The 55,037-nt window shown below is 60.2% G+C and carries 55 protein-coding genes and 4 tRNA genes (1 of these 59 only partly in view); 35 read left to right on the forward strand and 24 right to left on the reverse strand.

What is annotated here, in order from left to right:
* The first annotated feature begins 247 nt into the window (after positions 1-247).
* The gene (gene gdhA, locus K5Y35_RS11655; RefSeq protein WP_222834263.1) at positions 248-1,585 is read left to right on the forward strand and encodes an NADP-specific glutamate dehydrogenase; all 1,338 of its coding nucleotides are present in this window, start codon (positions 248-250) and stop codon (positions 1,583-1,585) included.
* On the opposite strand, the gene K5Y35_RS11660 is transcribed toward gdhA, so the two are convergent.
* From K5Y35_RS11660 to K5Y35_RS11675, 4 genes are all read right to left on the reverse strand, one after another.
* On the reverse strand, positions 1,582-2,076 hold the full coding sequence (locus K5Y35_RS11660) for a GreA/GreB family elongation factor (protein ID WP_128616064.1): 495 nt from the start codon (positions 2,074-2,076) through the stop codon (positions 1,582-1,584). The genes gdhA and K5Y35_RS11660 overlap by 4 nt on opposite strands.
* Positions 2,077-2,146: 70 nt before the next feature.
* Positions 2,147-2,503 (reverse strand): hypothetical protein, encoded by a 357-nt coding sequence (locus tag K5Y35_RS11665; protein WP_222834264.1) that lies wholly within the window; start codon positions 2,501-2,503, stop codon positions 2,147-2,149.
* Positions 2,504-2,661: 158 nt separating this feature from the next.
* On the reverse strand, positions 2,662-4,515 hold the full coding sequence (locus K5Y35_RS11670; RefSeq protein ID WP_222834265.1) for a DUF4105 domain-containing protein: 1,854 nt from the start codon (positions 4,513-4,515) through the stop codon (positions 2,662-2,664).
* A 266-nt stretch (positions 4,516-4,781) separates the two neighbouring features.
* A complete protein-coding gene (locus K5Y35_RS11675; protein WP_007909797.1) occupies positions 4,782-5,270 on the reverse strand; it encodes a DUF3015 domain-containing protein in 489 nt (162 codons plus the stop codon).
* A 301-nt stretch (positions 5,271-5,571) separates the two neighbouring features.
* On the opposite strand from K5Y35_RS11675, the gene K5Y35_RS11680 reads away from it, so the two are divergent.
* Both K5Y35_RS11680 and K5Y35_RS11685 read left to right on the forward strand, forming a co-directional pair.
* A complete protein-coding gene (locus tag K5Y35_RS11680) occupies positions 5,572-8,010 on the forward strand; it encodes a Lon protease family protein (RefSeq protein WP_123463997.1) in 2,439 nt (812 codons plus the stop codon).
* 310 nt (positions 8,011-8,320) lie between these two features.
* Positions 8,321-8,650 (forward strand): hypothetical protein, encoded by a 330-nt coding sequence (locus K5Y35_RS11685; RefSeq protein ID WP_123463999.1) that lies wholly within the window; start codon positions 8,321-8,323, stop codon positions 8,648-8,650.
* Positions 8,651-8,656: 6 nt separating this feature from the next.
* On the opposite strand, the gene K5Y35_RS11690 is transcribed toward K5Y35_RS11685, so the two are convergent.
* Positions 8,657-10,489 carry a hypothetical protein gene (locus K5Y35_RS11690; RefSeq protein ID WP_222834266.1) on the reverse strand — a complete coding sequence of 611 codons (1,833 nt, stop codon included), beginning with the start codon at positions 10,487-10,489 and terminating at the stop codon, positions 8,657-8,659.
* A gap of 175 nt (positions 10,490-10,664) precedes the next feature.
* Between K5Y35_RS11690 and K5Y35_RS11695 the strand changes: the two genes are divergently transcribed.
* The 3 genes from K5Y35_RS11695 to K5Y35_RS11705 all read left to right on the forward strand — a co-directional run bounded on the left by K5Y35_RS11695 (position 10,665) and on the right by K5Y35_RS11705 (position 12,334).
* Entirely contained in the window at positions 10,665-11,153 is a 489-nt protein-coding gene (locus K5Y35_RS11695) for a TIGR00645 family protein (RefSeq protein ID WP_003228371.1), read from the forward strand.
* 135 nt (positions 11,154-11,288) lie between these two features.
* The gene (locus tag K5Y35_RS11700) at positions 11,289-11,594 is read left to right on the forward strand and encodes a DUF6482 family protein (protein ID WP_123464003.1); all 306 of its coding nucleotides are present in this window, start codon (positions 11,289-11,291) and stop codon (positions 11,592-11,594) included.
* A 122-nt stretch (positions 11,595-11,716) separates the two neighbouring features.
* Complete coding sequence (locus tag K5Y35_RS11705; RefSeq protein ID WP_123464005.1) at positions 11,717-12,334, forward strand: FKBP-type peptidyl-prolyl cis-trans isomerase; 618 nt, start codon at positions 11,717-11,719, stop codon at positions 12,332-12,334.
* Between the two features lie 132 nt (positions 12,335-12,466).
* Here K5Y35_RS11705 and K5Y35_RS11710 read toward each other — a convergent pair whose 3' ends face one another.
* The 3 genes from K5Y35_RS11710 to K5Y35_RS11720 all read right to left on the reverse strand — a co-directional run bounded on the left by K5Y35_RS11710 (position 12,467) and on the right by K5Y35_RS11720 (position 14,366).
* A complete protein-coding gene (locus tag K5Y35_RS11710) occupies positions 12,467-12,724 on the reverse strand; it encodes a hypothetical protein (RefSeq protein ID WP_123464008.1) in 258 nt (85 codons plus the stop codon).
* Positions 12,725-12,929: 205 nt separating this feature from the next.
* Entirely contained in the window at positions 12,930-13,271 is a 342-nt protein-coding gene (locus tag K5Y35_RS11715) for a zinc ribbon domain-containing protein YjdM (protein ID WP_025108781.1), read from the reverse strand.
* A 126-nt stretch (positions 13,272-13,397) separates the two neighbouring features.
* Positions 13,398-14,366 carry a polyprenyl synthetase family protein gene (locus K5Y35_RS11720; RefSeq protein WP_123464010.1) on the reverse strand — a complete coding sequence of 323 codons (969 nt, stop codon included), beginning with the start codon at positions 14,364-14,366 and terminating at the stop codon, positions 13,398-13,400.
* Positions 14,367-14,607: 241 nt separating this feature from the next.
* Between K5Y35_RS11720 and rplU the strand changes: the two genes are divergently transcribed.
* From rplU to K5Y35_RS11745, 5 genes are all read left to right on the forward strand, one after another.
* Entirely contained in the window at positions 14,608-14,922 is a 315-nt protein-coding gene (gene rplU, locus K5Y35_RS11725) for a 50S ribosomal protein L21 (RefSeq protein ID WP_007950961.1), read from the forward strand.
* Between the two features lie 35 nt (positions 14,923-14,957).
* Positions 14,958-15,215, forward strand: coding sequence for a 50S ribosomal protein L27 (rpmA, locus tag K5Y35_RS11730; RefSeq protein WP_003228360.1), 258 nt, complete (start codon positions 14,958-14,960; stop codon positions 15,213-15,215).
* A gap of 194 nt (positions 15,216-15,409) precedes the next feature.
* Positions 15,410-16,633, forward strand: coding sequence for an Obg family GTPase CgtA (cgtA, locus tag K5Y35_RS11735; protein WP_064589260.1), 1,224 nt, complete (start codon positions 15,410-15,412; stop codon positions 16,631-16,633).
* 137 nt (positions 16,634-16,770) lie between these two features.
* A complete protein-coding gene (gene proB / locus K5Y35_RS11740) occupies positions 16,771-17,889 on the forward strand; it encodes a glutamate 5-kinase (protein WP_027612826.1) in 1,119 nt (372 codons plus the stop codon).
* Positions 17,890-17,899: 10 nt separating this feature from the next.
* Positions 17,900-18,367, forward strand: a complete 468-nt coding sequence (locus K5Y35_RS11745) for a CreA family protein (protein WP_123464013.1) — start codon at positions 17,900-17,902, stop codon at positions 18,365-18,367.
* Positions 18,368-18,546: 179 nt separating this feature from the next.
* Here the strand turns inward: K5Y35_RS11745 and rpsT are convergent, their stop codons facing one another.
* The gene (gene rpsT / locus K5Y35_RS11750; protein WP_003228351.1) at positions 18,547-18,819 is read right to left on the reverse strand and encodes a 30S ribosomal protein S20; all 273 of its coding nucleotides are present in this window, start codon (positions 18,817-18,819) and stop codon (positions 18,547-18,549) included.
* A gap of 252 nt (positions 18,820-19,071) precedes the next feature.
* On the opposite strand from rpsT, the gene murJ reads away from it, so the two are divergent.
* From murJ to ispH, 6 genes are all read left to right on the forward strand, one after another.
* Positions 19,072-20,610, forward strand: coding sequence for a murein biosynthesis integral membrane protein MurJ (gene murJ / locus K5Y35_RS11755; protein WP_222834267.1), 1,539 nt, complete (start codon positions 19,072-19,074; stop codon positions 20,608-20,610).
* Positions 20,611-20,739: 129 nt separating this feature from the next.
* Positions 20,740-21,678, forward strand: coding sequence for a bifunctional riboflavin kinase/FAD synthetase (ribF, locus tag K5Y35_RS11760; RefSeq protein ID WP_064589256.1), 939 nt, complete (start codon positions 20,740-20,742; stop codon positions 21,676-21,678).
* A 13-nt stretch (positions 21,679-21,691) separates the two neighbouring features.
* The gene (ileS, locus tag K5Y35_RS11765; RefSeq protein WP_123464017.1) at positions 21,692-24,523 is read left to right on the forward strand and encodes an isoleucine--tRNA ligase; all 2,832 of its coding nucleotides are present in this window, start codon (positions 21,692-21,694) and stop codon (positions 24,521-24,523) included.
* Entirely contained in the window at positions 24,516-25,028 is a 513-nt protein-coding gene (lspA, locus tag K5Y35_RS11770) for a signal peptidase II (RefSeq protein WP_222834268.1), read from the forward strand. The genes ileS and lspA overlap by 8 nt, the downstream gene beginning before the upstream one ends.
* The gene (gene fkpB, locus K5Y35_RS11775) at positions 25,021-25,473 is read left to right on the forward strand and encodes an FKBP-type peptidyl-prolyl cis-trans isomerase (RefSeq protein ID WP_123464019.1); all 453 of its coding nucleotides are present in this window, start codon (positions 25,021-25,023) and stop codon (positions 25,471-25,473) included. The genes lspA and fkpB overlap by 8 nt, the downstream gene beginning before the upstream one ends.
* Before the next feature lie 160 nt (positions 25,474-25,633).
* Entirely contained in the window at positions 25,634-26,578 is a 945-nt protein-coding gene (gene ispH, locus K5Y35_RS11780; RefSeq protein ID WP_222834269.1) for a 4-hydroxy-3-methylbut-2-enyl diphosphate reductase, read from the forward strand.
* Here ispH and K5Y35_RS11785 read toward each other — a convergent pair.
* Positions 26,535-27,104, reverse strand: a complete 570-nt coding sequence (locus K5Y35_RS11785) for a GspH/FimT family protein (RefSeq protein WP_222834270.1) — start codon at positions 27,102-27,104, stop codon at positions 26,535-26,537. The genes ispH and K5Y35_RS11785 overlap by 44 nt on opposite strands.
* A 130-nt stretch (positions 27,105-27,234) precedes the next feature.
* Between K5Y35_RS11785 and K5Y35_RS11790 the strand changes: the two genes are divergently transcribed.
* From K5Y35_RS11790 to thiO, 7 genes are read left to right on the forward strand one after another with little or no spacing between them, the layout of a single operon-like run.
* The gene (locus tag K5Y35_RS11790; protein WP_128616071.1) at positions 27,235-27,708 is read left to right on the forward strand and encodes a GspH/FimT family pseudopilin; all 474 of its coding nucleotides are present in this window, start codon (positions 27,235-27,237) and stop codon (positions 27,706-27,708) included.
* Positions 27,705-28,154 (forward strand): type IV pilus modification protein PilV, encoded by a 450-nt coding sequence (gene pilV, locus K5Y35_RS11795; protein WP_123464027.1) that lies wholly within the window; start codon positions 27,705-27,707, stop codon positions 28,152-28,154. The genes K5Y35_RS11790 and pilV overlap by 4 nt, the downstream gene beginning before the upstream one ends.
* Positions 28,151-28,864 (forward strand): PilW family protein, encoded by a 714-nt coding sequence (locus K5Y35_RS11800; RefSeq protein WP_222834271.1) that lies wholly within the window; start codon positions 28,151-28,153, stop codon positions 28,862-28,864. The genes pilV and K5Y35_RS11800 overlap by 4 nt, the downstream gene beginning before the upstream one ends.
* Before the next feature lie 11 nt (positions 28,865-28,875).
* A complete protein-coding gene (locus K5Y35_RS11805; RefSeq protein WP_222834272.1) occupies positions 28,876-29,355 on the forward strand; it encodes a PilX N-terminal domain-containing pilus assembly protein in 480 nt (159 codons plus the stop codon).
* A complete protein-coding gene (locus K5Y35_RS11810; protein WP_222834273.1) occupies positions 29,342-32,425 on the forward strand; it encodes a pilus assembly protein in 3,084 nt (1,027 codons plus the stop codon). The genes K5Y35_RS11805 and K5Y35_RS11810 overlap by 14 nt, the downstream gene beginning before the upstream one ends.
* A gap of 15 nt (positions 32,426-32,440) precedes the next feature.
* Entirely contained in the window at positions 32,441-32,842 is a 402-nt protein-coding gene (locus K5Y35_RS11815; protein WP_222834274.1) for a type IV pilin protein, read from the forward strand.
* A gap of 57 nt (positions 32,843-32,899) precedes the next feature.
* Positions 32,900-34,000: a glycine oxidase ThiO gene (gene thiO, locus K5Y35_RS11820; protein ID WP_123464037.1), complete on the forward strand. Its 1,101-nt coding sequence runs from the start codon at positions 32,900-32,902 to the stop codon at positions 33,998-34,000.
* A gap of 113 nt (positions 34,001-34,113) precedes the next feature.
* Here thiO and K5Y35_RS11825 read toward each other — a convergent pair whose 3' ends face one another.
* From K5Y35_RS11825 to K5Y35_RS11840, 4 genes are all read right to left on the reverse strand, one after another.
* Positions 34,114-35,460, reverse strand: coding sequence for a sigma-54-dependent transcriptional regulator (locus tag K5Y35_RS11825; RefSeq protein ID WP_222834275.1), 1,347 nt, complete (start codon positions 35,458-35,460; stop codon positions 34,114-34,116).
* The gene (locus K5Y35_RS11830; RefSeq protein WP_222834276.1) at positions 35,457-37,046 is read right to left on the reverse strand and encodes a sensor histidine kinase; all 1,590 of its coding nucleotides are present in this window, start codon (positions 37,044-37,046) and stop codon (positions 35,457-35,459) included. Before K5Y35_RS11830 ends, K5Y35_RS11825 begins: the two co-directional genes overlap by 4 nt.
* Positions 37,036-37,278, reverse strand: coding sequence for a PP0621 family protein (locus tag K5Y35_RS11835; protein ID WP_128616134.1), 243 nt, complete (start codon positions 37,276-37,278; stop codon positions 37,036-37,038). Before K5Y35_RS11835 ends, K5Y35_RS11830 begins: the two co-directional genes overlap by 11 nt.
* A 127-nt stretch (positions 37,279-37,405) precedes the next feature.
* On the reverse strand, positions 37,406-38,422 hold the full coding sequence (locus K5Y35_RS11840; protein WP_123464044.1) for an outer membrane protein assembly factor BamD: 1,017 nt from the start codon (positions 38,420-38,422) through the stop codon (positions 37,406-37,408).
* A gap of 151 nt (positions 38,423-38,573) precedes the next feature.
* On the opposite strand from K5Y35_RS11840, the gene rluD reads away from it, so the two are divergent.
* The 8 genes from rluD to K5Y35_RS11880 all read left to right on the forward strand — a co-directional run bounded on the left by rluD (position 38,574) and on the right by K5Y35_RS11880 (position 45,456).
* On the forward strand, positions 38,574-39,536 hold the full coding sequence (gene rluD, locus K5Y35_RS11845) for a 23S rRNA pseudouridine(1911/1915/1917) synthase RluD (RefSeq protein WP_123464046.1): 963 nt from the start codon (positions 38,574-38,576) through the stop codon (positions 39,534-39,536).
* Positions 39,533-40,255, forward strand: a complete 723-nt coding sequence (pgeF, locus tag K5Y35_RS11850; protein WP_123464048.1) for a peptidoglycan editing factor PgeF — start codon at positions 39,533-39,535, stop codon at positions 40,253-40,255. The genes rluD and pgeF overlap by 4 nt, the downstream gene beginning before the upstream one ends.
* A gap of 131 nt (positions 40,256-40,386) precedes the next feature.
* Positions 40,387-42,951 carry an ATP-dependent chaperone ClpB gene (gene clpB / locus K5Y35_RS11855; RefSeq protein ID WP_123464050.1) on the forward strand — a complete coding sequence of 855 codons (2,565 nt, stop codon included), beginning with the start codon at positions 40,387-40,389 and terminating at the stop codon, positions 42,949-42,951.
* Between the two features lie 298 nt (positions 42,952-43,249).
* Positions 43,250-43,325 (forward strand) — tRNA-Asn (locus K5Y35_RS11860).
* A gap of 9 nt (positions 43,326-43,334) precedes the next feature.
* Positions 43,335-43,411, forward strand: a tRNA-Pro gene (locus K5Y35_RS11865).
* Positions 43,412-43,416: 5 nt separating this feature from the next.
* Positions 43,417-43,492, forward strand: a tRNA-Lys gene (locus K5Y35_RS11870).
* 97 nt (positions 43,493-43,589) lie between these two features.
* A tRNA-Pro gene (locus tag K5Y35_RS11875) sits at positions 43,590-43,666 on the forward strand.
* A 164-nt stretch (positions 43,667-43,830) separates the two neighbouring features.
* Entirely contained in the window at positions 43,831-45,456 is a 1,626-nt protein-coding gene (locus tag K5Y35_RS11880; protein WP_222834277.1) for a methyl-accepting chemotaxis protein, read from the forward strand.
* Positions 45,457-45,515: 59 nt separating this feature from the next.
* On the opposite strand, the gene K5Y35_RS11885 is transcribed toward K5Y35_RS11880, so the two are convergent.
* The 5 genes from K5Y35_RS11885 to K5Y35_RS11905 form a co-directional block, all read right to left on the reverse strand.
* Positions 45,516-45,923, reverse strand: a complete 408-nt coding sequence (locus K5Y35_RS11885) for an EF-hand domain-containing protein (RefSeq protein ID WP_222834278.1) — start codon at positions 45,921-45,923, stop codon at positions 45,516-45,518.
* A 316-nt stretch (positions 45,924-46,239) separates the two neighbouring features.
* Positions 46,240-47,538: an NAD(P)/FAD-dependent oxidoreductase gene (locus K5Y35_RS11890; RefSeq protein ID WP_186747896.1), complete on the reverse strand. Its 1,299-nt coding sequence runs from the start codon at positions 47,536-47,538 to the stop codon at positions 46,240-46,242.
* A 63-nt stretch (positions 47,539-47,601) separates the two neighbouring features.
* Positions 47,602-47,775 (reverse strand): DUF3094 domain-containing protein, encoded by a 174-nt coding sequence (locus tag K5Y35_RS11895; RefSeq protein ID WP_007909875.1) that lies wholly within the window; start codon positions 47,773-47,775, stop codon positions 47,602-47,604.
* A 51-nt stretch (positions 47,776-47,826) separates the two neighbouring features.
* Positions 47,827-48,354, reverse strand: a complete 528-nt coding sequence (locus K5Y35_RS11900) for an MOSC domain-containing protein (RefSeq protein ID WP_128616129.1) — start codon at positions 48,352-48,354, stop codon at positions 47,827-47,829.
* Positions 48,351-48,977, reverse strand: a complete 627-nt coding sequence (locus K5Y35_RS11905; protein ID WP_007909887.1) for a DUF1780 domain-containing protein — start codon at positions 48,975-48,977, stop codon at positions 48,351-48,353. The genes K5Y35_RS11900 and K5Y35_RS11905 overlap by 4 nt, the downstream gene beginning before the upstream one ends.
* Positions 48,978-49,106: 129 nt before the next feature.
* Here K5Y35_RS11905 and K5Y35_RS11910 point away from each other — a divergent pair, with 129 nt between their 5' ends.
* The 3 genes from K5Y35_RS11910 (at position 49,107) to K5Y35_RS11920 (ending at position 50,541) form a co-directional block, all read left to right on the forward strand.
* Positions 49,107-49,574, forward strand: a complete 468-nt coding sequence (locus tag K5Y35_RS11910; RefSeq protein WP_128616128.1) for an FAD/FMN-containing dehydrogenase — start codon at positions 49,107-49,109, stop codon at positions 49,572-49,574.
* Positions 49,571-50,260 carry an energy-coupling factor ABC transporter permease gene (locus tag K5Y35_RS11915; RefSeq protein WP_222834279.1) on the forward strand — a complete coding sequence of 230 codons (690 nt, stop codon included), beginning with the start codon at positions 49,571-49,573 and terminating at the stop codon, positions 50,258-50,260. Before K5Y35_RS11910 ends, K5Y35_RS11915 begins: the two co-directional genes overlap by 4 nt.
* Before the next feature lie 65 nt (positions 50,261-50,325).
* Positions 50,326-50,541, forward strand: a complete 216-nt coding sequence (locus tag K5Y35_RS11920; RefSeq protein ID WP_123464064.1) for a hypothetical protein — start codon at positions 50,326-50,328, stop codon at positions 50,539-50,541.
* 5 nt (positions 50,542-50,546) lie between these two features.
* Here the strand turns inward: K5Y35_RS11920 and yacG are convergent, their stop codons facing one another.
* The 5 genes in view from yacG to pilB are tightly spaced (at most 2 nt apart) and all read right to left on the reverse strand, a layout consistent with a single transcriptional unit that may run on beyond the window.
* A complete protein-coding gene (yacG, locus tag K5Y35_RS11925; RefSeq protein ID WP_123464066.1) occupies positions 50,547-50,747 on the reverse strand; it encodes a DNA gyrase inhibitor YacG in 201 nt (66 codons plus the stop codon).
* Positions 50,744-51,367 (reverse strand): dephospho-CoA kinase, encoded by a 624-nt coding sequence (gene coaE, locus K5Y35_RS11930; protein WP_222834280.1) that lies wholly within the window; start codon positions 51,365-51,367, stop codon positions 50,744-50,746. The genes yacG and coaE overlap by 4 nt, the downstream gene beginning before the upstream one ends.
* Positions 51,364-52,236, reverse strand: a complete 873-nt coding sequence (locus tag K5Y35_RS11935; RefSeq protein WP_222834281.1) for a prepilin peptidase — start codon at positions 52,234-52,236, stop codon at positions 51,364-51,366. Before K5Y35_RS11935 ends, coaE begins: the two co-directional genes overlap by 4 nt.
* Position 52,237: 1 nt before the next feature.
* The gene (locus K5Y35_RS11940) at positions 52,238-53,455 is read right to left on the reverse strand and encodes a type II secretion system F family protein (RefSeq protein ID WP_222834282.1); all 1,218 of its coding nucleotides are present in this window, start codon (positions 53,453-53,455) and stop codon (positions 52,238-52,240) included.
* 2 nt (positions 53,456-53,457) lie between these two features.
* Positions 53,458-55,037, reverse strand: partial view of a type IV-A pilus assembly ATPase PilB gene (gene pilB / locus K5Y35_RS11945; protein WP_222834283.1) — the 3' portion only. 121 nt of this gene lie beyond the right edge of the window; 1,580 of the gene's 1,701 nt are visible here — the last part of the coding sequence; its start codon lies beyond the right edge, outside the window; the stop codon is at positions 53,458-53,460.

A 55,037-nucleotide genomic window follows, 5' to 3' on the forward strand; every position in this document is an offset into this window, starting at 1 on the left:
CCCACAGGGGAACGCATTTCAAATGTGGGAGCGAGCTTGCGCGCGAAGGCGGTATAACTGTTGGTGCATAACTCAAATGTAGAATCACCATACAGGTGCAAAAAGCCCAAAAAAACCGCCTGATTTATATCCTGTGCACCATTTAATTTCATAACTGCGACATTTTGCGCTGTTCCTGTGCGCAAATCGTTTGCTACAGTCCGGCTCAATCGCTTCCAACGACAATAAATTTGCCGAGACTTTTCCCATGATCGAATCCGTCGAATCCTTCCTCGCCCGGCTGCAAAAACGCGACCCGGATCAACCCGAATTCCACCAGGCCGTCGAAGAAGTCTTGCGCAGTCTGTGGCCGTTTCTCGAAGCCAATCCGCGTTACCTGACCTCGGGCATTCTCGAGCGCATCTGCGAGCCGGAGCGCGCAGTGGTGTTCCGTGTGTCGTGGGTCGACGATCAGGGCAAGGTCCAGGTCAATCGCGGTTTCCGTATTCAAATGAACAGCGCCATCGGCCCGTACAAGGGCGGCTTGCGCTTCCATCCTTCGGTGAATATGGGCGTGCTGAAGTTTCTCGCCTTCGAACAGACCTTCAAGAACTCCCTGACCTCGCTGCCCATGGGCGGCGGCAAGGGCGGTTCGGACTTCGATCCAAAGGGCAAGAGCGATGCCGAAGTCATGCGTTTCTGCCAGGCGTTCATGAGCGAGTTGTACCGCCACATCGGCGCCGACGTCGACGTGCCGGCCGGCGATATCGGCGTCGGTGCGCGGGAGATCGGTTTCCTGTTCGGCCAGTACAAACGCCTGAGCAACCAGTTCACCAGCGTGTTGACCGGCAAGGGCATGACCTACGGCGGCAGCCTGATTCGCCCGGAAGCCACCGGTTTCGGTTGTGTGTATTTCGCTGAAGAAATGCTCAAGCGCCGCGGGCAGGCCGTCGAAGGCAAACGCGTGGCGATCTCCGGTTCGGGCAACGTCGCCCAGTACGCGGCGCGCAAGGTCATGGACCTCGGCGGCAAAGTAATTTCCTTGTCCGACTCCGAAGGCACGCTGTACTGCGAGTCCGGCCTGAGCGAAGAGCAATGGCTGGCGTTGCTGGAGTTGAAGAACGTGAAGCGCGGACGCATCAGCGAGCTGGCGACCGCGTTTGGCCTGGAATTCCGCGCCGGGCAGTTGCCGTGGTCGCTGGCCTGCGACATCGCGCTGCCTTGCGCCACCCAGAACGAACTCGACGCCGAGGCTGCGCGAACCCTGCTGCGCAACGGCTGCGTGTGCGTGGCCGAAGGCGCCAATATGCCGACGACGCTTGCGGCTGTGGATATCTTCATCGAGGCCGGCATTCTGTTTGCGCCGGGCAAGGCGTCCAACGCCGGCGGGGTTGCGGTGAGCGGTCTGGAGATGTCGCAGAACGCCATGCGCCTGCTGTGGACGGCGGGTGAGGTGGACAGCAAGCTGCACGCGATCATGCAGTCGATCCACCACGCCTGTGTGCATTACGGTGAAGAGAACGGCCAGGTCAACTACGTCAAAGGCGCGAACATCGCCGGTTTCGTCAAAGTCGCCGATGCGATGCTCGCCCAAGGCGTGGTTTAACCCGCTTCGATGCGGATCACTTCGATCATCTGATCGCCAGCGGGGCGCTGCCACAGCACTTCGTCATTGAGCCGGGCACCGAGCAATGCCCGGCCCAACGGCGAGGCCCAGTTGATCAGGCCCTGACTGGCGTCGGCCTGATCTTCGCCGACCAGTTGCACTCGGCGTTCGGTGTTGTGTTCGTCGGCATAAGTCACCCAGCTGCCGATCTGCACCTTGTCGGTAGACGTCGCAGGGGCGGCGACCTGCGCACTGCTCAGGCGCTGATTGAAATAGCGCAGATCCCGTTCCAGATCGGCCAGACGCTGCTTGTCGGCCTGCTCGCCTTTGGCTGATTGTTCGGCGTGCAGGGTCTGCAAGTCGGCGACTTTGGCCTGCAACTGTGCCAGGCCTTGTGGTGTGACGTAATTGGGCTGCGCGCTGACCTGCCGTTCGACGGGCTGATCGGCTTGCGCGGCGGCGTTGTCTTCGTTGACGAAAGCGCGGCTCATGGTGTCCTCCTGTGATAGGAATTGGTCCATGGTCGCCGGCATTTGGTTTCACTGGATGTCTGGAAACGACCTATTGCGAGCGATAGGCTCGTCCGGCGTCCTGATCTTTCTGCTGCTGCCAGGCACGCTCGCGTTCGTCCCAGTGCTCGTTGCGATACGCCTCGCGATCCTTGTTCTCCAGCATCGCCTGACACTGGCGAAAGCCGTCGGTCCAGCCTTCGGCGTATTGCTTGTCCTTGAGATAGCGCGGCACGTTCTTGCGAAACTCGCCACTGATCGAGCCGGCGGCTTGCCGTCCGCTGACGCAACCATCGTCAAAACCATCGGCGAAGGCCGGTGGATAACCTCTGGCGATCAAATCTTCATGGGTGGTCTGGCAACCGCCCAGTAACAGCACAACACCCAACAGTCCCGCACACCGCCACATCGCACTCTCCCGCGCCGGTTGTCCGGCTTATGGGGAAAGTCTAGAAGCTGATTCATGACACGGCTGTCGAAGCCCCGTGAAAAATCCATTAACACCACAAGACCAAATGTGGGAGCGAGCCTGCTCGCTCCCACAGGGGGAATTTGTCGGGCTTCAGATCAGTAGTGATACCACTTCACTTCAAGCATGACCTCTGTTTCCGGGGTCGCGAGATGGCTGAACTCACGCTGCGCACTCAGGCGCACACCGAGGTTGCGCGACAGCTCCCACTGCTGGTTCAGGCTCAGGCTGCGGCGCACTTCGCCGTTGGTGAAATAATCGCCCTTGGCCTCGACGCTGAGATTGCCCAGCGGGTTTTTCCACAGCACGCCGCTGTTGAAACCGGCCGCCGGGGTGATGAAACCGGCGAAGTCATTGTTGTGCTCGATGCGCACGGTGCCGAGGGCAAAGCCGAGCATGTCTTCGCCCAGTTGCCAGGTGCCGCCACCGCCACCGTTGACGTGGCTGACCAGGGTTTCGTCATCGTGCTTGCCGGGCACACGCTCTAGGCCGCCGGTGACTTGCCATGACAACGGCTGCAACAACTCATTGCGCGGGGTCAGCGAGCGGATGGTCGCCAGATCCAGTTGCTGGAACTGCCACTGGTTGCCTTCGTACTGGCGCAGTTTCATCTGGAGGATCTCGATCTGCGCGCCGAGCGGGAAGCTCTCGGCGTTGTCGTTGAGGTCGTGGTAAGCCATGCGCAAGCCGTATTCGCCGAAGGCGCGGTCGCCTCGGGTGCCGAGACCGGCCTGCCAGGTGCGTGATTCGTGGCCGTCCTCGGGCAGGCCGGGTTGCGGGATGTCCAGCTCCGGCGCCGGATTCTTGTTGATCGCCCGTAGCAGTTCGAAGCTGCGCTGTGCCCGTTGCGAGTCGCGTTCCTGACCGTTGGCGCGGTAGCGCTCCAGGCGATATGCCGCGTCGATGATCAATGCTTGGCGGTCACGGGGCAGCGTTTTGAACGCCGGGTCCTGCAACACCTGTTGATCGGCACTGACTTTCAGCACCCATTGCTGTTCGTCACTGTTCAACGGCTCGGCACGGCTGAGCAGTTCACGCTCGCGGGACGGGCGGTACTCGATACTTTCCACCAGCCCGGCTTCCTTCACCGCTTTGACCGTGTCGGTGGGGATGGCGGTCAGCGGAAATTGCTCGGTCAGACGCAGGCTCGGCCGTGCCACTTGCAGCAGCTCAAGCAGGCGATACGAGCAGTTTTCGTCGAAGAAGAAATAGTCGAACTGGATCTGCTTCAGCTCCCACACATGTTCGACCATGCGTGCGGTTTCTTCCTGCGTCAGGTTCAGCCGGTACTCCCACAAGTCGCGGTTTTCCAGGCTGCGGTATTCGGAGAGTTTTTCCTGATAGGGCACCAGCGCGAACAGCCCCGGATAGCCGCCCATCAAGCCTTTCCAGGCGTAGAGGATGCTGTTGTCCGAGCCTTCGATGTAGGCGCCGAAGTTGATCGCGTAACTCAGCAGTGAAGTCTTGTCGGCTTGCACATCAGCCTGGTCGATGCGCAGCAAGGTGTGGCCGAACATCGACGAAGGACTGTTGAGATAAGCCGCCGGAAAAATCATCACCGCGCTGTGCGGCGAGACATCCTTGAACCATTTTTTGTATTCGGCGCATTCCGGCGTCGGCAGATCGCTGAGATTGAGCTGTGCCTTCAGCCAGCGCGTGCGCGCCGGGTAGACGCACTGCGCGTGTTGTTCGCCGAGACTGGCCGGGGCGTACAGCGCTTGCACGGTGGCGGCCAGTTCACGGTCGGGGTGTTCGTTGCCATCGGGCGCGAGGAAGAACTTCTTGTCGCTGACATAGCTGCGCCAGCCGCCAAGCTTGGCGGTTTCGTAGTGACCGAGGGAAATCCAGAAACGATCGTTGGCCAGTTGCTGCAAACGTTGAGGGTCGATGTGAGGCGCGGCGGATAGCGGGGCGCAGACACAGAGCGCCAGCCAGGCAAGGCGTTTGAGCATAGGTGGCAACTTAAGTCGAAAGAAAATAAAACCCGGATCGGGGTGTAATCACTCCACCCTGTGGCGAGGGGATTCATCCCCGTTGGGCTGCGAAGCGGCCCCGGAACCTGAATTCCCAATGCATCAGATACAGCGCATGCACGGGTTTGGCGACGGCTTCGCAGCCGAACGGGGATGAATCCCCTCGCCACAGGTTCAGCGTCACAGCGGACTGATTGCATTCAAAAACAAAACCCGCTTCCCGAAGGAAGCGGGCGGGGTCGAGCTTAAGCCTGAGTCGCGTACTTGGCCAGACGTGGGTCTGATTTCAGCACGGCCAGAGTGTTGGTATGCACGTCTTCAGCGGTCACGTCAGCCTTGCTGAAGATCTGCTGGAAGTGTTCGTGAGTGACGGCAGCGAAGTGCGCACGGTCTTCCGGCGCCACACCCAGTACCACGGCATAAGTCGTCAGCGCTTCGCCGTTGCCTTTGGCCATGTCTTCGGACAGTTCGTTCATCATGCCATTCATGGCGAACCAGGATTTGCCGCCGTACGTCAGCGACGCGTTGGTGGAGCAACCGTTGGTGCCGGACGTCATGCCGAACGTGGCGTTACCGGAAGTGCCGTTGGTGGTGGAAGCGAGGAAGTGCGCCGGGGTGCCACGCTGACCTTCGAACAGCATGTTGCCCCAACCGCAATCCGGGCCGCCCGGGGCTTGCGCCATTGCGTTGATGGATACAGCGGTGAAGAGAGTACCGAGAAGAATCCGTTTCATATCTTTGTTCTCTTTGTGTGCATACCAATGGACAGGGTTCTGGCCCCCCAAGCTCTGTACGAAACAGACCCAAACGAAGCCAGTGGGCCAGTATTAGTTCCAGCCGCGCAGTTTGGAGTTTAGGCACGTTCTAACGGTTCCGTGATTTTTTACAAAAGATTCGGTAATAGCCCCGGTTTCAGGGAACCTGCTGCGCAGAGGGCCGGTTGTCTATGCTTTGGCAGATGGCGCGCCTTGCCAGTGGGGCACGGGCGGCGCCAGAATGCCGCTATCTGCCCCGCCTGATTGTTAAGGAAGTCCGATGCCTGATCCTGTTGCTGCCAGCCTGCGTATAGCGCCCGAAGCGCTGACTCGTCCGTTTTCCGCTGAACAGTTCAGCTTCACTACCACCAATGATCTGGAGCCCTTTCGCGGTGTGCTCGGCCAGGAACGCGCGGTCGAAGCCTTGCAGTTCGGTGTGGCCATGCCACGCCCCGGTTACAACGTCTTTGTCATGGGCGAGCCCGGCACCGGGCGCTTCTCGTTCGTCAAACGCTACCTGAAAGCCGAAGGCAAACGCCTGCAGACCCCGGCGGACTGGGTTTACGTGAACAATTTCGACGAGCCGCGCGAGCCGCGCGCACTGGAGTTGCCATCGGGCACTGCCGGTTCGTTCATCGGCGACATCAACGGTCTGATCGACAACCTGCTGGCGACGTTTCCGGCAGTGTTCGAGCACCCGTCCTACCAGCAAAAGAAAAGCGCCATCGACCGCGCTTTCAATCAGCGCTATGACAAGGCCCTCGACATCATCGAGCGTCTGGCCCTGGAAAAAGACGTCGCCCTGTACCGCGACAGCAGCAACATCGCCTTCACCCCGATGCTCGACGGCAAGGCGCTGGATGAGGCGGAGTTCGCGCAGTTGCCGGAAGCCGATCGCGAGCGTTTCCACGATGACATTTCCGGCCTCGAGGAGCGCCTGAACGAAGAACTCGCCAGCCTGCCGCAGTGGAAGCGTGAATCGAACAATCAACTGCGTCAGCTCAACGAAGAAACCATCACCCTGGCCTTGCAGCCATTGCTCTCGCCGCTGTCGGAGAAATACGCGGAGAACGCTGCGGTCTGCGGTTACCTGCAAGCCATGCAGGTATATCTGCTGAAAACCGTGGTCGAGCAATTGGTCGACGACAGCAAGACCGACGCCGTTGCGCGCAAGCTGCTCGAAGAGCAATACGCCCCGAGCCTGGTGGTCGGGCATCCGGCCAGCGGCGGTGCGCCGGTGGTGTTCGAGCCGCACCCGACCTACGAAAACCTGTTCGGCCGCATCGAGTACACCACTGATCAGGGGGCGCTCTACACCACCTATCGGCAGTTGCGTCCGGGGGCGCTGCACCGCGCCAATGGCGGCTTCCTGATTCTGGAAGCGGAAAAAATGCTCAGCGAGCCGTTCGTGTGGGATGCGCTGAAACGCGCCCTGCAATCGCGCAAGCTGAAAATGGAATCGCCTCTGGGGGAGATGGGCCGTTTCGCGACCATGACCCTCAACCCGCAGCACATTCCGTTACAGGTCAAAGTCATCATCATTGGCGCGCGGCAGCTGTATTACACGCTGCAGGATCTCGATCCGGACTTCCAGGAGATGTTCCGCGTGCTGGTCGATTTCGACGAAGACATCCCGATGGTCGACGAAAGCCTGGAGCAATTTGCCCAGTTGCTGAAAACCCGCACGTCGGAAGAAGGCATGGCGCCGCTGACCGCCGATGCGGTGGCCCGTCTGGCGACCTATAGCGCGCGGCTGGCCGAGCATCAGGGACGTTTGTCGGCGCGTATCGGCGATCTGTTCCAACTGGTCAGCGAAGCGGATTTCATCCGTCACCTGGCCGGCGATGAAATGACCGACGCCGGGCATATCGAGCGCGCACTGAAAGCCAAAGCCACGCGTACCGGGCGGGTGTCGGCGCGGATTCTCGACGACATGCTCGCCGGGATCATCCTGATCGACACCGACGGCGCAGCGGTCGGCAAATGCAACGGGCTGACCGTACTGGAAGTCGGCGATTCGGCGTTCGGTGTGCCGGCGCGGATCTCCGCCACGGTGTATCCGGGCGGCAGCGGCATCGTCGACATCGAGCGCGAGGTCAACCTTGGCCAGCCGATCCACTCCAAAGGCGTGATGATCCTCACCGGATATCTGGGCAGCCGTTACGCGCAGGAATTCCCGTTGGCGATTTCCGCGAGTATCGCCCTGGAGCAGTCCTACGGTTATGTCGATGGTGATAGTGCGTCGCTGGGCGAGGCGTGCACGCTGATTTCGGCGCTGTCGAAAACCCCGCTCAAGCAGTGCTTCGCGATCACCGGTTCGATCAACCAGTTTGGCGAAGTACAAGCGGTCGGCGGGGTCAACGAGAAGATCGAGGGCTTCTTCCGCCTCTGCGAAGCACGCGGGCTGACCGGCGAGCAGGGCGCGATCATTCCGCAGGCCAACGTCGCCACGCTGATGCTCGACGAAAAGGTCCTGGCGGCGGTGCGCGCCGGGCAGTTCCACGTGTACGCCGTGCGTCAGGCGGACGAGGCGTTGAGCCTGCTGGTCGGTGAACCGGCCGGTGCACCGGATGCTGACGGTCAGTTCCCCGAAGGCAGCGTCAACGCGCGGGTGGTGGAGCGTCTGCGGGTGATTGCCGAGATGATCAGCGAAGAGGACCTGAAAGAAGCCGAGAAGGAGCTGGCGCAGGAGGCGTTGGCAGAGGCCAAACCGGCATAAGCCTTAACCCGGGCAAACTGTAGGAGTGAGCCTGCTCGCGATAGCAATTCATCAGTCACTGTGGCTTTGACTGATACACCGCTATCGCGAGCAGGCTCACTCCTGCATTTGTTTTTGCGGTGATCTTCGGGAAAAGCGCCACTACTCTGACGCCAATATTCACACAATGACCATTCGGCGCCTTCTGGTTCTATCCGGCTTGCTCGGCAGACTTTTCTTCTATTCTCAGCTCAAGGACATCGACAGTATCACTGGATCGAAACAGCCTTCGCGTGAGGGCTGAACACCGGCTTTACCGAGGGTCGCCGCCATGTCGCGCAACCTCTGCCTCACCCGTCAATGCCTGGGTCTTGTGACCCGTATCGAGTGCGCCATCAAGCCGTTGGCCGGCGATAACGGCATGTGGACCTTGCTCTTCGCTGCCGGCATGGCCGGTGAACAACCTTCCGCCATCAAGGCCCAGGGCCCGTTTCACGGGCCGGTCGCCGCCGAGTCGATTCTCGACACCATCGTCGAAAGCCTGACGATGCATGGTTACGAACTGGCCGACGATCCGCAGATCTGGAGCCTGCACCTGCAAGCCCAACTTCGTCAGATCAATGGTGGGCGTGGGCGTACGGTCGGCATGTTCGACCATTAGGCGCAATCACGGCGCAGTGTCGGGCAACTGCGCCTTGTCGAGTTTGACCTCAAAACCGTATTGCACGGTATTGAGTTCAGTTCGCTGATAGGTCTCCACGTGCGTTGGACGGCCATAGAAGTAATGCACGCCGAACAGCGCCGGACCTTCCGCACTCGCGTCATGACTGACCGACAGAATCTGTTTCAGGTAGTTGCCGCTGTCGTCTTTGACAAAGAACCGCCAGGCGTTGGCCGGGAACTTTTTCAGGTCGACCACCAGCGTGTTGTTCTTGATCTCCAGGCCTTTGGGCAGCGACTTGGCGTCGTAGGATTTTTTCTCCACGCTGGCGAGAAACAACGGCATCGAACCCACGGCAATCGCCGGGGTTTCCGGGAACAGGTTCAAATCGTAAGTGATGGTCGCCTGCAGCGGATCGACTTGATACGCCTCGGGCGGCAGTTCGATCGGCTCATCGAGTTTGCCGCTGCGTTTCTCGGTGAAGAACGTGACCGGGCTTTCACCCGGGCTGAAATCATCGCCGAGCAGCTCATCGTTGAAGGTCCGCCAGTGAGAGAACTCGATGCGTGCAGCGCTCGGATCCTCCACCGACTGATGAATGCGGATGCCGGCCTTCAACGCTTCCTCGGTGAGGCTCGCGCCCTTGAGCCAGTTCGGCGCCAGATCGTCATAGACCACCACCGCCGGGTCCAGCGGCTGGATGGCTTTTTCCGTGGTGTGCTGACTGAACGTGCGCACCGGCAGGTCCAGCGCCTTGCGGGTCACGGTCGCCGATGAGAAGTCGAGCACGCTGACTTCCAGGGTCTCGACAGGGCCGTTGAAGTAGACCTTGTTGTAACGGCGCGGGTGCTGTTGCTCGAAGGCCTGCTGGTCGTCCTCAAACTGTTTTTCCAGGGTTTCGCTCCAGGTTTTCTGCTGTTGCAGATGCGCCAGTTGTTTCTCGTAGAAAGCCACTTGTGCCGGGCTCTCGTTGATCGAACCGGCGCGCACCAGGTATTGCCCGGTGCTGTCGCGGGCCTGAACGATCAACGGATTGAGCTGCACCCCTTGGACCTCGGGGGCCAGTGGCAGGCTGTTACTGAATTCGACTTCGGCGTAGTTCTTTTCCAGCTTCAGCAGGGTGACGCTGAGGTTGTCGTCGGTGCGAGTCTGGCCGACGTCCTTCTGGCTCAGGTTGAAGCTGAACAGGCGGCGCGGGGTGATGACTTCGACTTTGCCTTGCAGGCTCACCGGTTGCGGCTGGGTTTTCTTGTCCACGTTCAGACCGTCGATGAACGGGTAGGTGACGGTCAGGTCATCGGGGTGGGTGACGTTGGAGCTGGAAGGACTGAGCTGAATGCCCGGGTCGGTTTCCGACCACTCCGGCTGCCAGGCGATCACGCGTTTATTGCTCAACGTCACCGATTGCCATTCCACGCCATGGGGAAACGGGAAGCCACCGGGAACGTTGAGGTTGAAGGGGAATACCGGTTGCAGGTCGGTGAGGTAATCGGAGCTGGCGTCCTTGTGCAGCACGAACAGACCGTTGATGAGCGTATCGACCAGCGCCTGTGGGGAAGGGTAGTGCTTGAGGATGCCGAGGGTGTCTTCGCCGTGGACGGTTTTCAGCTCGGTGCTGTCGAGCTTGAGTCGCGCGCGTTCGAGCAGCAGCAGTGAGCCGCCGAGTTCGGTTACGGCATCCTTGAGTTTCGGGTCGGTAATGGCGTCCAGTGAGTGTTCGAACGTTGCCGTCTTCGCGTCGAGGCTGACCGAGGGTTTTTGCTCTTCGCCGGGAGAGCAGCCACCCAGCAGCAGAGCGAGGCAAATTCCGGCAGTCTTCAACGGTAATCGCACATCCATTTCCAATCGTCCTGTCCACTTTCGCTAGGCGGTCAATGGTTTGGACAGTAGCAGAAAAAAAATCGCACACACACGCAGGTCGCGGTGATCGGAGGTGCGAGCCGGGCGGTTTCTGGCTGTCACAGCTGGCTGTTATACTCGCCCCCGATTACAACCCCCCCTTGTGTGAGATTCAATGGAACGCTTTTTCGAAAACGCAATGTACGCCTCGCGCTGGCTGCTGGCGCCGATCTACTTCGGCCTGTCCCTCGGGTTGCTGGCGCTGGCACTGAAATTTTTCCAGGAAGTCTTCCACGTCATCCCCAACGTGTTCTCGATGGCCGAATCGGACCTGATCCTGGTGCTGCTCTCGCTGATCGACATGGCGCTGGTTGGCGGCCTGCTGGTGATGGTGATGATTTCCGGTTACGAAAACTTCGTCTCGCAGCTGGACATCGACGACAACAAGGAAAAGCTCAACTGGCTGGGCACCATGGACTCTTCGTCGCTGAAGATGAAAGTGGCGGCGTCGATCGTGGCGATTTCCTCGATCCACTTGTTGCGCATCTTCATGGACGCCAAGAACGTCGATCCCGAGCACCTGATGTGGTACGTGATCATCCACATGACCTTCGTGATCTCGGCGTTCGCCATGGGTTATCTGGACAAGGTCACCAAGCACTGATCATTAATTGATCACTGCCAAAACACCGCCCGTCTGTTGCGAAACAGACGGGCGGTGTCGTTTGTGGCTTGTGCTTTGGTGCGCGCGGGCATATCCCTGTAGAGGTCCTGATTCGCCACTGCGTGAGGTGCGTTCATGAACCTGCAAGAGCTGAATGCGTTTGCCATCGCCAGGAAGGTTGATGAGCTGAACCTGATCTCCATGGAAGGCGGGATTTATCTGCTGGAAGCGCGGATGCACGGGGCGGCGTATCCGTTGAGTGATCTCAAAGGCAACATGCTGACGTTGCGATCAGTGGAGCATGCGCGGGATCTGCTGCATAACTTTCCGTTGTTGCCGTTCAACCTTGTACACACCTCGGTGCACGATGAAATGTGCGGCCTGGGTGGCAGCGTTGATGAGAGCCTGAAAGTGCCGCTAGCCTGGCGCTCGGCCCTGTAGGGCCTGCCACACACAGGTTCGGCATCTGTGCTAGTCTGCTCGCCCTTTTGGTTCCGGGCGCGCCGGGACGCGCTGTGCACGCACGGCAAGTCTTGTGGCCGTCCGCACAGCGGAGCAGTGTCATGTCCGAAGTAAATCTGTCCACCGACGAAACCCGCGTCAGCTACGGCATCGGCCGTCAGCTGGGTGACCAGCTGCGCGACAACCCGCCACCGGGTGTCAGCCTGGACGCCATCCTGGCTGGTCTGACCGACGCGTTCGGCGGCAAGCCAAGCCGTGTGGGTCAGGAAGAAATGTCCGCCAGCTTCAAAGTGATCCGCGAGATCATGCAAGCCGAAGCGGCGGCCAAAGCTGAAGCGGCTGCTGGTGAAGGCCTGGCTTTCCTGGCTGAAAACGCCAAGCGTGAAGGCATCACGACCCTGGCTTCCGGCCTGCAATTCGAAGTGCTGACCCAGGGCGAAGGCGCCAAGCCATCCCGTGAAGACACCGTGCGTACTCATTACCACGGCACCCTGATCGACGGCACTGTGTTCGACAGCTCCTACGAGCGTGGCCAGCCTGCTGAATTCCCGGTCGGCGGCGTGATCGCTGGCTGGACCGAAGCCCTGCAACTGATGAATGCCGGCAGCAAATGGCGTCTGTACGTGCCGAGCGAACTGGCTTACGGCGCGCAAGGCGTTGGCAGCATCCCGCCGCACAGCGTGCTGGTATTCGACGTCGAGTTGCTGGACGTTCTGTAATGCCAGGCCTGCCTTGATGGCGGGCTAATGCAGGAGTGAGTCTGCTCGCGATGGCGTCTGTTCAGTCGACTACTCAGTTGCCTGATATGCCACTATCGCGAGCAGGCTCACTCCTACAATTTTTTTGGGGCTTCATATTTCGATCTTGTGATTCAGCTCATGGGTCGGGCGCAAGGCCCGGGCATAGCAGAACAGGAACAGATTGCGCACCAGCTCCTTGAGCACCAGCGGTTCGCTCGAATTCAGGCTGCTGACGTCCAGATCGCCCTGATCCTGCAGCTCATGCAGGGCATCTTCTTCCAGTACCGCACAGACTTCTCCGGTTTCCCGATGCAGGATCCTGAGGTAAGGGTGTGGACGATCCAGCCAGGCGTCGATCAAATAAGTCATGGGTCTCATCTCCTTGAAAGGTTTCAATGAGAATAATTCTTATTCGTCAAATAGCAAGTGCCTATTGGCGGATCGGGATTTTTTCCGGGTAAAGATTGCGTAAGGTCAAAACGGCTGGCGTCTGGCTATTACGTGTGCGTGCAGGGGCAAGGCGGGGAGGGCGAAGCACCATCCCGCGCCGGGCGCGGGATGGCTGACAGCCGGATCAGACTTTTCTGACGAACTCGGATTTGAGCTTCATTGGGCCGATGCCGTCGATCTTGCAGTCGATGTCGTGGTCGCCATCGCACAGGCGGATGTTCTTGACCTTGGTGCCGACCTTGACCACCAGCGAGGTGCCCTTGACCTTCAGGTCCTTGATCACGGTGATGGTGTCGCCATCCTGCAGGACGTTGCCAACCGAATCCTTCTTCACGGCATCATCGGACGCCACTTCGGCTTCGCCGCTGGCCGACCACTCGTGGGCGCACTCAGGGCAGATCAGTTGGGCACCGTCTTCGTAGGTGTATTCGGAATTGCATTTCGGGCAGGGTGGCAACGTGCTCACTAAGGCTCCTTGAGGGATGTGGTTCGCTAAAAGTCGCACATTGTATAAGGTTTTAGCGCTTGGTGGGCAGGCAACAAAAAGCCGCAGGCTTCGGGGGAAGGCTGCGGCTGTTTGATTGCGCGGTAATCAGTGCGTGCGGGCGACCGCAAACTCACTCAATTCAACCAGTGCATCGCGGTACTCGCTGGCCGGCAGCGCATCGAGGCACTTGATTGCACGGGCCACATAATCACGCGCCAGTTGTGCGGTGTAGTCCAGCGAACCCGAGGCTTCCACGGCGATGCGGATGCTTTCCAGGTCTTCGATCCCGCCCTTCTGGATCGCCTGACGCACCAGTGCCGCCTGCTCTGGCGTGCCTTCGCGCATGGTATAGATCAGCGGCAGGGTCGGCTTGCCTTCGGCCAGATCGTCACCGACGTTCTTGCCCAGGGTCTCGGCGTCGCCCTTGTAGTCGAGCAGGTCGTCGACCAGTTGGAACGCCACGCCCAGATGATCGCCGAAGGTGCGCAGGGCTTCGCTCTGCTCGGCAGTCGCGCCCGCCAGTGCGGCGGCGCTGTGGGTCGAGGCTTCGAAGAGCATCGCGGTCTTGCCGCGGATGACTTCCATGTAGGTTTCTTCGGTAGTGCTGGCGTCGCGAACCTTGGACAACTGCAACACTTCGCCTTCGGCGATGATGCGTGTGGCCTGGGACAGGATCTTCATCACCGGCATCGAGCCCAGTTCGACCATCATTTCGAACGAGCGCGAGTACAGGAAGTCGCCGACCAGCACGCTCGGGGCGTTGCCCCACATGGCGTTGGCGGTCGAACGGCCACGGCGCATGCCGGACATGTCGACGACGTCGTCATGCAGCAGCGTTGCGGTGTGCAGGAATTCGATGGTGGCGGCCAGCAGGCGCAGGTCATCGCCTTCGCGGCCCAGGGCCTTGCCACACAACAACACTAATAAAGGACGCAGGCGTTTGCCGCCGGCCGAAGTGATGTAATCGCCGATTTTCGATACCAGCGGCACTCGGGACGTCAGTTGCTTCTTGATGATGCCGTCGACGGCGCTAAAATCGTCCGCCACCGCGCGGTAGAAAGCTTGGGGTTGCATCAGCGAGAGTCGCTCCAGAAGGGTTGCGCGGCATGCTAGGACCCACACCGGGGCCTGTCAAGGCGCGATGGACGGCCACTTGCATGGCAGCGGCAGCTTGCGTACAATCGCGCACCCTGAACTTCCTGGGCAGCACCTGCCTTACGCAATTGCACTTGGGCCGTTCCAGCCCCATGCAGCCATGCCAGCCAATACCTCTTCTTATAAAGAGCTGGGTGAGCAGGATTATCGGAGAAATACCATGTCTTATGCAGTAATCGTTACTGGCGGCAAGCAATACAAAGTCGCCCCAGGTGAATACCTGAAGATCGAAAAACTGGAAGTCGCTACCGGCGAATCCGTTACCTTTGATCGCGTTCTGTTGGTTGCCAATGGCGACGACGTGAATATCGGCGCTCCAGTTGTTGCTGGCGCTACCGTTGTGGCTGAAGTGATCTCCCAAGGTCGTCACGATAAAGTCCGCATCATCAAGTTCCGTCGTCGTAAGCACCACATGAAGCGTATGGGCCACCGCCAGTGGTACACCGAGATCAAAATCACCGGTATTCAGGCTTAATTACAGCCTAATTCCTCACTAGGAGAATTGAACTCATGGCACACAAAAAAGCTGGTGGTAGTACCCGTAACGGTCGCGACTCAGAAGCCAAACGCCTTGGCGTGAAGATGTATGGCGGCCAGGTCATCAAGGCCGGCAACATCATCGTGCGTCAGCGCGGCACCCAATTCCACGCTGGCTACGGCGTTGGCATGGGTAAAGATCACACTCTCTTCGCGAAAATCGAAGGCGTGATCAAGTTTGAAGTAAAAGGCGCCTTCGGTCGTCGTTACGTGAGCGTTGTCGCGGCTTAATCGCGAGATCGCTGGAAGAGCCCTGTCTTGCGACGGGGCTTTTTCGTTTGTGGGGTGAGTCTCTTGCAAAACTGTTTGTATGGGCTGTCGGCGTGCGATGCAGGTCGTGTTTTGGGGTCGCTGCGCTCATTTTTGCAAGAGTCTTATGTCTTGATTGTTTTTCGGCTCGTCCGTATGGCGAGAGGCGTTGAGTTATGAAGTTTGTAGACGAAGTATCGATCCGCGTAAAAGCCGGTGACGGCGGCAATGGCTGCATGAGTTTCCGTCGGGAAAAATTCATTGAAAACGGTGGCCCGAACGGCGGTGACGGCGGTGACGGCGGTTCCATCTACATGATGGCCGACGAAAACCTCAACACCCTGGTGGACTACCGTTACACCCGGCATTTCGATGCCGAGCGTGGCTCCAACGGCGGCAGCACCGACTGCACCGGTAAAAAGGGTGAAGACCTGATCCTGCGCGTGCCGGTCGGCACCACCGTGATCGACTCGGCCACTCAGGAAGTCATCGGCGACCTGACCAAGGCGGGTCAGAAACTGATGGTGGTGCAGGGCGGCTGGCACGGTCTGGGTAACACCCGTTTCAAATCCAGTACCAACCGCGCGCCGCGTCAGACTACACCGGGCAAGCCGGGTGAGCAGCGCGACCTGAAGCTGGAAATGAAAGTGCTGGCTGACGTCGGTCTGCTGGGCTTGCCGAACGCCGGTAAAAGTACCTTTATCCGTTCCGTTTCGGCAGCCAAGCCGAAAGTCGCCGACTACCCGTTCACCACCCTGGTGCCGAACCTTGGTGTGGTCAGTGTCGATCGCTGGAAAAGCTTCGTCATCGCTGACATTCCGGGGCTGATCGAAGGTGCGTCCGATGGTGCTGGTCTGGGCATTCGCTTCCTCAAGCACCTGGCGCGTACCCGTCTGTTGCTGCACCTCGTCGACATGGCGCCGCTGGATGACAGCAGTGCGCCGGATGCGGCTGAAGTGATCGTCAACGAGCTGGTCAAGTTCAGTCCGTCGCTGGCCGAGCGTGATCGCTGGCTGGTGCTGAACAAATGCGACCAGATTCTCGAAGAGGAGCACGAAGAGCGCGTCAAGGAAATCGTTGAGCGCCTGCAGTGGGAAGGTCCGGTCTATGTGATCTCGGCCATCGCCAAAGAAGGCACCGAGCGCCTGACGCGCGACATCATGCGTTATCTGGAAGATCGTGCCGATCGCCTGGCCAACGACCCTGCCTACAAGGAAGAGCTGGCCGATCTCGATCAGCGCATCGAAGACGAAGCCCGTGCGCAGCTTCAGGCGCTGGATGACAAGCGTGCCCTGCGTCGCAGCGGCGTGAAGTCGGTCCATGACATCGGCGACGATGACTGGGACGAAGAAGATGTGGATGATGAAGACGGTCCGGAAATCATTTACGTGCGTGACTGATCTGTTGCGATAAACTTGAACGCCGCTCAATCGAGCGGCGTTTTGGTATCTGGAAATCGATCGTTGGTGACCAATAGCCACGATTAACGTCACGGGCAGCGCTGGGTCGCGCTGTCCTCAAGCTAAGGTTGAAGATGATGCGGAGCAAAGTGACAGGTGCGCAGCGTTGGGTCGTGAAGATCGGCAGCGCTTTGCTGACAGCTGATGGCAAAGGGCTGGATCGTGCGGCTATGAGTGTCTGGGTCGAGCAGATGGTGGCCTTGCATGAGGCTGGCGTCGAGTTGGTGCTGGTGTCCTCCGGGGCAGTGGCGGCCGGCATGAGTCGCTTGGGCTGGACCGCACGACCCAGTGCGATGCACGAGCTCCAGGCGGCCGCAGCGATTGGCCAGATGGGCCTGGTGCAGGCCTGGGAATCAAGCTTTGCCGAGCATGGCCGGCATACGGCGCAGATTCTCCTGACCCACGACGACCTGTCCGACCGCAAGCGTTACCTGAATGCCCGCAGCACCTTGCGCGCCCTGGTCGAGCTGAAGGTCATCCCGGTGATCAACGAAAACGACACGGTGGTCACCGACGAAATCCGTTTTGGCGACAACGATACGCTGGCGGCGCTGGTGGCCAACCTGGTCGAGGCGGATCTGCTGGTGATTCTCACTGATCGCGACGGCATGTTCGATGCCGATCCTCGTAACAACCCGGACGCGCAATTGATCTACGAAGCGCGCGCCGATGATCCGACCCTGGATGCAGTGGCGGGCGGTACCGGCGGTGCGCTGGGGCGTGGCGGCATGCAGACCAAGTTGCGCGCGGCGCGGCTGGCGGCGCGTTCCGGTGCGCACACCATCATTGTGGGTGGGCGTCTTGAGCGTGTGCTCGATCGCCTGAAGGCTGGCGAGCGCATTGGTACGCTGCTGTCGCCTGAGCGCGGCATGCTGGCGGCGCGCAAGCAGTGGCTGGCCGGGCATCTGCAAACCCGCGGCACGCTGGTGCTGGACGAGGGCGCGGTGTCGGCGTTGTCGCAAGGCAACAAGAGTCTGTTGCCGGTGGGGGTCAAGCTGGTGCAGGGCAGCTTCCGTCGCGGCGAAATGGTGGTTTGCGTGGCGCCTGACGGTCGTGAGATCGCCCGGGGTCTGGCTAACTACAGTGCTCTGGAAGCGCAAAAAATCATCGGTCAGTCGTCGGATGCGATTGTCGGCGTGCTGGGCTACATGGCTGAGCCGGAGTTGGTTCACCGTGACAACCTGATTCTGGTCTGAGGAAAACGCGATGCGCATGGCAAAAGGATTGTTGGGGCTGTTGATGGCGTTGCCATTGCTGGCCTCGGCCGAGGAAATCGGTCAGGTGTCGACGGTGTTCAAGTTCGTCGGCCCGAATGACCGGATCGTGGTGGAGGCCTTCGATGATCCGAAGGTCGATGGCGTGACGTGCTATCTGTCGCGTGCCAAGACTGGTGGGGTGAAGGGTGGTCTGGGGTTGGCGGAAGATCGCGCCGAAGCGTCGATCGCTTGCCGTCAGGTCGGCCCGATCAAGTTCAAGGGTGATCTGAAGGATGGCGATGAGGTATTCAAGGAGCGCACCTCGCTGGTGTTCAAGACCATGCAGGTGGTGCGTTTCCTCGACAAGAAGCGCAATACGCTGGTGTACCTGGTCTACAGCGATCGCCTGATCGAGGGCAGTCCGCAGAATGCGGTGACGGCCATCCCGATCCTGCCGTGGGTGCCGGTCCAGCAATAACAACGCAAAGCCACTGTAGGAGCGAGCCTGCTCGCGATAGTGGTGTGTCGGTCGAGATCAACTTTGACTGACGCGCCTGTCGCGAGCAGGCTCGCTCCTATATTTTTTCGTGCTGCGTTTATCAAATTGCAGGCAATAAAAAACCGACCCTGAGGTCGGTTTTTTAATGACTACGTCGCTTAGGCAGCTTCTTTCAGTGCCTTGACGTGGCCATTCAGACGGCTCTTATGACGAGCAGCCTTGTTCTTGTGGATGATGCCTTTATCGGCCATGCGGTCGATAACTGGCACAGCCAGAACGTATGCAGCTTGAGCTTTTTCAGCGTCTTTTGCGTCGATGGCTTTAACTACATTCTTGATGTAGGTACGAACCATGGAACGCAGGCTGGCGTTGTGGCTGCGACGCTTCTCAGCCTGTTTTGCACGTTTTTTGGCGGAAGGTGAGTTGGCCACCGTCGAGCTCCTCGAAAGACTTTTTAGGAAATAGCAAACAAAATAGGCCGCGAATCATGCCGATGAGTTGGAGTCTTGTCAAGGGCACTTCAATCGTTCCGCTAAGTGGTAGGTATAAAGAGGCGGGATATTTATTTCCGGCGCTTGACCTGTAAACTCGCGAGCTTTGGCTCTGTGCTGTTGCGGCGCGGAGTATCGCACAAGTGGGCGCATTGTTCGCCTGCTGTTTATCGACAGGCACACATTCCCTCAATGAATCTGCTCAAATCGTTGGCCGCCGTCAGCTCTATCACGATGCTTTCCCGGATTCTCGGGTTTGTCCGCGACACCCTCATCGCGCGCACATTCGGCGCCGGGATGGCAACGGACGCCTTCTTTATTGCCTTCAAATTGCCCAATCTGTTGCGGCGTATCTTTGCCGAGGGCGCGTTTTCGCAAGCCTTTGTGCCGATTCTGGCCGAATACAAAAGCCAGAAGGGCGAGGAGGCGACACGCACCTTCATTGCCTACGTGTCAGGTCTGCTGACCCTGGTGCTCGCGCTGGTCACCGCGTTGGGCATGATTGCCGCACCGTGGGTGATCTGGGCCACGGCGCCCGGTTTCACCGATACGCCGGAAAAATTCCAGCTGACCTCCGACCTGTTGCGGGTGACGTTCCCCTATATATTGCTGATCTCCCTGTCGTCGCTGGCCGGGGCGATCCTCAATACCTGGAACCGCTTCTCGGTGCCGGCCTTCGTGCCGACGCTGCTCAACGTCAGCATGATCGTGTTCTCGCTGTTCCTGACGCCGTACTTCGATCCACCGGTCATGGCCCTTGGCTGGGCGGTGCTGGTCGGTGGTCTGGCGCAGTTGCTCTATCAACTGCCGCATCTGAAAAAGATCGGCATGCTGGTGCTGCCGCGCCTGAACCTGCGCGATAGCGGTGTATGGCGGGTGATGAAGCAGATGCTGCCGGCCATCCTCGGCGTGTCGGTCAGCCAGATTTCGCTGATCATCAACACCATTTTTGCCTCGTTTCTGGTGGCCGGTTCGGTGTCGTGGATGTATTACGCCGACCGTTTGATGGAGTTGCCGTCCGGCGTACTCGGCGTGGCACTGGGCACAATCCTGTTGCCGACCCTGGCCAAGACCTACGCCAGCAAGGATCGTCATGAGTATTCGCGGATCCTCGACTGGGGTTTGCGCCTGTGCTTCGTGCTGGTGCTGCCGTGTTCGCTGGCGTTGGGCATTCTTGCCGAACCGTTGACCGTTTCATTGTTCCAGTACGGTCAGTTCAGTGGCTTCGATGCCGAGATGACCCAGCGCGCGCTGATTGCCTATTCTGTCGGTTTGCTGGGGATTATCGTGATCAAGGTGCTGGCGCCGGGCTTTTATGCGCAACAGAACATCCGCACGCCGGTGAAAATCGCAATCTTCACCCTGGTCTGCACGCAGTTGTTCAACCTGATGCTGATCGGTCCGTTGGCCCATGCCGGTCTGGCCTTGGCGATCAGTGCCGGTGCCTGCCTCAACGCCGGGCTGCTGTTCTACCAATTGCGCAAACAACAGATGTATCAGCCGCAGCCGGGCTGGGCCAAATTCGGTTTCAAACTGGTGGTGGCGGTGGCGGTCATGTCGGCGGTGTTGTTGCTCGGCATGCATTTCATGCCCGCCTGGGATCAGGGGCACATGCTTGAGCGCTTCCTGCGTCTGGGCGCTCTGGTGGTTGCGGGCGTGGTGGCGTACTTCGGCATGTTGCTGCTGCTCGGTTTCCGTCTGCGCGACTTCAATCGCAAGGCGTTGAGCTGAGGTTTCATCCTTGAAAGACGGGCGCGGGCCGGCAGTTTTGTCGGCTCGATCACTTTGCGTTACGGTGTCGCCTGTCGTCGGCCGTCGGGTGTGGTTATAATCGACCACTTTATGAGCAAGAAGCGCGTTATGCAGCTGGTTCGAGGCCTCCACAACTTGCGCCCCCAGCATCGGGGCTGCGTCGCCACTATTGGCAACTTTGACGGTGTTCACCGTGGTCATCAGGCTATCCTGGCCCGACTGCGTGAGCGTGCGCTCGAGTTGGGCGTACCCAGCTGCGTGGTGATTTTCGAGCCGCAGCCACGGGAATTTTTCGCTCCCGAGACCGCGCCGGCACGTCTGGCACGCTTGCGCGACAAGCTGCAACTGCTGGCCGCCGAAGGCGTCGACCGGGTCCTGTGCCTGGCGTTCAACCAGCGGTTGAGCAAGCTCAGCGCCAGTGAGTTCGTCGATACCATCCTGGTCGATGGCCTCGGCGTGCAGCATCTGGAAGTCGGCGATGATTTCCGCTTTGGTTGCGACCGCCTCGGCGATTTCGATTTCCTGATGCAGGCCGGACAAGTCCACGGTTTTACCGTGGAAGCCGCGCAAACCGTCGAGCTGGACGGCATTCGCGTCAGCAGCACCCAGGTGCGCAATGCGTTGGCCGCCGCCGACTTTGCCTTGGCCGAACGCTTGCTCGGTCGCCCGTACCGGATCGCCGGTCGCGTGCTGCACGGCCAGAAACTGGCCCGGCAACTGGGTACGCCCACTGCCAACATTCAACTCAAGCGTCGTCGCGTGCCGTTCACCGGGGTTTATCTGGTGGATGTGGACATCGACGGCAAGACCTGGCCCGGCGTCGCCAATATTGGCGTCCGGCCCACGGTGCAAGGTGATGGCAAGGCCCACCTTGAAGTTCATCTATTGGATTTTGCCGGCGATCTGTATGACCGGCGTCTGACGGTGGTTTTCCACCAAAAGCTGCGTGAAGAGCAGCGCTTCGCCTCCCTGGAGGCACTGAAAACGGCGATCAACGCGGATGTCGCCGCCGCCCGTGCACTAGCCGCACCTAGCGCCCATCGCTAATGAAGAGCCTTAAATGACCGACTATAAAGCCACGCTAAACCTTCCGGACACCGCCTTCCCAATGAAGGCCGGCCTGCCACAGCGCGAACCGCAGATCCTGCAGCGCTGGGACAGTATTGGCCTGTACGGAAAGTTGCGCGAGATTGGCAAGGATCGTCCGAAGTTCGTCCTGCACGACGGCCCTCCGTACGCCAACGGCACGATCCACATCGGTCACGCACTGAACAAGATTCTCAAGGACATGATCATCCGCTCGAAGACCCTGTCGGGTTTCGACGCGCCGTATGTTCCGGGTTGGGACTGCCACGGCCTGCCGATCGAGCACAAGGTTGAAGTGACCCACGGCAAGAACCTGGGCGCGGACAAGACCCGCGAGCTGTGCCGTGCCTATGCCACCGAGCAGATCGAAGGGCAGAAGACCGAGTTCATCCGCCTCGGCGTGCTGGGCGACTTCGCCAACCCGTACAAGACCATGGACTTCAAGAACGAGGCCGGTGAAATCCGCGCCCTCGCCGAAATCGTCAAGGGCGGTTTCGTGTTCAAGGGCCTGAAGCCTGTGAACTGGTGCTTCGATTGCGGTTCGGCCCTGGCCGAAGCTGAAGTCGAGTACGAGAACAAGAAGTCCTCGACCATCGACGTGGCCTTCCCGATCGCCGACGAAGCCAGACTGGCCGCCGCGTTCGGTCTGCCGTCGCTGAGCAAGCCTGCCTCGATCGTGATCTGGACCACCACCCCGTGGACCATCCCGGCCAACCAGGCGCTGAACGTACACCCGGAATTCAACTACGCCCTGGTCGATATCGGCGACAAGCTGCTGGTCCTGGCTGAAGAGCTGGTTGAATCCTGCCTGTCCCGTTACGGCGTTGAAGGTACCGTACTGGCCATCGCGCCGGGCTCGGCGCTGGAACTGATCAACTTCCGTCACCCGTTCTACGACCGCCTGTCGCCAGTCTACCTGGCCGACTACGTGGAACTGGGCGCCGGCACCGGTGTGGTTCACTCCGCCCCGGCCTACGGCGTGGACGACTTCGTGACCTGCAAGAAATACGGCATGGTCAACGACGACATCCTCAACCCGGTGCAGAGCAACGGCGTGTACGTGCCGTCGCTGGAGTTCTTCGGCGGCCAGTTCATCTGGAAGGCCAACCCGGCCATCGTCGACAAGCTGACCGAAGTCGGTGCGCTGATGCACACCACCGTCATCGAACACAGCTACATGCACTGCTGGCGCCACAAGACCCCGCTGATCTACCGCGCCACCGCGCAGTGGTTCATCGGCATGGACAAAGAACCGGTCAGCGGCGACACCCTGCGCGTACGCTCGCTCAAAGCCATCGAAGACACCAAGTTCGTTCCGGCCTGGGGCCAGGCGCGCCTGCACTCGATGATCGCCAACCGTCCGGACTGGTGCATCTCCCGTCAGCGCAACTGGGGCGTGCCGATCCCGTTTTTCCTCAACAAGGAAAGCGGCGAGCTGCACCCACGCACCGTCGAACTGATGGAAGAAGTGGCCAAGCGCGTTGAAGTCGAGGGCATCGAAGCCTGGTTCAAGCTCGACGCCGCCGAACTGCTGGGCGACGAAGCGCCGCTGTACGACAAGATCAGCGACACCCTCGACGTCTGGTTCGATTCGGGCACCACCCACTGGCACGTATTGCGCGGTTCGCACCCGATGGGCCACGAGACCGGTCCACGCGCCGACCTCTACCTGGAAGGTTCCGACCAGCACCGCGGCTGGTTCCACTCGTCCTTGCTGACCGGTTGCGCGATCGACAACCACGCGCCATACCGCGAGCTGCTGACCCACGGTTTCACCGTCGACGAGTCCGGCCGCAAGATGTCCAAGTCGCTGGGCAACGTGATCGCGCCGCAGAAAGTCAACGACACCCTGGGCGCCGACATCATGCGTCTGTGGGTCGCGTCGACCGACTACTCCGGCGAAATGGCCGTGTCCGAGCAGATTCTGCAACGCAGTGCGGACGCCTATCGTCGCATCCGTAACACGGCGCGCTTCCTGCTTTCCAACCTGACCGGTTTCAACCCGGCCACCGACCTTCTGCCGGCTGAAGACATGCTGGCGCTGGATCGCTGGGCCGTGGACCGTACCCTGCTGCTGCAACGCGAGTTGCAAGAGCACTACGGCGAATACCGTTTCTGGAACGTCTACTCGAAGATCCACAACTTCTGCGTGCAGGAGCTGGGTGGTTTCTACCTCGACATCATCAAGGATCGCCAGTACACCACCGGCGCCGACAGCAAGGCCCGTCGCTCGTGCCAGACCGCGCTGTTCCACATCTCCGAAGCGCTGGTGCGCTGGATCGCACCGATCCTCGCGTTCACTGCCGACGAGCTGTGGCAGTACCTGCCGGGCGAGCGCAACGAATCCGTCATGCTCAACACCTGGTATGAAGGTCTGACCGAGCTGCCGGAAGGCTTCGAGCTGGGTCGCGCTTACTGGGATCGCATCATGGAAGTGAAGGTTGCGGTCAACAAAGAGATGGAAATCCAGCGTGCGGCCAAAGCCGTCGGTGGCAACCTGCAGGCCGAAGTGACGCTGTTCGCCGAAGACGCGCTGAGCGCCGACCTGGCCAAGCTGAGCAACGAGCTGCGCTTTGTCCTGATCACCTCGACTGCGAGCGTGGCACCTTTCGTTCAGGCACCGGCGGACGCGGTCACCACCGAAGTCAGCGGCCTGAAACTGAAGATCGTCAAATCGGCCTTCGCGAAATGCGCCCGTTGCTGGCACTGCCGCGAAGACGTCGGCGTGAACCCGGAGCATCCGGAAATCTGCGGCCGTTGCGTCGACAACATCAGCGGCGCCGGCGAGGTTCGTCACTATGCCTGATTCCGTTGGCCGTTTCGGACGGTTGAGCTGGCTCTGGTTGAGTTTGCTGGTTCTGGTCATCGACCAGGCCAGCAAGTTCTACTTCGAAAACAAGCTCGAAATGTTCCAGCAGATCGTGATCATTCCCGATTACTTCAGCTGGACCCTGGCCTACAACACCGGTGCGGCGTTCAGCTTCCTGGCTGACAGCTCCGGCTGGCAGCGCTGGCTGTTCGCCCTGATCGCGATTGGGGTCAGTGCAGTGCTGGTGGTCTGGCTCAAACGCCTGGGCCGCAACGATACCTGGCTGGCCGTCGCGCTGGCGCTGGTGCTGGGCGGTGCGCTGGGCAATCTGTATGACCGCATTGCCCTGGGCCATGTGATCGACTTCATTCTGGTGCACTGGCAGAACCGCTGGTACTTCCCGGCATTCAACTTCGCCGACAGCGCGATCACCGTTGGCGCGATAATGCTGGCACTGGACATGTTCAAACCGAAGAAAACCGGAGAAGCCGTTCATGACTGAACAGGTAGTGGCTGAGCAACGCATCGGTCAGAACACGGAAGTCACCTTGCACTTCGCATTGCGCCTGGAGAATGGCGACACGGTCGACAGCACCTTCGACAAAGCCCCGGCGACCTTCAAGGTCGGTGACGGCAATCTGCTGCCGGGTTTCGAAGCCGCACTGTTCGGCTTCAAGGCCGGCGACAAGCGCACGCTGACCGTCGAGCCGGAAAACGCCTTCGGCCAGCCGAACCCGCAAAACGTACAGGTCATCCCGCGTTCGCAGTTTGCCGACATGGAGCTGTCGCCGGGTTTGCTGGTGATCTTCAACGATGCGGCCAATACTGAGCTGCCGGGTGTGGTGAAAGAGTTCGACGACGCGCAAGTGACCGTCGACTTCAACCACCCGCTGTCCGGCAAGACGCTGACCTTTGACGTCGAGATCATCAACGTCAAAGCGATCTGACTGACTCTATGAAGTCAAATGTGGGAGCGAGCTTGCTCGCGAATGCGGTGTGTCAGCCAACAGTAATGTTGCAGGTGATGGCCTCTTCGCGAGCAAGCTCGCTCCCACAATGTTTTCCACCGTTTTCGTTATTTCTTGCGCGCAAGACACGAGGCACAGCATGCAAATCAAACTCGCCAACCCCCGTGGCTTTTGCGCCGGTGTGGACCGGGCGATCGAAATCGTCAACCGCGCCCTGGAAGTCTTCGGGCCACCGATCTACGTACGCCACGAAGTGGTGCACAACAAGTTCGTGGTCGAAGACCTGCGTAATCGTGGCGCAATCTTCGTCGAAGAACTGGATCAGGTGCCGGACGACGTCATCGTGATCTTCAGTGCCCACGGCGTTTCCCAAGCCGTGCGCAACGAAGCCGCCGGTCGTGGTTTGAAGGTGTTCGACGCCACGTGCCCGCTGGTGACTAAGGTGCACATCGAAGTTGCGAAATACAGTCGCGACGGTCGTGAGTGCATCCTGATCGGCCACGCCGGTCACCCGGAGGTCGAAGGCACCATGGGCCAGTACGACGCGAGAAACGGCGGCGCGATCTACCTCGTCGAAGACGAGAAGGATGTGGCTGAACTGCAAGTGCGTAACCCGGAAAAACTCGCGTTCGTGACCCAGACCACGCTGTCGATGGACGACACCAGCCGCGTGATCGACGCACTGCGCAGTCGCTTCCCGTCCATTGGTGGCCCGCGCAAAGACGACATCTGCTACGCCACGCAAAACCGTCAGGACGCGGTCAAGCAACTGGCCGACGAATGCGACGTGGTGTTGGTGGTGGGCAGCCCGAACAGCTCCAACTCCAATCGCCTGCGTGAGCTGGCTGAGCGCATGGCCACGCCGGCCTACCTGATCGACGGCGCCGAGGATCTGCAGAAGAGCTGGTTCGATGGCGTCGAGCGTATCGGCATCACCGCCGGTGCTTCCGCGCCGGAAGTGCTGGTGCGCGGCGTGATCCAGCAATTGCAGGCGTGGGGTGCGACCGGTGCCGATGAGCTGGCCGGGCGTGAAGAGAACATCACCTTCTCGATGCCGAAAGAACTGCGCGTCCGCTCGATTTAACGCTTTGCGCTTTCTCGCACAGCGCCTGCCCGGTTTTCTCCCGGGCCAGGCGCACCCGACCGGTCGCCGCCAGCACCACTTGCAGCTGGCTGACCGGTTCGTGTGCCGAACACAGATGTAACGTCCCTGCCTGAAACGCCCGCCCGGGCATCAGCGGTTGCCCCAGACTGCTGAAGCGCACGTAACGACTGACCGCCCAATTGCCAACAATCGGTATCCGTTGGGCACTCGCCCGCTCCTGTAGCAGTGGGTTGTCGCTGTCCTGCGGCCCCTTGCCACTGATATCCAGAATGATCCGCCAGCCCTGACTCCAGTCGCCGTTGATGCCGTGAATCACCACGCTCTGATTGCGCGTGATGGCCTGTGTTCGGGCATTGCGGATGCCGTCGAGCAAGGACTGCGCAGCCTGGTCGCGATGAGTCGCTTCGGTGAAAGCGGCAAACGCCGGACTGACCAGCGCCAGAACAATTGCGCCAATCGCCAGTCCCATAAGCAATTCAATCAGACTGAAACCCTGTTGCGGCATGACGACTTCCTCCCTGAAGCCTGAGGCCCGGCGCAATCCTTGCGCCGGGCACGGCAAATCAACCGACACAGGCCGGTTGAATGTTCTAGTTTGTAGAGGCAGGTATAGCCGACGGCAACGGAGGGCATGGATGAATCATCGTACAAAAGGTTTCACGCTGCCCGAGTTGCTGGTCGCGATCGCCGTGTTGGTGATTCTCCTCACCCTGGCGGTGCCGGGTTTCACCCGTTCGATCCAGAGCAGCAAGGCCGACACCGAAATGGGCGACCTGCAGCGTGCCCTCAACTACGCGCGACTGGAGGCGATCGACCGCGGCGTGACCACGCGCCTGCGACCGAGCGCCGGTGGCAGCGTGTGGACCGGTGAGTTGTCGGTCTACGACAGTACTGGCAATGCGGCCAATGTATTGCGGGTTGTTCCAGCGATGAGCAGCGGCGCGACTCTGACGCTACCCTCAGGAGTGACTGCACTGGATTTCAACAATCTGGGTGGTCTGGCGGCACCGTCGACGGCGGTGGTCATCAGTTACGTGCTGGGAACGCAAAGCAGGACGCTGAACGTGTGTCTCAACGGACGAATTCAATGGGGTGGAAGTTGCGGATGAGGGCAGGGAGCTTACGGGCACAGGAGGGCATGTCGCTGATCGAGGTGCTGGTTGCGTTGCTGATTCTGACCGTCGGCATATTGGGCGCGGCAGCGGTGCAACTCAATGCGCTGAAGTACACCGACAGTTCACGGATGACCAGTCAGGCCAGCTTCATCGCCTACGACATGATGGACCGCATCCGCGCCAACGCCGCGGCCGATTACACGGGCACGCCGCCGACCTCGGGCAACCTCGGCGTCGCCCGCGATCAGGACCTCTACGACTTCACCACCAACATCATCAATTTCGGCGGGCCGACCGCCACCGGCACGATCACCCTCAATCAGCGGGTGTACACCATCACCATCAACTGGAATGACTCACGGGCCGCGAATGCCACGGGCACCACGCGCAGTTTCGTCCTGACCAGTCGCGCCGCAGTCGACCCGGTGGCCACGCCATGAAGCATCACAGTCGGGGGTTCGGCCTGATTGAAATGCTCATCGCCCTGGCACTCGGGCTGATCGTGGTGTTGGGGGTGGTGCAGACGTTTCTCGCCGCGAAAAACACCTATGTCAGCCAGAACACCGGGGCGGCAATGCAGGAGGACGCACGCTTTGTGCTGAGCAAGATGATCCAGGAGCTGCGCATGGTTGGTATGTTCGGCTGCCTCGGCAGCATTACCGACGCAAGTTCGGCCGGGGATTTCAATGCGGCACAGCTCACCCCGATCAGTTGGGACAACAGCAACCTCAAGCTGACCCTGGTCACCGCCGACGTCGGCGGCAATGGTGGCACGCCGACCTGGACGGTGGTCTCCGATTGCCGCAACAGCGCCACGGCCTATACCGGATTGCGCGCCGCCGCGAGCGGGCAGATCGCCTTTCCGATCCGCCGCTTGATCTACAGCTTCAGCAACAACCAGATCCTCATGGGCACCGGCAGCGGCACGCCGACCCAGCAGGTGCTGGTGAATAACGTCAGTGCCTTTAACGTGACCTTCGGTCTGGCCTCGTCCGCCACCGATGTCGCGGCGTCCTCTTACAGCAGCAACCCCGGCGATCCGGCGCGCATCCGCAGCGTGCGCCTGAGCCTGACCCTCACCGACCCGAACAACCGGGTGGCCAATCAAACCTTCAACGTGGTTGCCGCGTTGCGCAACCGCTTGCAGTGAGGGCCGAGCCAATGAGGATTTCTTTGCATCAGCGAAGCACCCAGCGCGGCATGGTGCTGCTGGTCAGCCTGGTGTTCCTGTTATTGCTGACCCTGGTGGGGCTGTCATCAATGCAAAGTGCCAACCTGCAGGAAAAAATGGCCGGCAGTGTCAGCCTGCGCAATCAGTCGTTCCAGACTGCCGAGGCGGCGTTGCGCATCGGCGAGAGTGCGGTGCAACTCGACAGTTATTCGCTGGCCGTGTGTGCCAGTACTGCGCAATGTGCGCCGCCGGCAGAGTCATCGGTGGTCAGTGCGGCGGGGCTCAATTCGACCTCGGGGGTGACGTGGATCGCCGCCGGCAATGGCTTCTATGGCGTGCAGAACATCGGCACCACCCTGACGGCGGTGAACGTGCCGAGCAATACGTCGGCGACACTGTATCGAGTGACCGCGGTCGGTATCGCCGGCACTTCGCGCAGTGTGGTGGAGAGTGTCTATGCGAAGTATTGAGCGCGGCTGGAGACTGTTGGCGGGCATGCTGACGGGCTTGTATCTGGCTGCGCCGGCCTATGCGTTCACCCCGTCCGACTCGCCACTTTTGAGTGCGGCGGCGGTGCCGCCCAATGTGATGTTGCTGATCGACGACTCAGGCAGCATGAACAGCATCATTTATGCGGCAGGTTTTGATCCGACGATTGATCGCACGCCCGCCAGGCAGTGCAACGTGTTCCTCGGGGTGTGCCTGAGCTCCACGGCCATCACCGGCGATCCGGTGTTTCTCTCGAACCTGCCGACCTCCGGTTGTTCCGGCGGGGCCTTTGCCTTCTACAACAACAGCGTGGCGCCGCTGTGTCTGAAACTGCCTGATCCGGTGGGCGGCGGCAACACCCGCTACACGGGGGATTACATTTCCTACGTGGTCGGGCTGGCGATCAGCAACGGCACGCGCGACTTCACCACCGGAGCGATTCCCAACGACTACCGGATCAACGTGGCACGCAATGTGTCCTCCGCGCTGGTTGCCAGCAACCGAACCTTGCGCATGGGACTGTCGACCTTCAATCCGGTCACCAACAACAACTCCGGCAATGGTGGTTACATCGCTCGATCCATCAGTGACCTGTCGCCGGTCTCCGGCAGCGTGACTCAGGCCCAGGCCGACGCCAACTACAACGCGCTGATTTCGTCGATCAACGGCTTGAGTGCCGTGGCCAACACGCCGCTGGCGGAAACCTATTACGAAATCACCCGCTACATGCGCGGCATGGCGCCGTACTACAACAGCACGCCGACCACCTACACCAGTCCGATCCAGTACCGCTGCCAGAAAAACTACGGCGTGGTCATCACCGATGGTCTGCCGACCTTCGACCGCACGTTTCCCAGCAATGACCCGCTGGGCGGCAGTCGTCTGCCGAACTGGGACGGCGTCAACAATGACGGCGACAACCGCAATGGCGACGACGAAGGTGACACGCTGTATCTGGATGACATCGCCAAATTCGCCTTCGACATCGACATGCGTTCATCGGGGACTGACGCCGCCGGCAAGAGCTGGAACGCCGTGGATTTTCCCAAGCAGAACATGAACACCTACACCGTGGGTTTTACCGCCGACAACGACATGCTCCTGGATGCGGCCAGCTATGGGCAGGGCAAGTATTACCAGGCGACCGACGGCACTGGCCTCAACAGCGCACTGTCCTCGGCGTTGAGTGACATCACCTCCAAGGCTGGCTCCGGTGGCAGCGGCGTCACTAGCGGCACCACGCTGGCCAGTGGCACCAGTTATTTCCAGACCAGCTACGATCCCAGGGACTGGCGCGGGACGATCAAATCTTTCGGCTTCACCTCGGCCGGCGCGGTGAATACCTCCGCGGCCTTGTGGACCACCGACACCACCATCGTTCCGGGCGCAACCGCACCGACCTATCAATCGTGGAACACCGCCAGCAACGCCGCCGTTACCCTGGCGTACGGCAACTTTTCTGCGACCCAGCAGACCACGCTCGGTCAGGGCCTGCCCAGCGGCATCAGCGGCAGCGATCTGGTGGAATGGAGCAAGGGCACCAACAAAACCGGGCTGAAGGTGCGCAGCGTATTGCTCGGCGACATCATCAACTCGCCGCTGGTGCTGGCTTCACCCAGCGACAAAACCGCCTCCGACCTGTCGGGCGACAGCACCTACAGCACTTACCTGACCACCAAGGCGGCGAACATGAACCCCAGCCTGGTGGTGAATGCCAACGACGGTTTCGTCAACGTCATCAACGCCGCCAATGGCACCCGGCGCTATGCCTACATGCCGTCCAGCGTACTGCCGTCGCTGCGGCTGATTGCCGACCCGGCGTACGTCAACGGCGTCAGCCACAAGTTTCTGGTGGACGGGCAGGTCGGCGTGTATGACGCGCAACTCAACAGCGCCTGGAAAACCCTGGCGATTGGCGGCACCGGCGCTGGTGGCAAGACTTTCTATGCCTTGCAGCTATTCGACGCTGCGGCGGGCAATGTGCTCAATGCCCTGTGGGAAGTCAGTGCGCCCGCCACGGCAAACACCGCCAACGCTTTTAATGATCTGGGTTATGCCTACGCGCGGCCGGAAGTGGCACGCTTGGCCGATGGTCGCTGGGCAGCGTTCATTGCCAATGGTTACGGCAGCAACTCCGGGGTGGCGGCGTTGTATGTGCTGGATGTGCGTGACGGTTCGTTGATCAAGAAGATCGTGATCGACAGCAGCGAAACCACCAATGGTCTGTCGTCGGTGAAGCTCAAGGTCAATTCGTCAAACGTGGTGCAGGCAGCCTACGGCGGCGACTTGAAAGGGCGTCTGTGGAAATTCGACCTCAGCGCGACCTCGACCAACAGCTGGGGTCTGGCGTTTTCCGGCAAGCCGTTGTTCACCACGGCGGGCGGGCCGACCCAGCCGATCACGGCGCAGCCGCTGCTGGCGGACAACTCGCTGGGCGGCAAGCAGGTTTTTTTCGGCTCCGGCAAATTCAACGAGACCGCCGACAAGACCAACAAGGATTTGCAGGCGTTTTATTCGGTGTGGGATGCCGACGGTGGTGCCGGGCAACTGACGGTCAGCAGTTTGCAGGCGCAGGCGGTCACCGGGGTGTTTTCCGGCAGCACCGGGCAGTTCATCACCACCAGCCAGAACGACACGACATATCCTGGGGAGAAGGGCTGGTATCTGCCCTTGGTGTACAACAGCGTGCTGACCGGTGAGCGGGTGATCAATCAGGCCAGCCTGGTGCTCGGGCGCATCGTGTTTACCACGGCCAGTGTCGACACCACTGACCCGTGTGCCAGTTTCGGCAGCGGCAAACTGGTCGAACTCGATGCGTTCAGCGGTAAGATGCTCAACTACGCGGTGCTCGACACCAACGCCGACGGCGTGGTCGACAGCAACGACACGATTTCCAGTGGTGTGGTGTTCACTGGTGGCATTCCGACCCTGAACGCCATCATCAATGGCGCGACCCGCAAGATCGTCAACGATTCCAGTGGCACCGTCACCACACTGGTGGAAAAATCCGGCGGCGGTAGCCGTCGTATCATGTGGCGACAAATACAGTAAGTGAGAGTTTGAGGCATGCGCAGAGTCAACCGGGGCTTCACCCTGATCGAAATCATGATCGTGATTGCGATCATCGGGATCATCATCACCATCGCCGCACCGAGCTACACCGAATACCTGAAAAAGGGACGGCGCGCCGAGGTGGTCTCGCTGCTCTCGGAACAGGCGCAGATCCTCGAGCGTTTCTATACCAAAAACAACGTCTACACCGGCATTACCGGTCTGAGCGCGGGCAATGACTTTTACACGCTCACCCCGACGATCGCCGACCAGACCTTTCTGCTGACCGCCACCCGCAAGGCCGGCACTACCATGGCGACCGACAAGTGCGGGGACTTCACCCTGACCAACACCGGCGTCAGAAGCATGAATAACGCTACCACCGGGCTGACCACCAAGGATTGCTGGGGCCGCTGAGGTACTTTCTCAAGGGCGCCTTTTGCGCCCACTGTCTTTTTCACGGTTGGATCAAACATGACCAGGCAACAGCAAGTGGTGATTGTCGGTGGCGGGGTGATTGGCCTGCTGACCGCCTACAACCTCGCCTCCGAAGTGCGCAGCGTGGTGCTGCTGGATCGTTCGGACCTCGGCCAGGAATCGTCCTGGGCCGGTGGCGGCATCGTGTCTCCGCTGTACCCGTGGCGCTATAGCCCGGCCGTCACCGCGCTGGCGCACTGGTCGCAGGATTTTTATCCACAGCTGGGCGAACGCCTGTTTGCCGATACCGGCGTTGATCCCGAAGTGCACACCACCGGCCTGTACTGGCTGGATCTGGATGACGAAGCCGAGGCACTGGCTTGGGCCGCACGGGAGAACCGTCCGTTGCGGTCTGTGGATATCTCGGCAGCACACGATGCGGTACCGGTGCTGGGCGGTGGATTCTCGCGGGCGATCTACATGGCCGATGTCGCCAACGTCAGAAACCCGCGTCTGGTCAAGTCGCTGAAGGCGGCGTTGCAGGCGCTGCCGAACGTGACCCTTCACGAGCAATGCGAAGTCAGCGGGTTTGTGCGTCAGGGCGAGCGGGTGGTGGGCGTGCAGACTTCAACTGGCGTGATCGAGGGCGATCAGATCGTGCTGACGGCCGGCGCCTGGAGCGGCGATCTGCTCAAGACGCTGAACCTGTCGCTGCCGGTCGAGCCGGTCAAAGGCCAGATGATTCTGTACAAATGCGCGGCCGATTTCCTGCCGAGCATGGTTCTGGCCAAGGGACGCTATGCGATTCCGCGTCGTGACGGGCACATCCTGATTGGCAGTACGCTGGAGCACGAAGGCTACGACAAGACGCCGACCGATGTGGCGCTGGAAAGCCTCAAGGCGTCGGCGGTCGAGTTGATTCCCGCGTTGGCGGATGCCGAGGTGGTGGGGCATTGGGCCGGGTTGCGTCCTGGCTCGCCGGAAGGGATTCCGTACATCGGCCGGGTGCCGGGGTTCGCGGGTTTGTGGTTGAACTGCGGGCATTACCGTAACGGGTTGGTGCTGGCGCCGGCGTCGTGTCAGTTGTTTGCCGATGTGATGCTGGGGCGGACACCGATCATTGATCCGGCACCGTATGCGCCTGAAGGCCGCATTTAGTCAGATATTTTTCCAGGGCCTGGCAGACCGTTTTCACCAGCAAGCCCGCACCCACAGTTGATCGTGTCGGTCACAAATCCAATGTGGGCGCGGGCTTGCTCGCGAAGGCGGCCTCAATCCAGACCGAGTTTCTTCAACCTGTAACGCATCGACCGAAACGACAGGCTCAAGCGCTGCGCCGCTGCCGTGCGATTCCAGCGCGTCTCCTCCAGCGCCTGCAGGATCAACTTGCGTTCGACGTTCTCCAGATAATCTTCCAGGTTGTCGATTTGCGTCAGGTCGGCAATTGCGCCACCCGCTGCGCAGTTACCCTCGCTCAGGCGCAAGTCCTCAGCTTCGATCGTCCGGTTTTCACACAAGGTGTGCGCCCGTTCGAGGACGTTTTCCAGCTCGCGTACATTCCCTGGAAAGCGGTAGTTCTTCAGGGTTTCCAGCGCTTGCGGGTGCAGGCGCGCCGGCGGTTGGCCGGTGTCCTTGGCCAGGCGCTTGAGCATGTGCGCCGCCAGCACTTCAATGTCATCGCGTCGTTCGCGCAAGGACGGTACGCGCAATTCGATGACGTTAAGCCGGTAATACAGATCCTGACGAAAGCGTTCGGCAGCCAATTCGGCGTCCAGATCCTTGTGGGTGGCGCACAGAATACGCACATCGACCACGGTTTCCTGTTGGCCACCGACGCTGCGCACGGCTTTTTCCTGAATCGCCCGCAGCAGTTTCACTTGCATGGACAGCGGCAGGTCCGCCACTTCATCGAGAAACAATGTGCCGCCGTGAGCTGCCTGGAACAGTCCGGGCTTGTCCTCGACCGCACCGGTAAAACTGCCTTTGCGGTGACCGAAGAATTCACTCTCCATCAATTCCGAAGGAATGGCCCCGCAGTTCACCGGCACGAAGGGCTGGCTGGCGCGCGGGCCTTGTTCGTGGATCAGCCGCGCCACCAGTTCCTTGCCGCTGCCGGACTCGCCGCTGATGTACACCGGCGCCTGGCTGCGGGCGAGTTTGTCGATCTGTTTGCGCAGATTGCGCATGGGCGACGAGTCGCCGAGCAAGCGCCGGTCAATCGAGGTGCACACGCCACCGGCCACCGGCATGCGCAAGGCGGTGCCGACCAGTTCACGCAGGCGGGTGAGGTCCACCGGTTTGGTCAGAAAGTCAAAAGCCCCGGCCTTCAGCGCGTTGATTGCGGTTTCGAGGCTGCCATACGCGGTGATCATCGCCACCGGCAGCTGTGGATAACGTTGCTGAATGTGTTGTACCAGATCCAGGCCGGTGCCATCGGGCAGGCGCATGTCGGTCAGGCACAGGTCGAAGGGCTGGCGCTGCAGCAGGGCCTGGGCTTCGCCGAGATTACGCGCGCTGAAGGTGTCGAGTTTCATCCGTCCCAGGGTGATTTCCAGGAGTTCGCGGATATCCGGCTCGTCGTCGACGATGAGGATCTTTTGCCGTGGGCTCGTGTTCAACTTTGTTTCCGTCCGTGAGCAAAGGTGATGCGAAAGCAGCCGCCGTCTTGGCGTGACTGGAAGTCTAGGCGCGCTTGATTGCTTTCGCACAGCTCACGGGACAGATACAGCCCAAGGCCGGTGCCCTGGCTACTGGTGGTGAAGAACGGTTCGAACAGATGTGCCTGTTGATCGAGCGCGACGCCGGGGCCGTTGTCCCGTACTTCGAGCACCGCCAACTGGCTGTCGGGGTCGACGAACAGGGCCAGCCAGACCTCGGCCTGTTCGTGCAGCAGGGCGCTGTGGCGCCAGCCGTTGCGCAACAGATTGTCGAGAATTTGCGTGAGCTGGTTGGGGTCCATCAGGGTGGTGAAGTCCCCCGAATTGATCCGTAAGTGAATCTGCTGACGCTCAGTGGCCTGCTCGCGGCTTTCGGCAACGAAGTTTTCCAGCCACGGCTTGAGATCCAGGCGTTGCGGTGCACTCTGCTGGCGGCGGGACAGTTGCAGGACGTTTTCGATGACTCGGTTCATGCGCTGGGAGTGGTCTTGAATAATCTGCGTCAGACGGCGATCTGCACCATCGAGTTCCTCGGATTCCCCCAATAGCTGCGCGGCATGACTGATGGCGCCCAGCGGATTGCGGATTTCGTGGGAGATGCCGGCGGTCAGGCGGCCGAGGGCGGCCAGTTTTAGTTGCTGGGCCTGCTGGGCGATTTGCGCGAGGTCTTCGAGAAACACCAGGGTCTGTGGGTTCGGGCTCTGGTCCAGGGCGATGAAGCTGGCTTGCAGTTCGAGGCCGTTGCCGGGGATTTTCAGGCTTTGCGGGCGCAGGGTCGGGTTGTTCATCCACAATTGCAGGCGATCGACCAGTGCCGGCGAATAGTCGTCGATCAGATGCCCTTGAAGATGGGATTGCGCGAGCAGGATCTGCGCGCTGTGGTTGGCCAGTTGCACCCGGCGCGCTCCGTCGAGCACCAGAATGCCGGTGCGCATGCGTTGCAGGATCAGCGCATTGAGCGCTTCGAGACCGACCACTTCGCTGGCGCGGCGTTCGGCCAGGGTTTCACTGACCTCCAGACGCCTGATCAATCCTTGCACCAGCAGTGAGGCGGCGAAACACAGCGCACCGAGGGTGCCGGCCTGCAGGTATTCATTGGCGCTCAGGGGATGGCTGAAGCTGAGCAGGAAACTCAGGCCGACAATGCCGAGCGCGCCAATGGCGGCGATCAGCAGGCCGATACGCCGCCGCAGCAGGGTATTGCTGATCGCGATCGAAACGATCAGCAGATTGCCCAGGGCACTGACCACGCCGCCGGCCGCGTAGAACAAAGCGCACAACAACAGCACGTCGACCAGCGCCAGCGTGAACAGCTGAGTCGGGCGCCGGGTGTTTTCAAAGAACACCACCAACAGAATGTTGAGCACCAGATACAGCCAGCTGCCGCCGCGCAGCAGATCGTCGTTGGCCGAGGTCAGCAGGCGGTTGTCCATGTTGCTGGAGATCAACAGCACCAGGGTGATGCCGACGCTTAAACGGTAGAGATGGTAGAGGCGCAGCAGGCGCTGCGCCTGTTTGCTGTGGGCGCTGGCGGCCTCAGCGATCACTGGAGCCCGGGCCTTGCTCGAGGTGAGCCTGGCTGCAATACCACTGTTGTTGAAGGCTCAGCGCACGGTCGCGCGGCAGGTGAACGCCGCAATGGGCGCAGCGCACCATCGGTGCGGCGTCTTGTTCGCGAGGATCGCGACGGGATGGATTGGACGCGGCGGGTGCCTTGAACTTACGCCACAACCAGAACGCGGCGAAAATCACGGCAATCCAGAACAATAAACGAAGCATGATGAGCGGCTTTTCGACTGATGATCCGGCAGTTTAGCCAAGGACCCGAGACGCGCCCAGTCTATTCAAGCGCGCCCATGAAAAAGGGAGATCCGAAGATCTCCCTTTTTCTGTGCATCGGCTGTATTCAGTCGAACAGGCCGAACGTCATGTAGCTGAACCACGAACGGTCGGAACTGCTGGATTCCGGCGCTGGCTCTTCGATCACGTCGCCGTTTTCGTCTTTCGGCTTGAGCTCGTTCGGGATCGCGTCTTTCGCGTCCTGGAACTGCTTCTGCACGTCCTGGTTGGCGCGGGTTTCGCCCGGCGGCAGCGGTGGACGCGACTCGATCAGACCCAACGTCGCCTTGCTCAGGAACGAACGGTTGTCGGCTTCGGCAACCCGTGGCACGAACTGGCCGTCTTGCAGGCTCGGGTGGTTCGGGTAGTTGAGCTTCAGGGTTTCCAGGCTGGTGGTCGCCAGTTCGTCCAGGTGCAGACGCTGATAGGCCTCAGTCATCACTGCCAGGCCGTCGCCGACCGATGGGGTTTCCTGGAAGTTTTCCACCACGTAACGGCCACGGTTGGCAGCGGCTACATAAGCCTGACGGGTCAGGTAGTAGTCAGCCACGTGGATTTCGTAGGCAGCCAGCAGGTTGCGCAGGTAGATCATGCGCTGCTTGGCGTCCGGCGCGTAGCGGCTGTTCGGGTAACGGCTGGTCAACTGGGCGAACTCGTTGTACGAGTCGCGAGCAGCGCCCGGGTCACGCTTGGTCATGTCCAGCGGCAGGAAGCGCGCCAGCAGGCCGACGTCCTGGTCGAACGAGGTCAGGCCCTTGAGGTAGTAGGCGTAGTCCACGTTCGGGTGCTGGGGGTGCAAACGGATAAAACGCTCGGCGGCGGACTTGGCAGCTTCCGGCTCGGAGTTTTTATAGTTGGCATAGATCAGTTCAAGCTGTGCCTGGTCGGCGTAGCGACCGAACGGATAGCGCGACTCCAGAGCCTTCAGCTTGGCTGTGGCGCTGGTGTAGCTATTATTGTCCAGGTCGGTCTGAGCCTGCTGATACAGCTCGGCTTCGCTCAGGTTTTCGTCGACGACTTCCTTCGATGAGCAAGCAGCGGTCAATGCGAGGATGGCGATCAGCAGCAGGTGTTTCACTTGCATGGCGGCTTGCGTCCCTATGACGGCCGCTGTCTTGGGCGGGGCCGTCCTGTTATGATGAGCGCCCCGTTGAAAAGCCTCGGGGCAAAAGACGCCGTATTTAACCACAAGCGCGCAGCCGAAACCAAAGGCTGTGCCGACGCCCAGTCAGAGCATGTCCGATAAAATTGAACTTCGCGCAGAGGTGCCGTCCGAATTGGGCGGCCAACGCCTCGATCAAGTCGCCGCCCAACTCTTCGCTGAGCACTCACGCTCGCGCCTTTCCGCCTGGATCAAAGAAGGTCGCCTGACTGTGGACGGGGCGGTCATCCGCCCACGCGACATCGTGCATGGCGGTGCCATCCTTGAACTGACTGCCGAGCAGGAAGCCCAGGGCGAGTGGATCGCCCAGGACATCGAGCTCGACATCGTCTATGAAGACGACGACATTCTGGTGATCAACAAGCCTGCGGGCCTGGTGGTGCACCCGGCTGCCGGTCACGCTGATGGCACCTTGCTCAATGCCTTGCTGCACCACGTGCCGGACATCATCAATGTCCCGCGCGCCGGTATCGTGCATCGTCTGGACAAGGACACCACCGGTCTGATGGTGGTGGCCAAGACCATTCAGGCGCAGACAAAGCTGGTTGCACAATTGCAGAGCCGCAGCGTCAGCCGCATTTACGAGTGCATCGTGATCGGCGTGGTGACGGCGGGTGGCAAGATCAATGCACCGATCGGTCGCCACGGCCAGCAGCGTCAGCGCATGGCGGTGATGGAAGGCGGCAAGCCGGCCGTCAGCCACTATCGCGTGCTGGAGCGTTTCCGTTCCCACACCCACGTGCGGGTAAAACTGGAAACCGGCCGGACCCACCAGATCCGCGTACATATGTCGCACATCAACTTCCCGTTGGTCGGCGACCCGGCGTACGGCGGTCGTTTCCGCATCCCGCCGGCGGCGAACCCGACCATGGTCGAGTCGCTCAAGCACTTCCCGCGTCAGGCGCTGCATGCGCGCTTCCTAGAGCTCGATCATCCGACCACCGGTGAGCGCATGAGCTGGGAATCGCCGCTGCCGGAAGACTTCGTCTGGCTGCTGACCCTGCTCAAGCAGGATCGCGAGGCATTCGTCGGATGAACTGGCTGACGCCGGACTGGCCTGCGCCGGCCAGCGTCATGGCCTGCGTCACCACCCGTGAGGGCGGTGTCAGCGAGGCGCCGTTCGACAGCCTCAATCTGGGCGATCATGTCGATGATCGCCCAGAGGCTGTTGCCGAGAATCGTCGGCGTCTGACCGAGCGCTTCTCTATAAAGCCGGCCTGGTTGCAGCAAGTGCACGGAATTGTCGTGGCTCATGCTGATCCAGACGTGGTGGCAACGGCTGACGCCAGTTGGACGCAGACCCCCGGCATTGCCTGTACGGCGATGACCGCGGATTGCCTGCCGGCATTGTTCTGCAACCGTGCCGGCACTCGTGTCGCGGCGGCTCATGCCGGTTGGCGCGGGTTGGCGGCGGGCGTGCTCGAAGCCACTCTCGATCAACTCGACACCGCTCCGGCGGACGTGCTGGTCTGGCTCGGTCCGGCCATCGGCCCGAAAGCATTTGAAGTCGGCCCGGAAGTACGGGAAGTTTTCATCAATCAACTGCCCGAAGCGGCATCAGCCTTCGTACCGAGCCACAATGCTGGCAAGTTCATGGCCGACATCTACCTGCTGGCGCGGCTGCGTCTGGCTGAACGGGGTGTCACTGCCGTTTATGGCGGCGATTTCTGCACCGTGACCGATCCACGCTTCTTCTCCTACCGTCGTGCGTCGCGCACGGGGCGCTTCGCCTCCCTGATCTGGCTCACCCGCTAGACTTGTCTGATCTGTATCAACTCTCCGACGCTTGAATCTTCCAGAATCGACCGCATCTACAGTGCTATCTGGCAGGTTTCTTTATTCAGGATGGTTTTTAGGTCCGGCCTGCTCAAAAGGAAGGTGACCCCATGCGTATAGACCGTTTAACCAGCAAATTACAGTTGGCGTTGTCCGACGCCCAATCCCTGGCCGTAGGCCATGATCATCCGGCCATCGAGCCGGCGCACTTGATGCAGGCCATGCTTGAACAGCAGGGCGGTTCGATCAAGCCGCTGCTGATGCAAGTGGGCTTCGACGTCAACAGCCTGCGCAAAGAGCTGACCAAAGAGCTCGACCAATTACCGAAAATCCAGAACCCGACCGGCGACGTCAACATGTCGCAGGATCTGGCGCGCCTGCTCAATCAGGCTGATCGCCTGGCTCAGCAGAAGGGCGACCAGTTCATTTCCAGTGAGCTGGTGCTGCTCGCGGCGATGGACGAGAACAGCAAGCTCGGCAAGCTGCTGCTCGGCCAGGGCGTGAGCAAGAAAGCCCTGGAAAACGCGATCAACAACCTGCGTGGTGGTGAAGCGGTCAATGACGCGAACCACGAAGAGTCGCGCCAGGCGCTGGACAAGTACACCGTCGACCTGACCAAACGCGCCGAAGAGGGCAAGCTCGACCCGGTGATCGGCCGTGACGACGAAATCCGTCGCACCATTCAGGTTCTGCAACGCCGGACCAAGAACAACCCGGTGTTGATCGGCGAGCCTGGCGTAGGTAAAACCGCGATTGCCGAGGGTCTGGCCCAGCGCATCATCAACGGCGAAGTGCCGGACGGCCTCAAGGGCAAGCGTCTGTTGTCGCTGGACATGGGCGCGCTGATTGCCGGCGCCAAGTATCGCGGGGAGTTCGAAGAACGCCTGAAATCGCTGCTCAACGAGCTGTCGAAACAGGAAGGGCAGATCATTCTGTTTATCGACGAACTGCACACCATGGTCGGCGCCGGCAAAGGCGAAGGCTCGATGGATGCCGGCAATATGCTCAAACCTGCGCTGGCGCGCGGTGAGCTGCACTGCGTCGGTGCGACCACGCTCAACGAGTACCGCCAATATATAGAGAAGGATGCGGCCCTCGAGCGGCGCTTCCAGAAAGTGCTGGTGGACGAGCCGAGTGAAGAAGACACCATCGCGATCCTGCGTGGCCTCAAAGAGCGTTATGAGGTTCACCACAAGGTCGCGATCACCGACGGCGCGATCATCGCGGCGGCCAAGCTCAGCCATCGCTACATCACTGACCGGCAGCTGCCGGACAAGGCCATCGACCTGATCGACGAAGCGGCCAGCCGTATCCGTATGGAAATCGACTCCAAGCCGGAAGTGCTCGATCGTCTTGAGCGGCGTCTGATTCAGTTGAAGGTCGAATCCCAGGCACTGAAGAAAGAAAGCGATGAAGCGGCCATGAAGCGCCTGGAAAAACTTCAGGAAGAAATTGTCCGCCTCGAGCGTGAGTACTCGGACCTGGAAGAAATCTGGAACTCGGAAAAAGCCGAGGTGCAGGGTTCTGCGCAGATTCAGCAGAAGATCGAACAGTCCCGTCAGGAACTGGAAGCCGCGCGTCGCAAAGGCGATCTCAATCGCATGGCCGAGCTGCAATACGGGGTGATCCCGGACCTGGAGCGCAGTCTGCAAATGGTCGACCAGCACGGCAAGAGCGAAAACCAGTTGCTGCGCAGCAAGGTGACCGAAGAGGAAATCGCCGAAGTCGTTTCGAAGTGGACCGGTATTCCGGTATCGAAAATGCTCGAAGGCGAGCGCGACAAACTGATGAAGATGGAAAGCCTGTTGCACCAACGTGTGATCGGTCAGGACGAAGCCGTGGTGGCGGTGGCCAACGCAGTGCGGCGTTCCCGTGCCGGGTTGTCCGACCCGAATCGTCCGAGCGGCTCGTTCATGTTCCTCGGCCCGACCGGTGTCGGTAAAACCGAGCTGTGCAAGGCGCTGGCCGAATTCCTCTTTGATACTGAAGAGGCGATGGTGCGGATCGACATGTCCGAGTTCATGGAGAAACATTCCGTGGCTCGCCTGATCGGTGCACCACCGGGATACGTTGGTTACGAAGAGGGCGGTTACCTGACCGAAGCGGTACGGCGCAAGCCTTACTCGGTGATCCTGCTGGACGAGGTCGAGAAGGCGCACCCGGATGTGTTCAACATCTTGCTGCAAGTGCTCGAGGATGGTCGCCTGACCGACAGCCATGGCCGCACGGTGGACTTCCGTAATACGGTGATCGTCATGACCTCGAACCTGGGCTCTGTGCAGATTCAGGAGCTGGTCGGTGATCGCGAGGCGCAGCGTGCTGCGGTGATGGATGCGCTGACGTCGCACTTCCGTCCGGAGTTCATCAACCGGGTCGACGAAGTGGTGATCTTCGAGCCTCTGGCGCGGGATCAGATCGCAGGCATTACCGAGATCCAGCTGGGCCGTCTGCGCAGTCGTCTGGCCGAGCGCGAGCTGAAGCTGGAACTGAGTCCGGAAGCAATGGACAAGCTGATTGCCGTCGGTTACGACCCGGTTTACGGCGCACGTCCTTTGAAACGGGCGATCCAGCGCTGGATCGAAAACCCGCTGGCGCAATTGATCCTCTCGGGGCACTTCATGCCTGGCGAAACCGCGACCGGCACCGTCGAGAACGACGAAATCGTTTTCAACTGAGCCAAAGCGCCAAGGAAAAAAGGAGGGCCCCACATTGTGGGGCCTTTTTTTTCGTTAGGCTGTTGAACTCAAAGGAAAAGGCTTGTAAAGTGCGCCCCGCAGTCAGTCACCGGCAGCGTTTCAATCCTCTGGGTTGAAAACTGAAATAAGTTGCAAATCATTAACTTGAAAGCAATTTAGGGGGTTGACAGAGGTGTTCTAGGTTGTAGAATAGCGCGCCTCAGACACACGAACGCAGCGATGCGAAAACGGTGTCGAGAAGCTTCAGGTTTCACAGTTGTAAATTGAAATATGTAGTTCCGTGATAGCTCAGTCGGTAGAGCAAATGACTGTTAATCATTGGGTCCCAGGTTCGAGTCCTGGTCACGGAGCCAATTTCAAACCGGGGTATAGCGCAGTCCGGTAGCGCGCCTGCTTTGGGAGCAGGATGTCAGGAGTTCGAATCCCCTTACCCCGACCATTTTTGGGTCGTTAGCTCAGTTGGTAGAGCAGTTGGCTTTTAACCAATTGGTCGTAGGTTCGAATCCCACACGACCCACCATTTTTGAAACCAGGTAACACTGGGATCGAATCTTAAGATCAGAGGCCAAAAGCGCTGATCGAAGAAGGCGATCTTTGAAAGGTCGCCTTTTTTTTACCGGGGTATAGCGCAGTCCGGTAGCGCGCCTGCTTTGGGAGCAGGATGTCAGGAGTTCGAATCCCCTTACCCCGACCATATTAAAAATCCTCGTATCGAAAGATACGGGGATTTTTTTTGTCCCTCGAAAAGGCAATTCCCTTCAAGTCATCGTACAACTGGCCGATAGCCCGCTAACACGAGGGGACTGCCATGGCTTTCGCCCCTTGAATCTGGCCAATACAAGAATAAGGGCGTTCGTCATGTTGCTTCGTCAGTTGAATATTGCTCCCCGGGCTGCCTTGGGATTCGCCCTGATCGCGGTGTTGGTGGCATTGCTTGGCGTATTTGCGCTGGGGCAGATGTCGAGCATTCGCGACAGTGAGGTCGCGGTAGAAAATCAGTGGCTGCCGAGTATTCGTGGCGGCGACGAGATTCGCGAGATCATGCTGCGCATCCGCACCATCTCATTGCGCATGGCGTTGGATCAGGACGCGAACAATATCGCCACCTACCGTAGCCAGATGGACACCCGCGACAAGGAGCTGAGCGAGAAAATCGCCGCCTACGACAAACTGGTCGACACCCCGGAAGGCCAGCAGCTGTATGACCAATTCAAAAAGACCTTCGCCGCGTATCGCAGCGGTATCGCTCAATCCTTTGCCCTCGCCGAGCAAGGCAAGCGTGATGAGTTGACCAAATTGTTGCTGGTCGACATGAAAACCGTCGTCGATGGCTCCGGCAAACAACTCAACGACCTGGCGGACCTGTTCGCCAAACAGGTCGCCGCCGAAAGCCAGAAATCCGCTGCGCACTACGAAAACTCGCGCACGATTGTCAGTTTATTTATCGCGTTGGCCGCGCTGGCCACGGTGGCACTGGCGATGATGCTCACTCGCAGTATCGTCCGCCCGCTGAGCAGTGCCGTGAGCGCAGCAGAAAGTGTCGCGCAGGGGGATCTGACCCGACCGATCGAAACCCAGGGCAACGATGAAGTCAGTCGCTTGCTCAAGGCACTGGCGACCATGCAGCAAAACCTGCGGGAGACGCTGCAAGGCATCAGCGGCTCGGCCACGCAACTGGCGACCGCTGCCGATGAACTCAATGCAGTGACACTCGACAGTACGCAGGGGCTGCAACAACAGAACAACGAGATCGAACAGGCCGCGACGGCTGTTAATCAGATGACGGCCGCAGTGGAAGAGGTCGCACGCAATGCGGTGTCGACGTCTGACGCCACCCGTCAATCCAGCGAGTCGGCGCATCTGGGGCAGGTGCGCGTCAGTGAGACCGCCACGGCCATCAACGCCCTGGCCAGCGATGTGCAACAGACTGGCGAACTGGTGCAATCACTGGCCAATCAATCGCAGGATATCGGCAAAGTGCTGGACGTGATTCGGGCGATTGCCGAGCAGACCAACCTGCTGGCGCTCAACGCGGCGATTGAAGCGGCACGGGCCGGTGAGAGTGGGCGCGGCTTTGCTGTGGTCGCTGATGAAGTGCGGGCGCTGGCCTATCGCACGCAGCAATCGACGCAGGAGATCGAGCAAATGGTTCAGGGCATGCGCAGCGGTTCGAGCCTGGCGCTGGATTCGATGCAGGCCAGTACCGCGCGGGCGACGACCACGCTGGCGCTGGCTGAGCGTGCCGGTGAGGCGCTGCAAACCATTACCGCGTCGGTGCACGAGATCCATGAGCGCAATCTGGTCATTGCCAGCGCTGCCGAAGAACAAGCGCAAGTCGCGCGGGAAGTGGACCGCAACCTGGTGAATATTCGGGATTTGTCGGTACGTTCTGCCGCAGGCGCCGACCAGACCAGTGCTTCCAGCCATGAATTGTCGCAACTGGCCAACGCCTTGCAGGGCATGGTGCGGCGTTTCCAGCTGTAAACAACCACACATAAAAAAGCCGCGTTTCTCGCAGGAGAAGCGCGGCTTTTTTCTGCCGATCAGGCGCCGTCTTGGTCTTTCAGGTGTTCGAACAGACCTTTCGGCATTTTCTTGCCGTTGGCTTCAAAGTTGGCCTTCACGTTGTTATAGGCCTCTTGCTCGTCGATAAAGCCGTCGTGGTTGGCGTCGATCTTGTCGAAGTCGGACTTCGGCGCGACTTTCAGAAATTCGGCGCGCGAGACCTTGCCGTCACCATCGCTGTCAGTCTTGGCCATGGACGCATCGCCACATTTGCCTTCACCGCATTTGCCTTCTGGCGCTTTCACCGAGGTTTCCGCCGAGGCAACCATGTAGCCCTTTGCCAATGGCTGGGCGGCAAATACCGAGCCGGACAGCATCAAGCCGCCAGCCAGGGCTGCGCCGATCAGGCCAATGGATTGTTTACCGAGGGTCGAAGTACGGGACATTTACACTCTCCTGGTTGCACAACGCAACCACACGTTAAGGACAAAAGCCTGAGCGGGTGCGCTCGGGTGTGGCCATTAAGCGGTGGCGGTGTATCGCGTCTGTGTCGCGCAGCGGAAGAGTTTGTAAGCGAAGGTGGGGAAAGCGAGGGGGGGATACAGTACGAAACAGATCTTTCGATCAACACAAAACATTGTGGGGGCGAGCCGGCTCCGGGCGGCGATCCGACGAAGAGGTTGTATCAGTCGACATTTTTGTCGTTTGACACACCGCATTCGTCGGATCGCCGCCCGGAGCAGGCTCGCTCCCACAGGTTTTTTAGTGCAGTTTCAGACGTGGCTCGGTGCCACGGCCAATCTTGCTGCCCAGCATCAGCATTGCCGTGCGGAACGGCCCGTACAGCGCCATCTGGTGCATGCGATACAGCGACACGTAAAACATCCGCGCGAGCCAGCCTTCGAGCATCACGCTACCGGTCAGGTTGCCCATCAAGTTACCCACGGCCGAGAAGCGCGAGAGCGAAATCAGCGAGCCGTAGTCGGTGTACTTGTACTCCGGCAAGGTTTTGCCTTCGATGCGCAGTTTCAGCGACTTGGCCAGCAGCGATGCCTGTTGGTGCGCGGCTTGCGCCCGTGGCGGTACGTTGCGGTCCGAACCCGGTTGTGGGCAGGCGGCGCAGTCACCGAAGGCGAAGATATTTTCGTCGCGGGTGGTCTGCAGGGTTGGCAGCACTTGCAGCTGGTTGATGCGATTGGTTTCCAGGCCGTCGATGTCCTTGAGGAAGCCCGGTGCACGAATGCCTGCTGCCCAGACTTTCAGACTGGCCTTGATCTCATTGCCATCGGCGGTGATCAGGCTGTCGGCGGTCACTTCACTGACCGAAGCGTTGGTCATCACGTTGACCCCGAGTTTTTCCAGCGTCTTGTGCACCGGCCCGCTGATACGCTCCGGCAGGGCAGGCAACACCCGTGGGCCGGCTTCGATCAGGGTGATGTGCATGTTTTCCGGTTTGATCCGGTCCAGGCCATACGCCGCCAGTTCATGGGCGGCGTTGTGCAGTTCGGCCGCCAGTTCGACGCCGGTGGCACCCGCGCCGACAATTGCCACGCTGATCTGCTCGATCACATCGGTTTGCCCGGCATGGGCGCGCAGGTAGTGGTTGAGCAGTTGCTGGTGGAAGCGCTCGGCCTGTTTGCGGGTGTCGAGGAACAGGCAATGCTGCGCCGCGCCCTGGGTGCCGAAGTCGTTGGTGGTGCTGCCGACGCTGATCACCAGCGAGTCGTATGCCACTTCACGGGCCGGGACCAGCTCTACGCCATTTTCGTCGTAGGTCGCTGCCAGCTGGATTTTCTTCTGCGCGCGATCGAGCCCGCTCATGCGCCCCAGCTGGAACTCGAAGTGGTTCCATTTTGCCTGAGCGACATAGTTGAGTTCGTCTTCGGAGGAGTTCAGCGATCCGGCGGCCACTTCGTGCAGCAGCGGTTTCCAGATGTGTGTCAGGTTCGCGTCGACCAGCATCACACTGGCCGTGCCGCGCTTGCCCAGAGTCTTACCCAGACGGGTAGCCAACTCCAGACCGCCGGCGCCGCCGCCGACAATAACAATACGATGGGACATAGGGATAACTCGCAAGGTTTTTAAAGGAAATCGGTGCGGTTACCCAAGCGAGCGCGAGGCAGCTCATAGCGTCAGGTAACTGATAAATCGGCTCAACAGGCCCAGACCAATGGTCACTGCCAGCACCAGCACCAGGAGCATCCACGGCCGGAAAGGCCGGCGCTCGACTCGGTGTTGGGACAGTTGCAGGTACTCTTCGACATGTTTCTGGTCTTCGGGGTTCAGGCGGCTGGTCATATTTGCCTCGTCAGGTAGACGTTGCTGAATGGGCAGAAGCTACAGCGGTTTTTATCCAGGGTTGAACGCAGCATAGCCGCTGTCCGGAACCGGCTCGACGCTCACCCGGTCTTCGAGGCGAATGATCCCGCTTTGTAGCACCCGCGCGGTAATTCCGCCATGCCCGCGCACCGCTTGAAAGGTGCCCGGACCGAGGTTGTTCTGCAGACGTGCGCACGGCTGGCACCAGCCCGTGGTTTCGAATATGGCCTGACCAATGCGAAAGCGCCGCCCTTTCAGGCTAAACAAATTGATTCCGCTGATGACGAGATTGCGCCGCAGATCTTCAGGCTTTACTGGATGATCGTCAGGGCGCCCCATCAACGCGCTGATCACCGCCAGATGTTCCCACTGAATAAGCGTCACCTGTCGCGCGTTGCGCACACCGGGGCGCGCGTGATCGCCAGTCAATCCGGCTTCCAGCCGCGCCTCCACGGCATCGAGTTCGATCATCGGCCCGCGCGACTCGGGGCGCACACCAATCCAGCGGACGCACCCGGTCTGCGGTACATCGGCGATCAGTTGCTGAAGTGGCGTCACAGGCTGATTCCCACATCAAAGACAATGCTGCGACCGAGGTTGCTGCGCAGAAAGTCCGGCGCATCCGGGTGGGCGAACAACACACGGGCGAAGGTCGGGCCGACCAGGGACAGCGAGCGCCAGCCCTGACGCAGATACTCGGTAGGCGGTGGAAAATGGCTGTTCAGATCCAGTACTTCACGTTTGAGGCTGGCGAAGGCGATGATGTCCAGTTCGCCCAGATCCATGCCGCGTTCCTTGTAGTTGTGTGCTTTCTTGCGCAAGGTCGGTGCCAGTCGCAGCAGGAACTCGTTGGCCGGGATGCGTTTCGGCTTGGCTTCGCGGCGCACCAGCTGGCTCAGGGAAAAAGCGCTGCGTCGTCGCTGCAATTCATCGCGCCATTCGTCGTTGAGCCGGCGCCCCTCGTCGAGCACGAAGAACACCTCGAAATTGGCATCACGAAACAGCACGTCCGGCGGCTCGCCAGCCGGAGCGAATTCGTCGGCGCGATAAGGAATGTTCAAGCCTTGCAGCAGGCGCTGGCAGACCCAACGCTCACGCTCCCATTTGCGGGCATTGGACAGAAAGGCGTTGGCCTGCTCGGCCGCGATGGTCAGCAGGCGTAAATAATCTGAGTCATCCATACGCCAAGCTTAGCGTTCAAATGCGACAAGCTGAAAGCGTTACGCGGCAAAGTGCATCAGTGGGCAGTGGAGAAGGGCGGTGTAGACTCATGGGAATTGATTATTTACGCCAAACCGTGAGGACTCATCGTGAAATTTCGCTGGCTGCTGCTGTTTGCTCTTTTTCCGCTGTTTGCCCATGCACTCGAAACCGGCGAGCGTCTTGCTCCCTGGACGTTACTCGATCAGTACGAGCAACCCTTCACCCTCGACAACAGCACCACCACGCTGCTGGTGGCGCGGGATATGGACGGCGCCAAGCTGATCAAGGAGGCGTTGAAGGATCAGCCCAAGGGCTATCTGGAGGCCCGTCACGCGGTGTTCGTTGCCGATATCCAGCGCATGCCGGCGCTGATTGCCAGAATGTTTGCCGTACCGGCCATGCGTGACTACCACTATCGGGTCATGCTTGATCGAGAAGGCCGGGTTGCGTCGCGCTATCCCGGCGCGGAAGGCCAGGTGTTGTGGTTGCAACTCAAGGACGGTCGATTGCTCGCGCAACGTGAGTACGCCAACGCGAGCGACCTGCGCGAGGCACTGGAGAAGGCGCGCCCATGATCGGCGTCGAGGTGCTGGCGACTGAGAGTCTGCTGCTGGGCTGGCTGATTTATCTGCCGGTGCTGCTTTGGGCGATCGTGCGGGCGCCGTGGGTCGAGTTGTTCAGCGACAGTCGGCGTCAGCATCTGCTGTTCGGCACCGTGTTTGCGTTGTTTCTGTTGTGGTTGATGCGCAGGGATTTCGACACGGGCGTGTCGTATCACTTCCTTGGCATGACGGCGGTCACGCTGCTGCTGGATTGGCCGGTGGCGATCGTCGGCGGGCTGGTGGCGCAAATCGGCCTGGTACTGCTCGGGCGTCAGGATCTCGCGGCGATGGGGGTCAATGGCGCCTTGTTCATTTTGCTGCCGGTGCTGGTTACCGAGTGCGTGGCGATCCTCGTCGAGCGTGCGCAGCCGCGCAATCCGTTCGTGTACATCTTCTGTTCCGGTTTTTTTGCCGCCGCGCTGTCAGCCCTGTTGTGCCTGATCCTGAGCCTGACGCTGCTGTGGTACGACGGCCTTTTCGCCATGCCGGAATGGCTTGAAGACTTCATCGGTTACCTGTGGCTGATCATTTTCCCAGAGGCGTTTATCAACGGCATGATCGTCAGCGCACTGGTGGTATTCAGCCCGGAATGGCTGGAGACCTTCAACCGCACGCGCTACCTTTCGGCGCCCTGGAAGGACGACGATCCGAAGTCTTGATCCACATCAAACCCGCTACGTGCGGGAAATTTCATGCTCGCGCAAATCCCTTCAGGAGCAGCAGCATGAGTGTTTACGAGTGGGCGAGGCAGGAAACCCGGCAGAGTCTGGAAGTGGCGCAGGAAGTGGGTTTTGACCCTGGGTTGAGCCTGCGCGCCTTGCTCAGTGCGGTGGTGCAACAGAGCAAGGCCGTGCGCAACGCCGAAGACCTGGCCGACGAGTTGCGCTTTCTTGCGGAAAACCTCGACGACGATCAGGACTACGGCTTTATGCGCCCCTGATCGAATCAGTGACGCGGGTCGAAATCACCGGAAAACAGTTCGTCCTCGGCATCCGGTGCGACCGGAATCTTGTGTTCTTCCGACGCCCAGGCGCCGAGGTCGATCAGCTTGCAGCGATCGGAGCAGAACGGGCGAAACTTGTTCTCAGGGGTGAATTCCACGGGGGCGCCGCAGGTCGGGCAGTCAACGGTGGGGATCTGGCTCATGCTTGGCCTCCGGATAAAGTCAGGTAAAAGTGATGCAGGCGCTCGACCTCGCTGTGCAGCCAGGCGAGGTCGCGGTCGTTGACCACCACATCGTCGGCGCGGCTCACACGGTCTTCGCGGCTCGACTGAGCCTTGAGGATCGCCTGAATCTGCTGCTCGCTGGTCTGGTCACGCTGCAAGGTGCGTTCGATCTGCAATTGTTGCGGGGCGTCGATCACCAGGATGCGCTGCGTCATCGCGTATTGCCCGGATTCGATCAACAGCGGCGAAACCAGAATCGCGTAAGGCGATTTTGCCAGTGCCAGATGATGCGCGATTTCCTCGGCGATCAACGGATGCAGCAGGGCTTCGAGCCAGCGACGTTGCTCCGGCACTTCGAAGATGAGTTTGCGCAGGGCGGCGCGGTCCAGCGTGCCATCGGCCTGCAACACGCCGGGGCCGAAGTGTTCGGCAATCTTTGCCAGCGCTGGACGCCCCGGCTCAACTACCCAGCGTGCCGCGTGATCGGCGTCCACCACGTGGACACCCAGATCAATGAAGTGCTGGGCGGCAGCGCTTTTACCGCTGCCGATGCCACCGGTGAGGCCGAGAATCCAGGGTTTTTCCACAGGGGTATTCATTTCAAACCGACAAACTGCCAATAGAAGCCGGTTATTTGACCACCCCAGAGCAAGGCAATCCAGCCGGCAATGGCCAGATAGGGTCCGAAGGGGATCGGCGTCGAGGTTTTCTCGTCGCGCAACCGCAGCAGAATCACCCCGACAATCGCGCCGACCAGCGATGACAACAGGATCGTCAGCGGCAGAATCTGCCAGCCGCCCCACGCCCCGAGCAGCGCCAGCAGCTTGAAGTCTCCGTGACCGATGCCGTCCTTGCCGGTCAGCAACTTGAACAGCCAGAACACCGACCACAGCGCCAGATAACCGGTCACTGCCCCCCACAGCGCGTCGTGCAGCGGCACGAACAGGCTGAAACTGTTGACGATCAACCCCAGCCACATCAGCGGCAGCACCAGTACGTCGGGCAGCAGTTGATGTTCGGTGTCGATCAGGCTCATCGCCAGCAAGCCCCAGGTGAGGACGATCAACAGAGCGGCGGGCCAGCCGAAGCCCAGGTGCCAGGCAATGAACGCTGACAACAGACCGCACGCCAGTTCCGTCAGCGGGTACCGTTTGCTGATGGACCCGCCGCACGCCGAGCAGCGCCCGCGCAGGCACAGATAGCTGACCAGCGGAATGTTTTCCCAGGCGCGGATCCGGTGCGCGCAATGCGGGCATTCAGAGTGCGGCAGCATCAGATTGTAAGTCGGCAGCGGCGATTCGCCGGGCAGACCGAGAACGTCCTGCGCCTGCTGGCGCCAATCGCGTTCGAGCATTTTCGGCAGACGCCAGACCAGCACATTGAGAAAACTGCCCACCACCAGACCCAATAGCAGGGCGGTGCACACAAAGGCCAGCGGATACAGACTGAAGAGTTCGTCGATAGGCATGTCAGATCGCTGAGCCGAGTTGGAAGATCGGCAGGTACATGGCCACCACCAGACCACCGACGATCACGCCGAGGACCACCATGATGAACGGCTCCATGAGGCTGGTGAGGTTGTCGACCATGTTATCCACTTCGTCCTCATAAAAACCTGCGACCTTGTCGAGCATCTCGTCGAGCGCACCGGACTCTTCACCGATGGCGGTCATTTGCACGGCCATGTTCGGAAAGACCCCAGTGGTGCGCATCGAGAAATTCAGTTGCATGCCGGTGGACACGTCCTGGCGAATGCGCAGCACTGCGCGTTTGAACACCACGTTGCCGGTGGCCCCGGCCACCGAATCGAGTGCTTCCACCAGCGGCACACCGGCGGCAAACGTGGTCGACAGGGTACGGGCGAAACGAGCGACAGCGGACTTGTACATCAACGTGCCCACCAACGGCAGTTTCAACAGCCAGGTGTCGCGACGGTCGCGCAACGCCTGGGACGTTTTCAAGGCATGGCGGGTACCGAAAAACGCTGCCACCAATGCCCCGAGAGTCGCCCACCACCATTGCTGCATGAACTCCGAAAGGCTGATCACCATCAGCGTGAAGGCCGGCAGTTCGGCACCGAACCCGGAGAACACCGACTGGAATTGCGGCACCACTTTCACCAGCAGGATCCCGGTCACGACGGCCGCTACCAGTACCACGGCGGTCGGATAGGTCATGGCCTTCTTGATCTTGGCCTTGAGGCTTTCGCTTTTTTCCTTATAGGTGGCGACGCGATCGAGCAACGTATCGAGGGCGCCGGACTGCTCGCCGGCATCCACCAGGTTGCAATACAACTCGTCGAAATATTTCGGCTTCTTGCGCAGGGACGTGGCGAAGCTGTTGCCGGCCGCGACCTCCTGTTTGACCTCATCCACCAGTTTGCGCATGGCCGGGTTTTCGAAGCCTTCGCCAATGATGTCGAACGACTGCAGCAGCGGCACGCCGGCCTTCATCATCGTTGCCATCTGCCGGGTGAACAGGGCGATGTCCTGAGCCTTGATGCGTTTGCCGAAGCTCAACAGCGAGGCGGATTTCTTGCGTACCTTGCCGGGGTTGATGCCTTGCTTGCGCAATTGCGCCTTGATCAGTGCCGGGTTTTGCCCGCTCAGTTCACCGGTGACCTTGGTGCCTTTACGGTCCGTGCCTTCCCAGGCGTAGACGCTGATTTTTGCTGCCTTGACCGCCATGTTCAGTCCTTGGTGACCCGGTTGATTTCTTCAAGGCTGGTGATGCCTTGCATGGCCTTGCGCAGGCCCGACGTGCGCAGGTTGTCGAAGCCGTCGCGGCGCATCTGGGTGTCGATTTCCAGCGAATTGCCTTCGGCCATGATCAGCCGTTGCAGCTCGGCGGTGTTTTTCACCACTTCATAAATCCCCACGCGTCCCTTGTAACCGCCGTTGCAGTGATCGCAACCGACCGGCTCATAGATCGTGAAACTGCCGATCTGTTCCGGTGGGAACCCTTCCTTGATCAGGGTTTCGCGGGGGATCTCGATCGGCTTCTTGCAATGACTGCACAATTTGCGCGCCAGGCGCTGGGCAATGATCAGGCTGACCGAGGTGGCGATGTTGAAACCGGGAATGCCCATGTTGTGCAGGCGCGTCAGGGTTTCTGCAGCGCTGTTGGTGTGCAGGGTCGAGAGCACCAGGTGACCGGTCTGCGCTGCCTTGATGGCGATCTCGGCGGTTTCCAGATCGCGGATCTCACCGACCATGATCACGTCCGGGTCCTGACGCAGAAACGAGCGCAGGGCCTGGGCAAAATCCAGGCCTTGTCTGGGATTGACGTTGACCTGGTTGATACCTTCCATGTTGATCTCCACCGGGTCTTCAGCGGTGGAAATATTGATGTCGACGGTATTGAGAATATTCAGACCGGTGTACAGCGACACGGTTTTCCCTGACCCGGTCGGGCCTGTTACCAGGATCATGCCCTGTGGTTGCTTGAGCGCCGCCATGTACAGGTCTTTCTGCGCTGGCTCGTAACCCAGAGCATCTATGCCGATCTGCGCGCTGGACGGATCGAGGATCCGGATCACCACTTTTTCGCCCCACAGGGTCGGCAGGGTGTTGACCCGGAAATCAATCGACTTGCTCTTCGACAGGCGCATCTTGATCCGCCCGTCCTGAGGTTTGCGCCGCTCCGAGATGTCGAGACTGGCCATGACTTTCAGGCGTGCGGCGATGCGCCCGGCCAGTTGAATCGGTGGCTTGGCCACCTCGCGCAGAATGCCGTCGGTGCGCACCCGCACCCGGTAGTTCTTTTCGTAGGGCTCGAAGTGCAGGTCGGAAGAGCCGCTCTTGATCGCATCGAGCAGCATCTTGTGAACGAAGCGCACCACTGGCGCATCGTCGGCGTCGAGCCCGCCGATGGCGTCCTGCTTGCTGTCGTCGATGGACTCGACATCGAGGCCGTCGAGATCGACATCGGCCATGTCTTCCAGGCCACTGGCATGGGTATCGAAGAATTTTTCGATGGCATCGGTGAGCTTGTCGTCCTCGACCAGAATCGCTTCGGTGCTCAACCCGGTGCTGAACTGGATATCGTTGATCGCTTGATGATTGCTCGGGTCGGAAATGCCCACGAACAGTTTGTTGCCACGCCGCCACAGCGGCAGGGCGTGGTGCTGGCGTACCAGTTTTTCGCTGACCAGCCCTTTGGGCTGGGTTTCCTTGTCGAGGCAATTGAGGTCGAGGAACGCCATGCCGAAATGCTCGGAAGCGATCTCGGCCACCTGTGAGCTTTTCACCAGTTTGTTCTGTACCAGAT

It is taken from the genome of Pseudomonas sp. SC3(2021) (assembly GCF_019856535.1).
GTDB lineage: Bacteria > Pseudomonadota > Gammaproteobacteria > Pseudomonadales > Pseudomonadaceae > Aquipseudomonas > Aquipseudomonas monsensis.

What these genes read in the sequence shown, in the direction of transcription:
- K5Y35_RS11890 (WP_186747896.1), bottom strand. Translation starts at nt 47,538, where the DNA reads ATGTCCCATCGTATTGTTATTGTCGGCGGCGGCGCCGGCGGTCTGGAG.
- murJ (WP_222834267.1), top strand. Translation starts at nt 19,072, where the DNA reads ATGAATCTGCTCAAATCGTTGGCCGCCGTCAGCTCTATCACGATGCTT.
- K5Y35_RS11880 (WP_222834277.1), top strand. Translation starts at nt 43,831, where the DNA reads ATGTTGCTTCGTCAGTTGAATATTGCTCCCCGGGCTGCCTTGGGATTC.
- K5Y35_RS11895 (WP_007909875.1), bottom strand. Translation starts at nt 47,775, where the DNA reads ATGACCAGCCGCCTGAACCCCGAAGACCAGAAACATGTCGAAGAGTAC.
- fkpB (WP_123464019.1), top strand. Translation starts at nt 25,021, where the DNA reads ATGACTGAACAGGTAGTGGCTGAGCAACGCATCGGTCAGAACACGGAA.
- K5Y35_RS11835 (WP_128616134.1), bottom strand. Translation starts at nt 37,278, where the DNA reads ATGCTTCGTTTATTGTTCTGGATTGCCGTGATTTTCGCCGCGTTCTGG.
- K5Y35_RS11810 (WP_222834273.1), top strand. Translation starts at nt 29,342, where the DNA reads ATGCGAAGTATTGAGCGCGGCTGGAGACTGTTGGCGGGCATGCTGACG.
- cgtA (WP_064589260.1), top strand. Translation starts at nt 15,410, where the DNA reads ATGAAGTTTGTAGACGAAGTATCGATCCGCGTAAAAGCCGGTGACGGC.
- yacG (WP_123464066.1), bottom strand. Translation starts at nt 50,747, where the DNA reads ATGAGCCAGATCCCCACCGTTGACTGCCCGACCTGCGGCGCCCCCGTG.
- pilV (WP_123464027.1), top strand. Translation starts at nt 27,705, where the DNA reads ATGAGGGCAGGGAGCTTACGGGCACAGGAGGGCATGTCGCTGATCGAG.
- K5Y35_RS11815 (WP_222834274.1), top strand. Translation starts at nt 32,441, where the DNA reads ATGCGCAGAGTCAACCGGGGCTTCACCCTGATCGAAATCATGATCGTG.
- K5Y35_RS11660 (WP_128616064.1), bottom strand. Translation starts at nt 2,076, where the DNA reads ATGAGCCGCGCTTTCGTCAACGAAGACAACGCCGCCGCGCAAGCCGAT.
- ileS (WP_123464017.1), top strand. Translation starts at nt 21,692, where the DNA reads ATGACCGACTATAAAGCCACGCTAAACCTTCCGGACACCGCCTTCCCA.
- K5Y35_RS11800 (WP_222834271.1), top strand. Translation starts at nt 28,151, where the DNA reads ATGAAGCATCACAGTCGGGGGTTCGGCCTGATTGAAATGCTCATCGCC.
- K5Y35_RS11885 (WP_222834278.1), bottom strand. Translation starts at nt 45,923, where the DNA reads ATGTCCCGTACTTCGACCCTCGGTAAACAATCCATTGGCCTGATCGGC.
- K5Y35_RS11665 (WP_222834264.1), bottom strand. Translation starts at nt 2,503, where the DNA reads ATGTGGCGGTGTGCGGGACTGTTGGGTGTTGTGCTGTTACTGGGCGGT.
- K5Y35_RS11705 (WP_123464005.1), top strand. Translation starts at nt 11,717, where the DNA reads ATGTCCGAAGTAAATCTGTCCACCGACGAAACCCGCGTCAGCTACGGC.
- thiO (WP_123464037.1), top strand. Translation starts at nt 32,900, where the DNA reads ATGACCAGGCAACAGCAAGTGGTGATTGTCGGTGGCGGGGTGATTGGC.
- K5Y35_RS11915 (WP_222834279.1), top strand. Translation starts at nt 49,571, where the DNA reads ATGATCGGCGTCGAGGTGCTGGCGACTGAGAGTCTGCTGCTGGGCTGG.
- gdhA (WP_222834263.1), top strand. Translation starts at nt 248, where the DNA reads ATGATCGAATCCGTCGAATCCTTCCTCGCCCGGCTGCAAAAACGCGAC.
- K5Y35_RS11685 (WP_123463999.1), top strand. Translation starts at nt 8,321, where the DNA reads ATGTCGCGCAACCTCTGCCTCACCCGTCAATGCCTGGGTCTTGTGACC.
- K5Y35_RS11680 (WP_123463997.1), top strand. Translation starts at nt 5,572, where the DNA reads ATGCCTGATCCTGTTGCTGCCAGCCTGCGTATAGCGCCCGAAGCGCTG.
- K5Y35_RS11905 (WP_007909887.1), bottom strand. Translation starts at nt 48,977, where the DNA reads ATGGATGACTCAGATTATTTACGCCTGCTGACCATCGCGGCCGAGCAG.
- K5Y35_RS11690 (WP_222834266.1), bottom strand. Translation starts at nt 10,489, where the DNA reads ATGGATGTGCGATTACCGTTGAAGACTGCCGGAATTTGCCTCGCTCTG.
- K5Y35_RS11675 (WP_007909797.1), bottom strand. Translation starts at nt 5,270, where the DNA reads ATGAAACGGATTCTTCTCGGTACTCTCTTCACCGCTGTATCCATCAAC.
- lspA (WP_222834268.1), top strand. Translation starts at nt 24,516, where the DNA reads ATGCCTGATTCCGTTGGCCGTTTCGGACGGTTGAGCTGGCTCTGGTTG.
- K5Y35_RS11785 (WP_222834270.1), bottom strand. Translation starts at nt 27,104, where the DNA reads ATGCCGCAACAGGGTTTCAGTCTGATTGAATTGCTTATGGGACTGGCG.
- K5Y35_RS11790 (WP_128616071.1), top strand. Translation starts at nt 27,235, where the DNA reads ATGAATCATCGTACAAAAGGTTTCACGCTGCCCGAGTTGCTGGTCGCG.
- rpmA (WP_003228360.1), top strand. Translation starts at nt 14,958, where the DNA reads ATGGCACACAAAAAAGCTGGTGGTAGTACCCGTAACGGTCGCGACTCA.
- K5Y35_RS11700 (WP_123464003.1), top strand. Translation starts at nt 11,289, where the DNA reads ATGAACCTGCAAGAGCTGAATGCGTTTGCCATCGCCAGGAAGGTTGAT.
- K5Y35_RS11670 (WP_222834265.1), bottom strand. Translation starts at nt 4,515, where the DNA reads ATGCTCAAACGCCTTGCCTGGCTGGCGCTCTGTGTCTGCGCCCCGCTA.
- K5Y35_RS11710 (WP_123464008.1), bottom strand. Translation starts at nt 12,724, where the DNA reads ATGACTTATTTGATCGACGCCTGGCTGGATCGTCCACACCCTTACCTC.
- K5Y35_RS11695 (WP_003228371.1), top strand. Translation starts at nt 10,665, where the DNA reads ATGGAACGCTTTTTCGAAAACGCAATGTACGCCTCGCGCTGGCTGCTG.
- coaE (WP_222834280.1), bottom strand. Translation starts at nt 51,367, where the DNA reads ATGAATACCCCTGTGGAAAAACCCTGGATTCTCGGCCTCACCGGTGGC.
- ribF (WP_064589256.1), top strand. Translation starts at nt 20,740, where the DNA reads ATGCAGCTGGTTCGAGGCCTCCACAACTTGCGCCCCCAGCATCGGGGC.
- K5Y35_RS11940 (WP_222834282.1), bottom strand. Translation starts at nt 53,455, where the DNA reads ATGGCGGTCAAGGCAGCAAAAATCAGCGTCTACGCCTGGGAAGGCACG.
- pgeF (WP_123464048.1), top strand. Translation starts at nt 39,533, where the DNA reads ATGAACTGGCTGACGCCGGACTGGCCTGCGCCGGCCAGCGTCATGGCC.
- K5Y35_RS11920 (WP_123464064.1), top strand. Translation starts at nt 50,326, where the DNA reads ATGAGTGTTTACGAGTGGGCGAGGCAGGAAACCCGGCAGAGTCTGGAA.
- K5Y35_RS11840 (WP_123464044.1), bottom strand. Translation starts at nt 38,422, where the DNA reads ATGCAAGTGAAACACCTGCTGCTGATCGCCATCCTCGCATTGACCGCT.
- K5Y35_RS11745 (WP_123464013.1), top strand. Translation starts at nt 17,900, where the DNA reads ATGCGCATGGCAAAAGGATTGTTGGGGCTGTTGATGGCGTTGCCATTG.
- K5Y35_RS11720 (WP_123464010.1), bottom strand. Translation starts at nt 14,366, where the DNA reads ATGCAACCCCAAGCTTTCTACCGCGCGGTGGCGGACGATTTTAGCGCC.
- clpB (WP_123464050.1), top strand. Translation starts at nt 40,387, where the DNA reads ATGCGTATAGACCGTTTAACCAGCAAATTACAGTTGGCGTTGTCCGAC.
- rplU (WP_007950961.1), top strand. Translation starts at nt 14,608, where the DNA reads ATGTCTTATGCAGTAATCGTTACTGGCGGCAAGCAATACAAAGTCGCC.
- K5Y35_RS11935 (WP_222834281.1), bottom strand. Translation starts at nt 52,236, where the DNA reads ATGCCTATCGACGAACTCTTCAGTCTGTATCCGCTGGCCTTTGTGTGC.
- rluD (WP_123464046.1), top strand. Translation starts at nt 38,574, where the DNA reads ATGTCCGATAAAATTGAACTTCGCGCAGAGGTGCCGTCCGAATTGGGC.
- proB (WP_027612826.1), top strand. Translation starts at nt 16,771, where the DNA reads ATGCGGAGCAAAGTGACAGGTGCGCAGCGTTGGGTCGTGAAGATCGGC.
- ispH (WP_222834269.1), top strand. Translation starts at nt 25,634, where the DNA reads ATGCAAATCAAACTCGCCAACCCCCGTGGCTTTTGCGCCGGTGTGGAC.
- K5Y35_RS11805 (WP_222834272.1), top strand. Translation starts at nt 28,876, where the DNA reads ATGAGGATTTCTTTGCATCAGCGAAGCACCCAGCGCGGCATGGTGCTG.